This window comes from Clostridium collagenovorans DSM 3089 (assembly GCF_900130005.1).
In the GTDB taxonomy this organism is placed as follows: domain Bacteria; phylum Bacillota; class Clostridia; order Clostridiales; family Clostridiaceae; genus Clostridium_D; species Clostridium_D collagenovorans.
Genome location: NZ_FQXP01000003.1, coordinates 519,043 through 576,713 on the forward strand (window position 1 = coordinate 519,043; position 57,671 = coordinate 576,713).

General features: G+C 28.5%; 48 protein-coding genes (1 of these 48 running past the window's edge). 42 read left to right on the forward strand and 6 right to left on the reverse strand.

The features are described 5' to 3' along the window. From BUA48_RS02520 to BUA48_RS02595, 16 genes are all read left to right on the forward strand, one after another. Positions 1 to 218: the end of an ethanolamine ammonia-lyase subunit EutB gene (locus BUA48_RS02520; RefSeq protein ID WP_072829743.1), read on the forward strand. It extends 1,150 nt beyond the left edge of the window; only the last 218 of its 1,368 coding nucleotides appear in the window; its start codon lies beyond the left edge, outside the window; its stop codon occupies positions 216 to 218. A 15-nt stretch (positions 219 to 233) separates the two neighbouring features. Beyond that, positions 234 to 1,118 (forward strand): ethanolamine ammonia-lyase subunit EutC, encoded by an 885-nt coding sequence (eutC, locus tag BUA48_RS02525; protein ID WP_072829745.1) that lies wholly within the window; start codon positions 234 to 236, stop codon positions 1,116 to 1,118. Positions 1,119 to 1,134: 16 nt separating this feature from the next. Next, positions 1,135 to 1,791, forward strand: a complete 657-nt coding sequence (eutL, locus tag BUA48_RS02530; RefSeq protein WP_072829747.1) for an ethanolamine utilization microcompartment protein EutL — start codon at positions 1,135 to 1,137, stop codon at positions 1,789 to 1,791. A 16-nt stretch (positions 1,792 to 1,807) separates the two neighbouring features. After that, a complete protein-coding gene (locus tag BUA48_RS02535; RefSeq protein ID WP_072829749.1) occupies positions 1,808 to 2,428 on the forward strand; it encodes a BMC domain-containing protein in 621 nt (206 codons plus the stop codon). 17 nt (positions 2,429 to 2,445) lie between these two features. Beyond that, positions 2,446 to 3,921, forward strand: coding sequence for an acetaldehyde dehydrogenase (acetylating) (locus BUA48_RS02540; RefSeq protein ID WP_072829752.1), 1,476 nt, complete (start codon positions 2,446 to 2,448; stop codon positions 3,919 to 3,921). A 72-nt stretch (positions 3,922 to 3,993) separates the two neighbouring features. Beyond that, the gene (gene eutM / locus BUA48_RS02545) at positions 3,994 to 4,278 is read left to right on the forward strand and encodes an ethanolamine utilization microcompartment protein EutM (RefSeq protein WP_072829754.1); all 285 of its coding nucleotides are present in this window, start codon (positions 3,994 to 3,996) and stop codon (positions 4,276 to 4,278) included. Between the two features lie 110 nt (positions 4,279 to 4,388). Next, positions 4,389 to 5,144 (forward strand): cobalamin adenosyltransferase, encoded by a 756-nt coding sequence (locus BUA48_RS02550; protein ID WP_072829755.1) that lies wholly within the window; start codon positions 4,389 to 4,391, stop codon positions 5,142 to 5,144. Between the two features lie 21 nt (positions 5,145 to 5,165). Then, complete coding sequence (gene pduL, locus BUA48_RS02555; RefSeq protein WP_072830548.1) at positions 5,166 to 5,798, forward strand: phosphate propanoyltransferase; 633 nt, start codon at positions 5,166 to 5,168, stop codon at positions 5,796 to 5,798. A 16-nt stretch (positions 5,799 to 5,814) separates the two neighbouring features. Continuing rightward, entirely contained in the window at positions 5,815 to 6,639 is an 825-nt protein-coding gene (gene eutJ, locus BUA48_RS02560) for an ethanolamine utilization protein EutJ (RefSeq protein WP_072829757.1), read from the forward strand. A 47-nt stretch (positions 6,640 to 6,686) separates the two neighbouring features. Continuing rightward, complete coding sequence (locus BUA48_RS02565) at positions 6,687 to 7,454, forward strand: hypothetical protein (protein ID WP_072829759.1); 768 nt, start codon at positions 6,687 to 6,689, stop codon at positions 7,452 to 7,454. A gap of 21 nt (positions 7,455 to 7,475) precedes the next feature. Next, positions 7,476 to 7,748, forward strand: a complete 273-nt coding sequence (locus BUA48_RS02570; protein WP_072829761.1) for a EutN/CcmL family microcompartment protein — start codon at positions 7,476 to 7,478, stop codon at positions 7,746 to 7,748. A 40-nt stretch (positions 7,749 to 7,788) separates the two neighbouring features. Beyond that, positions 7,789 to 8,334: a BMC domain-containing protein gene (locus BUA48_RS02575; RefSeq protein WP_072829763.1), complete on the forward strand. Its 546-nt coding sequence runs from the start codon at positions 7,789 to 7,791 to the stop codon at positions 8,332 to 8,334. A 52-nt stretch (positions 8,335 to 8,386) separates the two neighbouring features. Further along, on the forward strand, positions 8,387 to 9,472 hold the full coding sequence (gene eutH / locus BUA48_RS02580) for an ethanolamine utilization protein EutH (protein ID WP_072829765.1): 1,086 nt from the start codon (positions 8,387 to 8,389) through the stop codon (positions 9,470 to 9,472). A 36-nt stretch (positions 9,473 to 9,508) separates the two neighbouring features. Next, positions 9,509 to 9,976, forward strand: a complete 468-nt coding sequence (locus BUA48_RS02585) for a cupin domain-containing protein (RefSeq protein WP_072829767.1) — start codon at positions 9,509 to 9,511, stop codon at positions 9,974 to 9,976. Between the two features lie 285 nt (positions 9,977 to 10,261). Beyond that, on the forward strand, positions 10,262 to 11,641 hold the full coding sequence (locus BUA48_RS02590; RefSeq protein ID WP_072829769.1) for an MATE family efflux transporter: 1,380 nt from the start codon (positions 10,262 to 10,264) through the stop codon (positions 11,639 to 11,641). 228 nt (positions 11,642 to 11,869) lie between these two features. After that, positions 11,870 to 12,547, forward strand: a complete 678-nt coding sequence (locus BUA48_RS02595) for a deoxynucleoside kinase (protein WP_278336831.1) — start codon at positions 11,870 to 11,872, stop codon at positions 12,545 to 12,547. A gap of 23 nt (positions 12,548 to 12,570) precedes the next feature. On the opposite strand, the gene BUA48_RS02600 is transcribed toward BUA48_RS02595, so the two are convergent. Beyond that, positions 12,571 to 12,852: a DUF503 domain-containing protein gene (locus BUA48_RS02600; RefSeq protein WP_072829771.1), complete on the reverse strand. Its 282-nt coding sequence runs from the start codon at positions 12,850 to 12,852 to the stop codon at positions 12,571 to 12,573. A 264-nt stretch (positions 12,853 to 13,116) separates the two neighbouring features. Between BUA48_RS02600 and msrB the strand changes: the two genes are divergently transcribed. The 15 genes from msrB to BUA48_RS02670 all read left to right on the forward strand — a co-directional run bounded on the left by msrB (position 13,117) and on the right by BUA48_RS02670 (position 36,371). Further along, positions 13,117 to 13,563, forward strand: coding sequence for a peptide-methionine (R)-S-oxide reductase MsrB (gene msrB / locus BUA48_RS02605; RefSeq protein WP_072829772.1), 447 nt, complete (start codon positions 13,117 to 13,119; stop codon positions 13,561 to 13,563). 100 nt (positions 13,564 to 13,663) lie between these two features. Next, positions 13,664 to 14,218, forward strand: coding sequence for a nitroreductase family protein (locus BUA48_RS02610; protein ID WP_072829774.1), 555 nt, complete (start codon positions 13,664 to 13,666; stop codon positions 14,216 to 14,218). A 108-nt stretch (positions 14,219 to 14,326) separates the two neighbouring features. Continuing rightward, positions 14,327 to 15,445, forward strand: coding sequence for a GHMP family kinase ATP-binding protein (locus tag BUA48_RS02615; RefSeq protein ID WP_072829776.1), 1,119 nt, complete (start codon positions 14,327 to 14,329; stop codon positions 15,443 to 15,445). Continuing rightward, complete coding sequence (locus tag BUA48_RS02620) at positions 15,446 to 16,174, forward strand: sugar phosphate nucleotidyltransferase (protein ID WP_072829778.1); 729 nt, start codon at positions 15,446 to 15,448, stop codon at positions 16,172 to 16,174. A gap of 435 nt (positions 16,175 to 16,609) precedes the next feature. After that, on the forward strand, positions 16,610 to 18,340 hold the full coding sequence (locus tag BUA48_RS02625) for an ABC transporter ATP-binding protein (RefSeq protein WP_072829780.1): 1,731 nt from the start codon (positions 16,610 to 16,612) through the stop codon (positions 18,338 to 18,340). 1 nt (position 18,341) lies between these two features. Continuing rightward, positions 18,342 to 20,108, forward strand: a complete 1,767-nt coding sequence (locus tag BUA48_RS02630; protein WP_072829782.1) for an ABC transporter ATP-binding protein — start codon at positions 18,342 to 18,344, stop codon at positions 20,106 to 20,108. Positions 20,109 to 20,327: 219 nt separating this feature from the next. Further along, the gene (locus BUA48_RS02635) at positions 20,328 to 21,362 is read left to right on the forward strand and encodes a hypothetical protein (RefSeq protein WP_072829784.1); all 1,035 of its coding nucleotides are present in this window, start codon (positions 20,328 to 20,330) and stop codon (positions 21,360 to 21,362) included. Next, positions 21,352 to 31,119 (forward strand): polymorphic toxin-type HINT domain-containing protein, encoded by a 9,768-nt coding sequence (locus BUA48_RS02640; protein ID WP_072829786.1) that lies wholly within the window; start codon positions 21,352 to 21,354, stop codon positions 31,117 to 31,119. The genes BUA48_RS02635 and BUA48_RS02640 overlap by 11 nt, the downstream gene beginning before the upstream one ends. Before the next feature lie 17 nt (positions 31,120 to 31,136). After that, positions 31,137 to 31,679 carry a hypothetical protein gene (locus BUA48_RS02645; protein ID WP_072829788.1) on the forward strand — a complete coding sequence of 181 codons (543 nt, stop codon included), beginning with the start codon at positions 31,137 to 31,139 and terminating at the stop codon, positions 31,677 to 31,679. A gap of 533 nt (positions 31,680 to 32,212) precedes the next feature. Next, entirely contained in the window at positions 32,213 to 32,392 is a 180-nt protein-coding gene (locus BUA48_RS15690; protein WP_207647609.1) for a hypothetical protein, read from the forward strand. A 30-nt stretch (positions 32,393 to 32,422) separates the two neighbouring features. Then, a complete protein-coding gene (locus tag BUA48_RS02655; protein ID WP_242944286.1) occupies positions 32,423 to 32,650 on the forward strand; it encodes a DUF7660 family protein in 228 nt (75 codons plus the stop codon). Between the two features lie 342 nt (positions 32,651 to 32,992). Beyond that, the gene (locus tag BUA48_RS15475; protein WP_178138933.1) at positions 32,993 to 33,130 is read left to right on the forward strand and encodes a hypothetical protein; all 138 of its coding nucleotides are present in this window, start codon (positions 32,993 to 32,995) and stop codon (positions 33,128 to 33,130) included. Positions 33,131 to 33,313: 183 nt separating this feature from the next. Then, positions 33,314 to 33,604 carry a hypothetical protein gene (locus BUA48_RS02660; RefSeq protein WP_178138934.1) on the forward strand — a complete coding sequence of 97 codons (291 nt, stop codon included), beginning with the start codon at positions 33,314 to 33,316 and terminating at the stop codon, positions 33,602 to 33,604. A 182-nt stretch (positions 33,605 to 33,786) separates the two neighbouring features. Further along, a complete protein-coding gene (locus BUA48_RS02665; RefSeq protein ID WP_072829794.1) occupies positions 33,787 to 35,172 on the forward strand; it encodes a hypothetical protein in 1,386 nt (461 codons plus the stop codon). A 155-nt stretch (positions 35,173 to 35,327) separates the two neighbouring features. After that, a complete protein-coding gene (locus BUA48_RS02670; RefSeq protein WP_072829796.1) occupies positions 35,328 to 36,371 on the forward strand; it encodes a DNA polymerase IV in 1,044 nt (347 codons plus the stop codon). 190 nt (positions 36,372 to 36,561) lie between these two features. On the opposite strand, the gene BUA48_RS02675 is transcribed toward BUA48_RS02670, so the two are convergent. Continuing rightward, entirely contained in the window at positions 36,562 to 37,203 is a 642-nt protein-coding gene (locus BUA48_RS02675) for a hypothetical protein (protein ID WP_072829798.1), read from the reverse strand. Positions 37,204 to 37,442: 239 nt separating this feature from the next. On the opposite strand from BUA48_RS02675, the gene BUA48_RS02680 reads away from it, so the two are divergent. Further along, positions 37,443 to 38,411 (forward strand): CobW family GTP-binding protein, encoded by a 969-nt coding sequence (locus BUA48_RS02680; protein WP_072829800.1) that lies wholly within the window; start codon positions 37,443 to 37,445, stop codon positions 38,409 to 38,411. Between the two features lie 229 nt (positions 38,412 to 38,640). Next, complete coding sequence (locus BUA48_RS02685) at positions 38,641 to 39,945, forward strand: MFS transporter (RefSeq protein ID WP_072829802.1); 1,305 nt, start codon at positions 38,641 to 38,643, stop codon at positions 39,943 to 39,945. 47 nt (positions 39,946 to 39,992) lie between these two features. On the opposite strand, the gene BUA48_RS02690 is transcribed toward BUA48_RS02685, so the two are convergent. Then, on the reverse strand, positions 39,993 to 40,265 hold the full coding sequence (locus tag BUA48_RS02690; RefSeq protein WP_072829804.1) for a DUF1294 domain-containing protein: 273 nt from the start codon (positions 40,263 to 40,265) through the stop codon (positions 39,993 to 39,995). A 463-nt stretch (positions 40,266 to 40,728) separates the two neighbouring features. Between BUA48_RS02690 and BUA48_RS02695 the strand changes: the two genes are divergently transcribed. Further along, positions 40,729 to 41,400: a nitrite/sulfite reductase domain-containing protein gene (locus tag BUA48_RS02695; RefSeq protein ID WP_072829806.1), complete on the forward strand. Its 672-nt coding sequence runs from the start codon at positions 40,729 to 40,731 to the stop codon at positions 41,398 to 41,400. Between the two features lie 413 nt (positions 41,401 to 41,813). Next, positions 41,814 to 42,653: a pyrroline-5-carboxylate reductase dimerization domain-containing protein gene (locus BUA48_RS02700; protein ID WP_072829808.1), complete on the forward strand. Its 840-nt coding sequence runs from the start codon at positions 41,814 to 41,816 to the stop codon at positions 42,651 to 42,653. 183 nt (positions 42,654 to 42,836) lie between these two features. Here BUA48_RS02700 and BUA48_RS02705 read toward each other — a convergent pair whose 3' ends face one another. After that, a complete protein-coding gene (locus BUA48_RS02705) occupies positions 42,837 to 43,316 on the reverse strand; it encodes a QueT transporter family protein (protein WP_072829810.1) in 480 nt (159 codons plus the stop codon). Beyond that, a complete protein-coding gene (locus tag BUA48_RS02710; RefSeq protein WP_072829812.1) occupies positions 43,309 to 44,019 on the reverse strand; it encodes a radical SAM protein in 711 nt (236 codons plus the stop codon). The genes BUA48_RS02705 and BUA48_RS02710 overlap by 8 nt, the downstream gene beginning before the upstream one ends. 517 nt (positions 44,020 to 44,536) lie before the next feature. On the opposite strand from BUA48_RS02710, the gene BUA48_RS02715 reads away from it, so the two are divergent. The 7 genes from BUA48_RS02715 (at position 44,537) to BUA48_RS02745 (ending at position 56,009) form a co-directional block, all read left to right on the forward strand. Then, entirely contained in the window at positions 44,537 to 45,847 is a 1,311-nt protein-coding gene (locus tag BUA48_RS02715; RefSeq protein ID WP_072829814.1) for a hypothetical protein, read from the forward strand. Beyond that, positions 45,834 to 47,822, forward strand: coding sequence for an McrB family protein (locus BUA48_RS02720; protein WP_072829816.1), 1,989 nt, complete (start codon positions 45,834 to 45,836; stop codon positions 47,820 to 47,822). The genes BUA48_RS02715 and BUA48_RS02720 overlap by 14 nt, the downstream gene beginning before the upstream one ends. Next, on the forward strand, positions 47,806 to 49,434 hold the full coding sequence (locus BUA48_RS02725) for a DUF2357 domain-containing protein (protein WP_072829818.1): 1,629 nt from the start codon (positions 47,806 to 47,808) through the stop codon (positions 49,432 to 49,434). The genes BUA48_RS02720 and BUA48_RS02725 overlap by 17 nt, the downstream gene beginning before the upstream one ends. A gap of 170 nt (positions 49,435 to 49,604) precedes the next feature. Beyond that, positions 49,605 to 50,192 (forward strand): GNAT family N-acetyltransferase, encoded by a 588-nt coding sequence (locus BUA48_RS02730; RefSeq protein ID WP_072829820.1) that lies wholly within the window; start codon positions 49,605 to 49,607, stop codon positions 50,190 to 50,192. A 104-nt stretch (positions 50,193 to 50,296) separates the two neighbouring features. After that, the gene (locus BUA48_RS02735) at positions 50,297 to 54,331 is read left to right on the forward strand and encodes an AAA domain-containing protein (RefSeq protein WP_072829822.1); all 4,035 of its coding nucleotides are present in this window, start codon (positions 50,297 to 50,299) and stop codon (positions 54,329 to 54,331) included. Between the two features lie 392 nt (positions 54,332 to 54,723). Continuing rightward, the gene (locus BUA48_RS02740; RefSeq protein ID WP_072829824.1) at positions 54,724 to 55,725 is read left to right on the forward strand and encodes a cache domain-containing protein; all 1,002 of its coding nucleotides are present in this window, start codon (positions 54,724 to 54,726) and stop codon (positions 55,723 to 55,725) included. A gap of 95 nt (positions 55,726 to 55,820) precedes the next feature. Beyond that, on the forward strand, positions 55,821 to 56,009 hold the full coding sequence (locus BUA48_RS02745; protein WP_072829826.1) for a ferredoxin: 189 nt from the start codon (positions 55,821 to 55,823) through the stop codon (positions 56,007 to 56,009). A 51-nt stretch (positions 56,010 to 56,060) separates the two neighbouring features. Here the strand turns inward: BUA48_RS02745 and BUA48_RS02750 are convergent, their stop codons facing one another. Continuing rightward, a complete protein-coding gene (locus BUA48_RS02750) occupies positions 56,061 to 57,197 on the reverse strand; it encodes a YkvI family membrane protein (protein ID WP_072829828.1) in 1,137 nt (378 codons plus the stop codon). Positions 57,198 to 57,671: the final 474 nt, after the last annotated feature.

Below are 57,671 nucleotides of genomic sequence, written 5' to 3' on the forward strand. Positions count from 1 at the left end.
GAACAGCTGATTGTACTTACTTCATGGGAATCCCTCATGGTGATGACGTAATGTTAAACTACCAAACAACAGGATATCATGAAACAGCAGCAATAAGAGAATTATTAAACAAGAAACCAGTAGCAGAATTTGAAGCTTGGCTTGAGAAACACGGATTCATGAGCAATGGTAAATTAACAGGTAAAGCTGGAGATGCTTCAGTATTTCTAAAGAAGTAATGAGGGGGTAAGGAAATGTTTTCAGAAAATGATTTAAAAAAATTAGTAGAACAAGTTTTAGTAGAAATGGCTTCAGGTAAAGAGGTTAGTGAGGCAACTTCAAAGGTTGCACAAAATGCATCAGTTGTAGATGAAAACGGAATGATTCCAGATATAACTGAAGTAGACATAAAGTCTCAACTTTTAGTTGATGATCCAGAAGATAGAGAAGCTTACTTAAAAATAAAACAACACACTCCAGCAAGAATCGGTATAGGTAGAACTGGAGCTAGATATAAAACTGATACAATGCTAAGATTCAGAGCAGACCACGCATCTGCACAAGACTCAGTATTTACTGATGTTGATGAAGAACTTTTAAAAGAAGTTAACTTAGTATCAGTTAAAACTAAATGTGAATCTAAAGATGAATACATCACTAGACCAGATTTAGGAAGACAAATTTGTCCACAAGAATTAGCTAAACTTGATGGTGTTATTAAGAAAAATCCTAAGGTGCAAATTTATGTATCAGACGGATTAAGTTCTAAAGCAGTAGAAGCTAACATCAAAGACGTTCTTCCAGCTTTAATCCAAGGATTAAAAGGATACGGAATAGATGTAGGAACTCCTTTCTTTGTAAAATACGGAAGAGTTGGAGCTATGGATGTTGTTAGTGAATACACAGGTGCAGAAGTTACATGTGTATTAATTGGAGAAAGACCAGGTCTTGTAACAGCTGAAAGTATGAGTGCTTATATCACATACAAAGGATATGTAGGACTTCCAGAGGCTAAGAGAACTGTATTATCTAATATCCATAAAGGTGGTACTACAGCAGTTGAAGCTGGAGCATACCTTGCAGATGTTATTAAATTAATGTTAGAGAAAAAAGCAAGTGGATTAGACCTTAAATTATAGTAAGGGGGCAAATTAAATGAAAAACGATCAATTACGTCCAGCCGTTTTAGCAGTTAAATTAATACCTAATGTAAATGCTGATATGGCTAAGGAATTTAAATTAAAAGAACACCACAAAAGTATAGGAATTATTACAGCTGACTGTGATGATGTAACATACACAGCTTTAGATGAAGCAACAAAAGCTTCTGATGTTGAAGTAGTATATGCTAGATCATTCTACGGTGGTGCTGCAAACGCAAACACTAAATTAGCAGGAGAAGTAATTGGTATATTAGCAGGACCAAGCCCAGCTGAAGTAAGAAGTGGATTAAACGCAGCAGTAGATTTTATTGAGAGTGGAGTAGCTACTTTCTACAGTGCAAACGAAGATGACAGTATAGCATACTATGCTCAATGTATATCAAGAACAGGTTCTTATCTTTCAGAGGTTGCTGGAGTTCAAGAAGGTGAAGCTCTAGCATACTTAATAGCTCCGCCATTAGAAGCTATGTACGGTTTAGACGCAGCAATGAAGGCAGCAGCAGTTGAGTTAAAAGCTTTCTTTGGTCCACCATCAGAAACAAACTTTGGTGGAGGCTTATTAACAGGAAGCCAATCAGCATGTAAAGCAGCATGTGATGCTTTTGCAGCAGCAGTTAAATTTGTAGCAGAAAACCCAACAGATTATTAATCTATAGGTAAATAATATGGAAAAGTCAACCCTAGGGTTAATTGAGACATATGGTTTCATCGGGGCCGTTGAGGCCCTAGATGTTGCTTTAAAATCTGCGAACGTTGAACTAGTAAGCTGTGAATTTGTTAAAGCTGGTATAGTAACTATTTTAATTACTGGAGATGTAGCTTCGGTAAAAGCTTCAGTTGAAGCAGCAGCAGTTGCTGCTGATAGAATAGGTACTTTACTTAATACACATGTTATCGCAAGAGCTGATGATGAAGTTTGGAATATAATCGGCGGAAGAAAAAAAGATAATATAGAAGAGATAAAAGAGAGAATAAAAGAGGATTTAACCTTTAATGCTGAAAACAAAGAGAACTCACTAGATCAAGAAGATTTAGAAGTTGAAGCAGAAAATACTACAGATGTAGTGGAATCTGAAGATATAACTGAAGAATTGATAATAAGTGAGAATGTTTTAGCAAAAGAAGTTAAACAGGATAAGTTGAGTTATACTCGTGAAGAGCTAGAAACTTTAAAAGTTCCTGAATTAAGATCTTTAGCAAGAAAGATGGAATTAAAATCTTTGACTAAAAAACAAATTAAGTTTAGTAAAAAAGAGCAACTTATTGAAGCTATACTTCAAGGTTAAAGAGAGGTAGATTATAAATGGAAATGATAGATAGAGATTTATTATCAATACAAGAAACAAGAATGCTTATTTCCAAAGCTAAAAAAGCTCAAGAAATATACAAAAACTTCTCACAAGAACAAGTAGATGCTGTAGTTACTGCTATGGCAAAAGCTGTAGAAAAGGAAGCTGTTAGATTAGCAAAAATGGCTAACGAAGAAACAGGTTTCGGTAGATGGGAAGATAAGGTTATTAAAAATAAATTTGCTAGCAACGTAGTATACGACCATATCATAAATACTAAAACAGTTGGCATAATAAAAGATGATAAAGAAAATAAGGTTATGGATGTTGCTGTTCCAGTAGGAGTTGTAGCTGGATTAATTCCATCAACAAACCCAACTTCAACAACAATTTATAAAACATTAATTTCTTTAAAAGCTGGTAATGGAATAGTGGTTTCACCACATCCAAATGCAAAAAACTGTATTATTGAAACAGCAAAAATATTAAATGAAGCAGCTATTAAAGCTGGTGCACCAGAAGGATTAATAGGATGCATAACTATACCATCATTAGAAGGTACTAATGAATTAATGAAGAACAGAGATACTTCATTAATATTAGCAACTGGTGGAGAAGCTATGGTTCATGCAGCATATAGTTCAGGTACACCTGCAATAGGGGTAGGTCCAGGAAATGGTCCTGCATTCATTGAAAAAACTGCTGATGTTAAATTAGCTGTTAAGAGAATTTTAGATAGTAAGACTTTTGACAATGGTGTAATCTGTGCTTCAGAGCAATCAATCGTTGTTGAAGAGAGCATGAAAGAAACTGTTATAGCAGAACTTAAAGCTCAAGGAGCTTACTTCTTAAATGCAGAGGAATCAGATAAATTAGGAAAATTCATTTTAAGACCTAATGGAACAATGAATCCTCAAATAGTAGGTAAAGACGTTAAGACATTAGCTAAATTAGCTAATTTAGAAAGCGTACCTTCAAGTGCTAGAGTATTAATCTCTGAGCAATGTACAGTAGGTAAAGATAATCCATATTCAAGAGAAAAACTTACAACTATATTAGCTTTCTACACAGTTAAAAGTGTTGATGAAGCTTTAGAGTTATCTAGTAAGATATTAATGAATGAAGGAAAAGGTCATACTTTCTGTATTCATACAAATGATGAAGAAATAGTTAAGAAATTTGCATTAAAGATACCAGTATCAAGAATGCTTGTTAATACACCAGGTGCATTAGGTGGAATTGGTGGATCAACTGGTTTAGTTCCAGCCTTAACTTTAGGATGTGGAGCAATCGGTGGAAGTGCAACTTCTGCTAACGTAGGTCCTTTAGACTTAATTGATATTAAAAAGGTTACTTACGGTTTAAGAGAATTAGAAGATATTAAAGGAACAGCTGCTGCAGCAACAACAGCTTGCACAGAGATTCCAGAAGAATATTTAGAAATGATAATTAACAAAGTTGTAGAGAAGCTTGCTTCTTCATTAAAATAATTATCAAAAATATAGTAATTAAAAATAAAATTTAAAAATAATAAATACATGAAATCTTAGGAGGATATTAAAATGGCAAACATGAACGCATTAGGAATGATCGAAACTAAAGGATTAGTAGGAGCTATTGAAGCAGCAGACGCAATGGTTAAAGCAGCTAACGTAACTTTAATTGGTAAAGAGCAAGTTGGTGGCGGTTTAGTAACTGTTATGGTAAGAGGAGACGTTGGAGCTGTTAAAGCTGCTACAGATGCTGGTGCAGCTGCTGCAGAAAGAGTTGGAGAATTAGTTTCTGTACACGTAATTCCAAGACCACACGGTGAAGTAGAAGTTATTTTACCAAAAAGCGAACTTTAATTTAAAATATTAAGGTAAGATATCAATAATTTAATTTACTTGTAGCTATATATTATAGCTACAAGTGAATTATATTTAAGTTTTTTATATCTTGCAAAGGATGTGAGATAATGAGTGTTTTAACAGAAAGTACACTTAGAAACATATTAAGAAATAAAAAGGTATCAGAATACGTAGTAGAAAAGGGAGCAATAGTAACTCCTTCAGCTAAACAGTACCTTAGTGATAAGAACATAAGACTTGTCATAAAGGGAGAAGAAGAGGAAGCTACAAAAGCTTCTAAGGAAGAAGCAAAATCAGAACAGAAATTTATGCCTAAGTATGAAGGTATAAATGGTGGTTTTTATGAAGAAAAACCAGAGTATATGACACAACTTTATGGAAATAAATTAGTTTATAAAGACAATAAAAGAATAATCTTCAGAGGTAAATTAGACTCTCTTTTAGCCAAAATATTAGAAGCACAAGTAAGATTAAATCTCTTAAAAGAAAAAAATGCTTTGAAAGACTTAGAAGAGGTCTTAATTTATGTAAGAGATATTTCAGAATGTGAAATTTTAAATAAAGAATTTTCAAAAAAAATTCTTATAGGACTAAATGAAGATGAACTTAGAGCGTATTCACACAATCCTAAAAAACATTTAAACTGTGAGCATATATTCTATCCTAGTTATGAAATGGGAGAAGTAGTTATACTATTTAATGCTTTAAGAGCGCAAATAAGAGAAGTTGAAATATCTGCCCTTCAATGTTTTAAAAATGCAGAAGGGGATATAGCAAAAGCTGATATCTTAAGAGCGCTTAATAGATTAAGTAGTTGTCTTTATATAATGATGTGTAAGTATACAGTAGGTAAATATAAATAAGAGGTGAAGAGCGTGAATTCAATGAACAACAAAATAGATTATATTGTTGGTGAAATTTTAGAGAGAATTAACCAATGTAAGGATGAGGATACTATACTAGTAGAAGCATCAGGACGTCACGTTCACTTATCAAAAAAAGATGTTGAAACTCTTTTTGGAGAAGGTTATGAATTAACTAAAAAAAGAGATTTATCTCAACCAGGACAATATCTTTGTGAAGAAAAAGTAATGGTTATAGGACCAAGAGGTGTTCTACAAGCTGTATCTGTTTTAGGACCAGCAAGAGCAGAAACTCAAGTTGAACTTTCAAAAAGTGATGCAGTTTCTGTTGGTATAAATGCTCCAGTTAGAATGTCAGGAGATATTAAAAACAGTGGTTCTTGCATAATAGCAACTCAAAAAGCAGCTATAAAACTAGAAGAAGGTGTTATTGCTGCTATGAGACATATTCATATTACACCAGAAGATGCGGAAAAATTTAATGTAGCTAATGGTGAAATAGTTGGAATAGAACTTCAAGGTGAAAGAGGATTAATCTTTAATAAAGTAGCTGTAAGAGTAAGTCCTAAATTTAATACTGCAATACATTTAGATTATGATGAAGCAAATGCATGCGGATTCACTAATGGAATACGTGCAAAAATCATAAAGTAGAAAAGGGGCTATATCAATGAAAGATCTTAAAGAGATAGACAATGTGATAAAAGCTGTAGAAGATACTATAAAAAAACCAGCAAAAGTAAAGAAAGATGAAGAACTTTATGTTGGGGTAGACCTTGGAACGGCCTATATTGTTATTGTAGTACTTGATAAAGAGAAAAACCCTGTTGCATGTGAAATGCAATTTGCACAAGTAGTTAGAGATGGATTAGTGGTTGATTATTTAGGTGCAACGGATATAGTTAGAAGGCTTAAGATAAAGATTGAAGATAAATTAGGTGTAGAGCTTACAAAGGCTGCCATAGCTGTACCACCAGGAACTGATGAAAGAGACGTTAAAACTCATACCTACGTTGTAGAAGGCGCTGGTATGGAGGTTGTTGATGTTCAAGATGAACCAACAGCAGCTAATGCTGTATTAGGTGTTGAAAATGGTGTAGTTGTAGATGTTGGTGGTGGAACTACAGGTTTATCGATTTTTAAAGATGGAAAGGTAATATATACAGCTGACGAGGCTACAGGAGGTACTCAACTTTCTCTAGTAGTATCAGGCGCATATAAAATACCTTTTGAACTAGGGGAGGAAAGAAAGAAGGATCCGAATTATTATAATGACGTTTTTCCAATGGTTACTCCAGTAGTTCAGAAAATAGCTTCAATTATAAGCTCTCATATAAGAAGATTTGATATAGATAAAATCTATCTAGTTGGAGGTACTTGTTGCTTGAAGAATTTTGAAAAAATAATTCAAAAGGAAACAGGTATTGAAACTATAAAACCATCTAATCCTTTTTTAGTTACTCCTTTAGGAATTGCGATTAATTGTTGTAAATAGCAACATAATAGATTACAATGTTTTTAATTGCTGAAAAGGAGGAGAATATGAATATAGATCTTTTAATTGAAAAAGTGACACAAGAAGTAATGAAAAGAATTAAGGAATCTATGATTTTAGAGAATCCTAAAAATAGCTTATTAGTTTTAGGAAAATCTAATGAAAATGAAAGTTTAATAGAAAGACTTAAATCTAATAACTTTGATGTTCATTTTATAGATGATGTGAAACATGATATAAAGCAATACGAAGCTTTAATAGTGCCTTCACTTAATAATAAAGAAATAGTAGATCTTGCTTTAGGAATGCAAAATTCCAATAAAGAATCTTTAATTATAGATGGATTATTTAAAGGAAAGAAAATATATGCCCTAGAGGAAGGTATTGATTATAGAAATTATGCTTCAACAGCTAATAAAGTTTTCTTCAATACTTTTAAAGGATATGAAGATAAGATAAAGAGTTTTGGTATAAATGTTTTTAATGAAGAAACTATAATAAATTCACTAAAAAATGCTGTTTCACCTAAAGAGGACGGAGAGAATTTAAGAATGTCTTACATAAAATCTTTAGAGTGTGATGAAACTAAAGTAAAAGAATTATCTAAAAATACTGAAGAAAATGAAGTACAAGAAGATAATGAAAAAACTTTTAGAGTTATAGATTTCGGAAATAAAAAACTAATATCAGAAGTTGATATTAAAAATGCTTACAAACAAGGAGCTAATGAAATAAGAGTTGCTAAAAACTCTATAGTTACTCCTTTAGCTAAGGATTTTGCGAGAATAAGTAAATTACAAATAAATAAAAAATAAAATCTTAGGGGTGGAATTACTATGATAATAGGTGAAGTAATAGGTAACCTTTGGGCTACTAGAAAAGCTGAAGAACTAAATGGTTTAAAGTTCTTAGTTGTAAGAGCATTAAATCATAAAGGTGAAAAAACAGATAGAATAATAGTAGCAGCTGACAGTGTAGGTGCTGGTATGGGTGACCAAGTGTTAATAGTTAATGGAAGTTCCGCAAGAGTTCAGCTAGGGGATAAAAGAATTCCTGTAGATGCTACAATTGTAGGAATAGTAGATTCTTTAGATTTAGAACAAGAGTAATTATTACACTTAAAGATTTAATAAGTTTGGAGTTGATGAAATGTTTAGAGCTTTAGCGATAGTGGAATTAAACAGCATAGCAAAGGGTATGGAAGTAGCTGACATAATGATCAAGACTTCCTATGTTGAAGTTCTTACTATAAAACACATATGTCCAGGAAAGTTTATGATTATTTTAAATGGAGATGTTGAAGAACTCAATGAAGCGGTTAAAGTAATTATCGATTTAGGTGGCAAAAGCTTAATTGGGAGTTATGTTATACCTAATATCCATGAGGAAATAGTTAGAGCTTTAAATAAAAGAGTAATTTGTAATAGTTATGATGCTATTGGAATAATGGAAGTTAGTTCAGTTACTATGGGTATAGTGTCTTTAGATAAAGCTTTAAAATCTGGAACTGTTAAACTTGTTAAATTAGTATTGGGTAACGGAATAGGCGGAAAAAGTTATTATGTACTTACAGGTTCAGTAAGTAGTGTAGAAGAAGCTTTAAAATCTGCTGAAAACGTTATAGAAGGTAAAAAACTTATTAACAAAGTTATAATTCCATCTCCAAGTGAAGAGCTCCTAAAAAGTGTTTTTTAACACTTTAAAGATATATTAATAATGAAAATAAAGGAAAAGAGGGGAAAGACAAATGAGTATTAATGAAATTATAATTTACGTTATGGTGTTCTTTGCAGTTGTCGGTGCCGTAGATAAAATTTTTGGTAATAAATTTGGCTATGGCGAGCAATTCGAAGAAGGTTTCATGGCTATGGGTGCCTTAACTCTAGCAATGGTTGGGGTTATTTCTTTAGCTCCAGTATTAGCTAACTTATTAAAACCAGTGGTAGTTCCACTATATTCTGCTTTAGGTGCAGACCCAGCTATGTTTGGTACAACTTTATTAGCTTGTGACATGGGTGGATATCAATTAGCTAAAGAATTAGCAGTTAACCCACAGGTAGGTCAATTTGCAGGTGCAATATTAGGTGCTATGATGGGACCTACAATTGTATTTACAATTCCAGTAGCATTAGGAATAATTAAAAAAGACGATCAACAATACTTAGCTAAAGGTGTTTTAGCAGGTATAATTACAATTCCACTAGGATGTTTTATAGGTGGTTTAGTAGCAGGACTTCCAGCTATGTTAGTTCTTAAAAACTTAACACCAATTATCTTAGTTGCAGTTTTAATTGCTTTAGGATTAAAACTTGCTCCAAACGGAATGATAAAAGGATTCACTTACTTTGGTAAGTTTGTAACAGCTGTTATAACAGTTGGTTTAGTTGCAATAATCATTGAAACTTTAACAGGAATAGTTGTTATTCCAGGAATGGCTCCATTATCAGAAGGTATCAAAGTTGTTGGAGATATAGCTATAGTACTTGCAGGTGCATACCCATTAGTTCACTTCATTACAAAGGTATTCAAAACACCTTTAATGAAAGTTGGAAAATTACTTGGTATGAACGAAATTGCTGCAGGTGGTATGATTGCCAGCTTAGCCAATAGTATCCCAATGTTTGGTATGATGAAAGACATGGACGAAAGAGGAAAAGTTATTAACGTTGCTTTTGCAGTAAGTGCAGCTTTCGTATTTGGAGATCACTTAGGATTTGTTGCTGGTGTTGACCCAACAATGATTTCATCAATGATCGTTGGTAAATTAGTTGGTGGTATCTCAGCAGTTGCAGTTGCATACTTCATGATGAGAAAGCCAAAAGATACAAAATAATATATTTATTAAATTAAACCCAAGGGGGTAATATTAATGGAAAACTTAAATGAAAAAATGATCGAAGAGATCGTTAGAAGAATTATAACTGAAAAATTAGGTACAACTGAAACTAAAGAGGAAAGACCAATCGTTGAAAAACACGTAGACAAAAGCGGAATAGCTTCTATTAAAATAGAAACTGCTTTACCTCAAAAATTAGATACAGGAAATCCAAATGATAAAGTTAACTGTACTGACGTTCTTACATTAGAAGAAAGTCCAAGATTAGGTTGTGGACTTATGGAAATGGAAGAAACAAGTTTTGCATGGACTTTAAAATATGATGAAGTAGATTATATTATTGAAGGAACTTTGGAAATCGATATAGATGGAAGAAAAGTAGTTGCGAATAAAGGTGAAGTAATATTCATTCCTAAAAACTCTTCAATCCACTTTACAGTTCCTAACTATGCTAAGTTTATGTATGTAACATACCCAGCTAACTGGGCTGAATTAGGATAATATAAATTATAATAATTCAAAAAGATTTAATATATAATAGTGAAAAGTCCCCAATATGGGGACTTTTTGTTATGTTGTTATAAGTTATTAATATAAAAGAAAAGTGGAAGTTTATAATAAATAATTAAAAATTATAAAATTTATTAAATTTATTAAATTTAAATTCCAAATAGTATTATGTCCAATATTATCGAAATAATGCTAGTTTAACAAATAATACTATGCTATAATTTTATGAGGCATTTTATAGCATAAAAAGTAACATAAGATCAAGGGGGAAAAAGTGTGGGAGTTGTTAATTACATAAGAAAAGATTTATTTAATGATTCAAAATTTTACTCGACACTAGCAAGAATAGCACTACCTATAGTTATTCAAAATTTAGTTGCATCTTCACTTAATATGGTAGATACAATTATGATAGGCAGAGTAGGGGAAAACGAACTTGCAGCAGTTGGAATATCAAATCAATACTATTTATTGTATACGATTTTATTATCTGGATTATTTGCTGGATGTGGTATTTTCATATCACAATATTGGGGGAAAAAGGATTTATCTAATATAAAAAAGGTACAAGGTTTCGGATTATTAACAGGAAGTGTTTTTGCTTTAATATTTACTTTATTAGCAGTTGTTTTCCCAGAGAAGATTATTTCAATTTTTAATACAGATGCTACAGTTATAAACTTAGGAAGTAGCTATTTAAGAATTGTAGGACTAAGTTATTTCTTTAATGCACTGACAGTTGGATTTAGTACTGCTTCAAGAAGTATAGGAAATAGTAAACTACCTATGAAAGTAAGTATAGTAGCATTAATAATAAATACAGTATTAAACTGGGTATTTATTTTCGGAAACTTAGGAGCTCCAGCTTTAGGAGTTACAGGGGCAGCTATTGCTACAACTATAGCTAGAATAGTTGAATGTAGTGTATTAATAGGATATATTTACATAACTAAAAATGAATTAGCTCTTAAAGTTAAAGAATTAAGTGGAATAACAATTGCATTCATAATGAATATAATTAGAACAGTTTTACCAACTATGTTAAATGATTTACTATGGGTATTAGGAACTACTATGTATTCTATAGCCTATGGAAGATTAGGTGTACAATCAATGGCAGCTGTTCAAATATGTACAACTGTATATAATTTGTGCATGGTAGGTGGATATGGAATGGCTCACTCCTCAGCTGTAATAGTTGGAAATGAGATAGGTAGAGGAAATGAGGAACGTGCTAAGGATTACTCTAAGAAGTTTGCATTCCTATCAATTTTGTTAGGGATAATTTTATGTATAATACTTAATATATCAGCTCCATACATAGTAACTATTTTTGATGTGTCAGATATAGTAGCGGTGTATGCTAGAGGTATGATAGCAGTAATGGGAATTAACTTTTTAGTTAAGAGTTTTAACTTGATTTCAGTTGTTGGTATATTTAGAGGGGGAGCAGATGCTAAGTTTGCTTTAATTCTTGAGACATTAACAATGTGGACAATAGGTGTACCATTAACGTTTTTAGCAGCCTTTTACTTTAAGTTTGATATAAGAGTTGTATATGCAATGATAATAATAGAAGAAAGTGTTAAAACCATTCCAATAGGACGTAGGTTATTTTCATTTAAATGGATGAAAAATGTAACTTTAAATAAATAATAAAATAGCTGTGGAACAATAAATAGTATTATTTTCCATAGCTATTTTTATTTTTAGATTAGAGCTATAAAGAAATAATATGGAAAACAAATTAAATATAAATAATATTATTTTAAAAAAAGTGATTTCAAAGCAAATAAATAAGAAAAACAAACTGTTATTTGAAATAAATTGTCGTTTTATTGTATAATAAAATGAAGGTATATAAATATCATGGAGGAATCAATCTTGAATGAATACAAAAATTTTTTTGAGCTAATAGAAAACAAAAGAAAGGAAGAAGTAATAATGAATGCTATTATAATAGATGGGCCAGTAGGTGTTGGTAAAACTAGCTTAATGGAGATATTAGTTAGTGAATTTGGATATAAACCATTTTTAGAGCCTGTTTCAGATAACCCATTACTAGATAAATTTTATTATAATAGGAAAAGATACTCTTTCCCATTACAAATTTTCTTTTTAAATAGAAGATTTGCAATGCTTAAAGATGCTCAAGAATTAGATGGAACCATAATGGATAGAAGTATATATGGAGATGTTATATTTGCACGAATGTTATGTGATGGTGGAGATATGGAAAAAGAAGAGTATGCATTATACAAAGAATTACTTGCAAATATGTTAGAACATGTACAAGCTCCTAAACTTATCATATATTTAGAAACAAGTGTAGATAAAGTAATAGAAAAAATCAAAAAAAGAGGAAGAGACTACGAACAGGTAGTTGAGAGAGAATATTGGGAACAATTAAATAAAGAGTATAGAGATTATTTTAATTACTATAATATATCACCTATATTAAAAATCAATGTTGATGACTTAGATTATGTAAATAATAATGATGATAGAAATTTTGTTATAAACTTAATAAAAAACAAGCTTGAAGAAATAAATAAGAAATAAAAGCTAATATAGAAAGAGAAAGTTTAGTAACTTTCTCTTTCTATATTAATAATTTCAGCTTCACAATTATCTTCAATGAAGGTTATTATATGCTCCATAGTAGAGTCAGCTATTTTAGAGTTAGCACAAACTGATGCAATACATAATACAATACTTTGATGAATGTCTTGATTTTCAGATTCTATTATAGAAATATTAAACTTATTTTTAAGCTTTGCCATAATACTTTTTACCACCATTCTTTTTTCTTTTAAAGAATGAACAAAACTAGCTCTTAAAGTTATAGTCAAAATAAGAATATCCATTTATAATCACCTCCATAGGTTATCTTCAAATATATTATACTTAACTTTCTAATAAAATACTCATAGGAAATAAAAAGACTTTAAAAAAATATATAAATTAAAAAAAATAATATAAAAAGCATTTTATTGTAATTTATGTAAAAGCATTATTAATATATATAAATAAAATAATAAATTAATAAAAAAATAAAGCTTTTGAAGAAAACTTTGGTTATAATATTAATATAAGAGAAAAGAAATAAAAGTGTTAGTGTGGAGGAGTTTATGGAAAAAAAAGTATATTTTAAACCTTCAAAGGAAGAAATAAAAAATAAGTTATCATATATGCAATACAAAGTTACTCAAGAAAATTTAACAGAAAAGCCTTATATTAATTTATATAATAATAACTTTGAAGAAGGTATATATGTCGATATAGTTTCAGGAGAACCCTTATTTAGTTCAAAGGATAAGTTAGACCTAGAATGTGGGTGGCCAACATTTAGTAAAGTTTTAATAGAGGATAATGTTGTTGAAAATAATAATGAAGAAAAGAAAGTAGAGTTAAGAAGTAAAATTGCTGATTCACATTTAGGATATAAGGTATTAGATGAATCTCTAGAGGGTAATAGATTTTTATATTATATAAATTCTGCAGCTTTGAAGTTTATTAAAAAAGAGAATTTAAAAAGAGAGGGCTACGGAGAATTTCTAGAGTGCTTCAATGAATAATAAAGAAAAAAGTACATGATTATGCAAATACATCTAGAAAATTACAAAGTAATGGTCTAATATAGATATTGTAATTATAATAATTTTAGAGGTGAATGTTATGAATGAAGTACTTTTAAATATAAAGAATAGACGTAGTGTGAGACGATACAAAAGTGAGCAAATAAAAAGAGAAGAATTAGATCAAATCTTAGAAGCAGCTATTTCAGCACCTTCTGCATGTAATGAACAGTCATGGTTTTTTACGGTGATACAAAATGCTGAGCTTATAGAAGAAATAAGCTCTAAGACACTAGAAGAGATGAAAAAAAGCCCAGAAGAATGGATTGTTAATATGGGAAACAAATGTAAATCTGTTTTTTATGGAGCACCTACTGTAATTGTTGTTTCAGGAAAAGATCAGGGCTATTCTCCTATAACAGATTGTTCAGCAGCAATTCAGAATATGCTTTTAGCAGCTGAAAGTTTAAATATAGGATCTGTATGGATTGGATTGACAGATCATTATTTTAAAACTCAACATAATTATAAAGAGATTTTGAATATTCCAGAGGGGTATAGTGCTTTTTACACTGTTGCACTTGGATATAAAATTGACAATAGGATAAAAGAAGGACCTAAAAAAAATAGAGAAGTATTTACTTTTATTGAATAATTAAAGATAGATTTTGTATAAAGGCTTTTGTTAAATTTAAGAGGAATATTTCCTTTTTAAATTGCATAGCTTTCACTTGATAGCATAATAAATAAAAAGAGGTAGTATATGAAACAAATAGAAGTATCTACACCAAGTAGAATATGTTTCTTTGGTGAACATCAAGATTATTTAGGTTTAGAGGTCATAACACAAGCTATAAGTATAAGGTTTTATGCAGAGTTTAAAGAAAGAAAAGATAATGTAGTAACAGTTAAGATAGGAAGCAGAAAATTTAATGAAGATACTGGAGAGGTTTATAATTGGGTAAACCATTATATAAATTTAAAAGAAGATATAGTTTATGAAAATAATAGAGATTATATCAAAAGTATTATAAATACCTTGAGAAAATCAGGATATTCATTAAATCAGGGTTTTGATATAAAGATGGTTTCGGATATACCTGTTGGAAAGGGTATGTGTTCATCATCTACTATGATAATTGCTATAATAAAAGCTATATTAGAAGGAATAGAGTCACAGGATAAGGATAACAAAGAAAAAATAGCTTATCTTGGTTATATTGCAGAGGTTGAAGAATTTAATGAACCAGGAGGAATGATGGATCATTATGCTTCAGCCTTAGGTGGTATTTTAAATTTAAAATTTTCAGATAAGCATCCACAAATTAATGAAATAGACTTTGAAATACCAGGAAAGTTTATTTTGTTTGATTCTTTACGTGATAAAGACACAACTAAGGTACTAGCTTCAGCGAAAACTCCAATAGTGGAGGCAATTAAGGAATTAGAAAATAAGGGTGTTAGAAGTTTTAAAGATTTAATATATAGAGAAGATAGAGACTATCTGATAGGTTTATTAAGTGAAGAAAAAAGAAAAAAAGTAATAGCCAATATAAGAAATTATTATATTTTAAAACAAGGAAAAAATTTATTATCTAAAGATAGATTCTTACCAGAGGTTTTTGGTAACTTGTTAAAGGCTCACCATGAGAACTTAAGAGATGCACTTAATATTTCTACAAAGGAAATAGAGCAAATATTAAGTGTAGCATATGAAAATGGAGCTTTGGGTGGCAAGATAAACGGATCAGGTGGCGGTGGTTGTTGTTTTGTTTATGCTAAGGAAGAGGATTGCCAAAGAATTTTAAAGGCTGTTGAAGACCTTGGATATGTAGGGAAAATATTAAATCCAGATAGTGATGGATTAAGGGTGGAGAAATAAATGAGGACTATTATTTTAGCAGCAGGAAAAGGAAGTAGATTAAATTCTGATGAAGCTGATTTACCAAAGGTCTTAAGAGAAGTAAATAATAAGCCTTTAATTGAATATGTTTTACATAACGTATCTTTTATAGAGAAGAAGGATACTTTTATAGTTGTGGGATACCAAGGAAATAAAGTTATACAGCATCTTTCAAAAGAATATAATTATGTTTTCCAAAGGGAGCAATTAGGCACAGGTCATGCGGCGCTAGTTGCTGAGAAAGATTTTGAGAATTATAGTGGAAATGTTCTTGTATTATATGGGGATATGCCCTTAGTTTCTAGTGATACTTTAAAAGAATTTATAAGTTATCATGAAAATCATAATTCTAAGTGCACTATTATGACTGGGATTTTTGAAACATCGCCAGCTTATGGAAGAATAATAAGAGATGAAAATAATAATTTAAAAGATATTATTGAAGAAAGAGACTGTACTGAAAAAGAAAAAGATATTAAAGAACTAAATGTAGGATTATATATTTTCAATAGTAAAATTTTATTTGAAGCTTTAAAAGAAATTAAAAATAACAACTCACAAAGGGAATATTATTTAACTGATGTTCCTAAAATTGTATTATCAAAGGGTGAGAAGGTTCATATTTATATAAATAATAAAGTGCAAGAACTTTTGGGAGTAAACACATTAGAGGATTTAAAAGAATGTGAAAGTAATTTAAAACTGTAATGAAATAATTATATTTATTTTAAAAATAAGGTTTTAATATGTGGATTTGAATAAATATACAAAAAAAATTAGATTTTTCAAAAAACTTTTGAAAAAGTATTTACTTTTCAGAAAATTTGGAATAAAATCTAATAGTAATATAAATTTAGAAAAGGAGGTTAGAAAGATGACAAATTTAATAATCAACAGAAATTACAATGTTGTTAAATTTAATAAGTTTAATTATTCATCGTCTATACCTCTAAATAAAGAAGATAACTATATTTAAGAAATTCTTTTATTATGTAGTTATTAACTATCCATTTACGTATATGAGTTATAGAGCATAGATGAATAATCTATGCTCTTTTATTTTGCACTATATGGAATAAATTTACTCATAAGTGGATAAGTTCTTTTTTAGGGGAACAGTTTTGGAAAAAAGGGGGTTAATCAATGAGATTATTTAAAAATTATATTTCAAAACATTTAAAGTTTTTAAGCATTCCAATATTAGCTATGATAATAACCTTATCAATTGATTGTGTTTTTCCATTGTTACAAAAATACTTTGTAGATGAGATTATTCAAGGAAATAAAGCTAGTTTATTAGTTATGTTTTTCTGTATTTTTGTAGGGTTTGCACTGCTAAGAGGGGGCTTAGGATATATAAAAGAGTTCATGTTTGATAAGTTTTCCTTAGATGTGTCTAGGGAACTAAGAGATGATATATTTAAAAAAATTCAAAGCTTTGAGTTTTCATTCTTTGATAAAAACAATACAGGAGAATTAATGTCTAGAATAAGTGAAGATGTAGACATAGTTTGGGAAACAATATCTTATGGTATAAGATTATTTGTGGAAGGTATAATTTTATTTATTATTTCCTCTACTTTAATGTTTTCAATGAGCATTAAGTTGACTATTGCATGTTTAGTTATTTTAGTTCCAGTGGCATTCTTAGGAATATCCTTTGAAAAAAAATTCTGGAATGTTTATTCTTCTATAAGTGATCAAACAGCTGAAATCAACTCAATGGCTCAGCAAGATATAGCAGGAATAAGACTAGTTAAGGCCTTTGCAAGAGAAAAGCATGAGATTTCAAAATTCTTAAAGGTTAATCAGGATTATTATGATTTAAATATAAAGAAAGCTAAAATACTTAGTCAGTTTATCCCACTAATTGAGTTACTTACTAATTTAGCACCAGTAGCTATGATTATATATGGTGGATTTTTATGTATAAAGCAAGAAGTAACAATAGGTACTTTAGTTGCGTTTAGTAGTTATATTTTAAACCTTTCCTTTTGTGTAAGAAATATAGGAGATTTAATGAACTTACTTTCACAAAATAAAGCTTCTTTAGATAAAATCTTTAAGATACTTTCTAGAGAATCTAAAATAAAAGCAAAGGATAAAGCATATAAACCAGAAAGTATAAAAGGGGATATTTGCTTTGAAAATGTTACTTTTAAATATGAAGAAGAAGTTGTACTAAAAAATATTAATTTAAATATACCAGCAGGAAGTAGTGTAGCTATTATGGGTGAAACAGGCTGTGGTAAATCCACGTTACTTTCACTAATAGGAAGATATTACGATGTACAAGAAGGAAGAGTTCTTGTAGATGGTGTTGATGTTAAAGAGTGGGATCTAGAATTTTTAAGAAACAATATGGCAGTTGTATTCCAAGATACCTTCTTATTTTCAGACTCAATTAAGAATAATATTGACTTTGGATCTAATAAAAAAGAGGAAGAAATTAAGCAAGCTGCAAAGGAAAGCTGTGCTTATGATTTTATAGAAGAAATGCCTCAAGGATATGAAACCTTTGTAGGTGAAAGAGGATTAGGTCTTTCAGGTGGACAAAAGCAAAGATTATCTATTGCAAGAGCTTTAATTAGAAATTCTCCTATTCTAATTTTAGATGATGCGACTTCAGCCCTTGATATGGAAACAGAATTTAATGTTCTTAAAAATTTATCACAAAAAGAGAAAGTTGCTACGACTTTTATAGTGGCACATAGAATCTCTGGTGTTAAAGATGCAGATATAATTTTATTTATGAAGGATGGAATGATTGTAGAAAAAGGAAATCACGAAGAATTATTAAGTGAAAAGGGAGAGTACTACAATATTTACTGTCATCAATTTCAAGATTTAGACTTAATTCAGGAGGTGAGCTAATATGGAAGAAGTTATAAAAGAAACCTCAAAAATTACTACATTGAAAAGATTACTGAGATATGTATCTTCTTATAAATGGAAGGCTATAGGAGTTATATTTTTACTTTTAATAGTAATGGGGTGCAATACCTTAAATCCTATGCTTATGAAAGTATCTATAGATAATTTTGTTGGATCAAGTAATGTAAAGGGTTTATTAGGTATAGGGCTAGCTTTAGTAATATTAAATCTAGTTGTTATGATATTATCTAAAATTAGAATACTTGTAATGAGCAAAATCACAAATCAAGTTTTAGTTGATATAAGACATGAATTGTATACACATATTCAAACCTTAAGTTTTTCTTTCTTTGATAATAGACCAGTAGGTAAAATTTTATCAAGGGTAGTAGGTGATGTAAACGCACTACAAAACTTATTAAATAGTAGTATTGTAAATTTAATACCTAATATATTCACAGTAGCTTTAGTTATAGTAATGATGATGATTTTAAATGTAAAGTTAGCTATAGTATGTCTTACAGTAATGCCTATTTTATTTATAGCTATGTTTTTAATAGAGGTAAAGTCTAATAAACGTTGGAGAAAATATAGAGATAAACGTTCAAGTCTACTTGGATATACCCATGAAGCCTTTTCAGGTATGAAAGTAATACAAGGTTTTGGAAGAGAAGACTATGCGCGAGATAAGTATGAAGAGCATTTAAATCAGCATGCTTCAGGCTTCATGCATGCAGTAAAACTACAAGATACCTTTTGGCCAGTAGTTGATATATGTCGAGGACTAGGAATAGCAATAGTATTATTAACAGGATATAAACTTACAACAGGAGATAATTTATCTCCTGGTACCTTAATGGCATTCATAATGTATATAGAAATGCTTTGGAGACCAATTATGAATTTATCGGCATTCTATAATGCTTTTATTACAAACCTTTCAGCAGCTGAAAGAATTTTTGATATATTAGATACACATAATGATATGGAACTTAAGGCAAGTAGTACAGCACTTCCTAAAATAAAAGGAAAGGTAACCTTTGAAAATGTAAGCTTTTCCTACGAAGATGATGAAACCTATGCATTGAAAGATGCAGATTTTATTCTAAAAGCAGGAGAAAAAATTGCTCTTGTAGGTGAAACAGGTGCAGGAAAGACAACAATAACTAACTTAATAAGTAGATTTTATGATCCAAGCAAGGGAAGAGTATTAATAGATGGTACTGATATAAAAACTGTAAACTTAGAGAGTTTAAGAAGTCAAATGGGAATAATGCTTCAAGACTCCTTCCTGTTTTCAACTACAATAAAAGAAAATATACGTTATGGAAAACTTGATGCTACAGATGAAGAAATAGTAGCAGCAGCTAAAGCAGTTAATGCTCATAGTTTCATAGAAAAATTAGAGAATGGCTATGATACTAATGTAAATGAAAGAGGTTCTAGATTATCCTTAGGACAACGTCAATTAATAGCCTTTGCAAGAGCCTTAATTGCAGATCCTAGAATTCTTATATTAGATGAGGCAACAGCAAACATTGATACAGAAACTGAAAGATTAGTTCAAAAAGGAATAAAAAAGTTAATGGAAGGAAGAACATCTATCGTTATAGCACATAGATTATCAACTATTAGAGACTGTGATAAAATTTTTGTTGTTTCAGACGGTGAGATTGTAGAAAGTGGTAAACACGAAGAGCTTCTAAAGAAAAAAGGATATTACTATAACCTTTACTGTGCGCAATACAGTTTCTTAAAAGAAGCCTAAATAAAATAAGTTGAAATTAATATAATAGAATTAACCCCTATGATAAACTCATAGGGGTTAATTTTGTTAAAGAGAGGATAAAAATAAAGTAACTTTAAGGTTAAAAGATAAAAAATATATTGACTTTTTTAACCATATATTGTTATATTATGTATAAAATATTAATAATTTAATAAAATGTAAATTAATTAGTATTAAAATTTTTATGGGAGGAAGATCATGAAAAAAAGTATTAAGTATACTGTATTGATATTTAATTTATTTTTTTATCTGTGTGCAACCAGAGTATATGCAACGGAAAATGATATAAAAATAAATGATAATATAATGAATAATCAGTATATAAAGCTAGCTGTAGAATTAAATGAAAAGGAGAGTGAATATTGTAGATTTTATTTAGAAAGCCTTAAAGGAAACTTAGATAGTGAGAAAGATGATGATAAAAAATTATTATATAATAACTTTTATTCATCTTATACTACTATAAATATTGATGGAGTAAAACATATATATGGACAAGGTAAAACTATACAAAAACCAATATATGATGAAAAAACTAAGAGCAATATATCTATTCAAAGTTTTGGAGATATAGAAGTGAAGCAAATCCTTAAGTTTGTAGAGGGGTTTACGGAAAATCATGAGGATATGCTTGAAATAAATTACTCAATAAAGAATAAGGGAAAAAAGGATAGTAAAGTATCATTAAGGGTAATGCTAGATCTGGCTTTAGGAAATGATGATAAATGTATATTAAATGTTAATAATGAAGAATTTATAGAGGAAAAAGAGGTTAATATAAAAGACCTATCATCATGGAGTGTAAGGAGTAGCAATGAAGAGGATATAATAGCATACGGTAAAATTGATGATAAAAATAATTACAATAAAATTCAGTTTGCAAATTGGGGCAGGCTTTATGATACTCCATGGGAGTATTCAATAAAGTCCTCAGAGGTGTATGATGATAGTGCAGTAGCAATGGTTTGGAATGAAGTTAACTTAAAAGTAAATGAGGAGAAATCATGTTCTACTTTATATGGAGTAAAAAACACTCTTATAGTTAAAGAAGATGAAAAAAATAATAATAACAATGTTGTGGATGAGAATAGTAACGTAAAAGAAAATGAAAGTGATACTAAAACTGGAGATTCTAATAAGTTAGTTATACTTTCTATATTAAGTTTAATAAGTTTAATTATAATTATCCTTTTAATACGTAAAAAAGGAGGATATAAATTAAATGATAAGTAAGTATTTAAAAATAAGCCATTTTAAAAGAAATATTGTGTTATTACTATGTTCCATAATGATAATAAATATAATTACTCCAGGGTTAAAGGTTTTTGCATCGGAAGAGAACTCTAATAAAGATAATCTGGATTATGTACTTTTCTCAAATAGTAATAAAAATAACTTGAAATTTAATGTGAATAGCACTTTCATAGAAGGAAATATTTATTGCGGAAATGATGTTGAGTATACAGGAGAAGAAAACCTATATATTAATGGAGATGCAAATATTTTAGGGGAGTATGAAATAAATAAATTTAATATAACAAAGGAAAAGAAAAATGAAAAAGAAAAGATGGCAAGTATTTTAGAAGAGACAGTGAAAAATAATAATTATGGAGCTGTTTATAAAGAAGACGTTGAATTCAAAGAAGATATCTTAGATATATCTAAATCTTTAAAAGTAGATGGGAGTCTATGGATTAATAGAACTGTACTTAGTGGAGAGGGATGTATATTAAGCAAAAATGACATAAAATATGATGCTATTAATGACAAAAAGAATCAATATAATGTATTTTTAGGATCAGAGGAAGGAAATATTACTATATCGGGCAGTGATATAGTAATTAATGGTATAATTTATGCGCCAAAAGGAAAAGTTAAAATCAATGCTAAGAAACTTACAGTAAGTGGTGCTATATACGCAGATAATATAGAGTTTAATGGTACACAGTTAACTGTAAATAAAAATGAAAAACTAGTTTCAGGACAATTATTTAAGCCAGATATAGTTATAGAAGAGACAGGAGAATTAAAAGAAAATAGAAAAATAACTTTAGATATATCAAAAAATAAGGACTGCGATATATTAACAGAAAAAAACACAGTATGGTCGATCACACCTATAAATCATAGCAATAAAGACACGTCTAAGGAAGAATCAGTATTTATAGATGAAGAAAACTCAAATGCATTCACCAAAAATTTAATTATAAAGCATTCAGGAGAATATTTAGTAAAAATAAAAACAAAAACAAACAAGAGAAGTTATGAGTACGAGAAGAAATTAATTATAGGAGAAGACAAGGCTCCAATAGCTGATTTTACAGTAAAGCCAGTCAATTTAAGAGGAGAAGATAAAAAAGCTAAAGTAGAAATAAAAGATATATCATATTCAAAGGATGGAGATACAATAGTAAATCGAATATGGAGTATACAGTATGACTCCAATAACAATGGAGACTTCAGTGATGAAGAATCTAAAGTAATAAGTGATAGAAATGAAACATCTGTTACATTTGAGACAAGCAATGTTGGAAAATACAAGATAGAATTATATGTAGAAGAAACCTTTGATAACACAATAGAAAAGTTTATATCAAAGGAAGATTATAAAACTGCTAATACCGAAAATAAAATAGTTCAGCAAAAGATATTTATGGTGGATAATGTAAAACCAGAAGCATCTATAGAACTTGAAACAGTTCCAAAGACAGATTTGGTTTTCACTGTAAGTAATGCTGATACAGACAAAATAAATAAATATGGAAGCAAGATAGAAGAACTAAAAGGGTCATTAGAAGATCAAGGAATAAAAACTAATATATCAACAGTTACAACATCAAGTTTAACAGCACAAGATAAATTTGCTTGGAAGGAGTATGATCATTATAACTATAGTGATTGGTATTTACCTACATTAGAAAAACACATAATATATGAGAAAAATAATATAAAGATGCTTGGTTACTCAAGAACACCATTAAAAGATTTTCTATTTGTAGATGATAAAAATTCAAGCCAAAAGATATTTAACTTTGACATTCAAAGAGATACTACAGATTGGCATAGTATTGAAGGGGGAGGATTCTTATTTAACACAACTATAGAAAACAATAAAATAAATGGATACTGTATACTGTTAACGCAGCAGGGCTTAAAGCTAGTACAAATAAATAATGCTAATTTAGATTCTTTCCAAAATGGGGGATATGAATATGTACAAAATGCTGGAAGATTACTGCAAAGCTTTCCTATAAGCAATTTATATGCTAAACATCATATTAAAATAGTTGTGGACTCACGTAGTATCTCAGTTTGGGATAATGATAAAATCATAATTGATAATTACAAGCTTCCAGAAGAAAATATAGGCTTTGGATACGGACCAATAACAAGTCATGCTAGTCATGGATGTAGTCAACAATCATATTTTACCTTTGAAAATATAAAGATGGAAACAGTAACAGGGAAAAGTTTAGCGAAGGTTTTAGAAGGATATGATTGGACAGAAGGAGCTAGCAAGTATGTAATTAACTTAAGTGATGAAGAAGTACCAGACTTTAAAGGGGACAAGCAAGTAGGAATAGTTTCTAAGAGTTTAATAGAAAACAATATAAAGTTTGCTGGCATTGGTAATGAAAAAAATAAAGCTCAATACGAAAAAATTCTAAAAAATACCGATGGTATTTACTTAGATGGAGAAGATATTTTAAAATCAATGGACACCTTAAGTAACTATGTTATGAGTAATGAAATTTCTAAGGATTATAGTGTGGATAGATATATAACCTTAGAAGATGAAATTTCCTATAGAAATCATTACAAGGATTATGAAAATGATGAAATTGAAGAAGAACTTTGGGAATATGAACATGATCCTAAGATATTTGATAATGAGCTCAAAGAAATTGAACTTATAAGTCAAAACGAACCAATAACTAAGTTTATTAAAACAGGAGCTTACTCAATAAGAGTAAAAGTGAGAGATAATCCAGTTGGAAATCAAGAAGGATTAGATGAGTATAAAAAGTGGTCAGATGAAAGCATATTCCAAAAAGTATTAATTGCAAATACAAGACCTATTGCAGATATGGATGTAAATGTATATAAGGATTCTAAGAGCAAGGAAAGCTGCATTATTAATGTGGTTAATAAGAGTTTTGATAATGACCATAAGAGCTTTGAGAATAAAGGTATAGAAGAAACAAATTACAAATGGAAAAATATAAAAGAAGACAAATGGAATGAGGGTACAATACCTAACAGGGCTAAAGTAGGAGAAACCTACTTATTAGCTTTGACAGTTAAAGATAAAGAAGGAATCTTAAGTAATCCATGTGTAAAAATAATAGAAACTGATTCATTAAAGGAGCCAGAAATAGTAGAGGATAAAGAAGCACCTAAGATATATATAGATTTAAGCAAAATAAAAGCAAATGTTGGAGAAGCAGTTGAAATTAAAGCTTATGCAATAGATAACATGGGAGTAGATAACTTCGAATTATATATAAATGATGAAAAGGTTATAAGCAATCCAGGTAGAATTTTTTATACTGGAAATAAAGAGGAAATAGTATCTATTGAAGCAAAAGCTAGAGATATTTATGGTAATGAGTCTACAGAAAAACGAGAATTACAAATAATAGATGATAGAGATAAAATTCCTCCAACAATAGAAGTAGACAATATATTACAGGAATCCCTTAATACATCTCCAATAAAAGTAATAGGCACAATTAAAGATAATATAGCCTTAAAGTACTATAAATTAGAATACAAATTAAAAGGAACAGAAAACTTTGAAACTTTGAAAGAAGAAGCGAAAGAAGTAAGCAATGGAATAATAGGAGAAATAAATCCTAATATATTAGAGAATGGAACTTATGAATTAAGAATTAGTGCAGAAGATGTAGCAGGTAATAGAGTATATGTAACCTATGAGTACACTATAAACATAGAAGAGGGAAGTAGACCAACAGAAAAGGATACTGAACCACCGAAAATTACTATAGAATTATCTACTACGAAGGCTAAACTTAATGAAAAAATAAATGCAATTATAAAAGTAGAAGATAATAAAGCTGTAGAGAAAGTAGAAGTGTTTAAAGATGAAAAATTAGTTATGAATAGCCCAGGTGAAATTGAATTCAGTGAAGCTACAGCAGGGATAAGAAAAATAAAAGTAATTGCTTTGGATAAAGAAGGAAACAAATCAATAAAAGAAGCAGAAGTAATGATTATTGATGATAGAGATAAAAATAGTCCAATAGTAAATATAACTAGTCCATTAAATGGGGAAGTAGTAAAAGATAAAGTTAGTATTAAAGGTACTGTAAAAGATGACATAAGCCTAGAGAAATATAAACTACAATACAAAGCAACAGCAAGTAATCAGTTTATTACCTTTGCAGAATCAACGCAGTGTAAAGAAAACGAAGAAATAGGAATATTGGACACCAATAATTTACAAGATGGAAATTATAAGGTTAGATTAATAGCAGAAGATAAAGGTGGAAATACGAGTATTATTGAACATGAGTATATAGTAGACAATAAAAAGAAAGTTGATCCAGATGAACCAGGACAATCAAATCCTGATATAGAAAGTCCTAAGATTAAAATAGCTTTATCAAACTACACTCCGGAAATTGGGGAAGAGATAAAGGGATATATAAGTGTATGGGATAATGTAAAGGTAGCAGAAGTTAAGGCATTTATTGATGGAAAAGAAACTCAAATAGTTAATAATCAAATATCCCTTACAATAAATGAATTAAAAACAGTTTTTATAGAGGTTACAGCCTCTGATGAAAGTGGAAATAAATCCAGGCTTGAAACTCAGTGTACAGCTTATAATAAGGAAGATAAAATTCCACCTAAAGCTGAAATCAAAGAAATAGAAGAGATAATAACTAAACCAACTACTATAATTGGTACTGCAAAGGATGAAACTGAATTAAGTAAGTATGTACTAGAGTATAGAGAAAAGGGAGACATTAAGTTTAATCAATTCCATGAGTCAGAAGTGGAAAAAGATAATGAAGTATTGGGGAAATTTGACCCAACTACTCTTGGTAATGGTATATATGAAATTAGACTTAAGGCAATAGATAAGGGTGGCAACGAGGCTACTTCAATAGCAACTGTAATAGTCGAAGGAAAGATGAAGATAGGACATTTATCTTTAGGATTCCAAGATATAACAGCTAATTTATCAGGATTAAACTTATCTTTAAATCGTAATTATGACAATAGAAATAAGAAGAATGGAGACTTTGGAATAGGTTGGACTTTAGGATTAGATAATATTAAATTTTATGAAAGAACTAAATTAGGAGAAGGATATGAACAAATAAAACAAGGTTCATTGCTTACTACTACTTATGTTGTTAAAGAAACGGAACCACATGATGTAATGATAAACTATGGAGATGGAACAAGTGATAGATTTAAAGTAGTATTATCACCAAAGCAGCAATTATATGTTCCGTTATACTCAACCAACATCGAATTTGAGTGTATTACTAATCCAAATATCAAACTTGAGATAAATGGAAATAAGGAAAAGTTTATAGGTGGTAAAGTAGGATATGTTGAAAATATAGATGATTTTGATCCGCAAGAATTTATTCTTACAACAAAAGATCAAAGTAAAATATACTTCAACAAATATACAGGAATAAAAAGCATAGAAAGTATTAATGGAGATAAAATAAAAGTTACTGAAAATGGATATGAACATTCTAGTGGAAGAGGAATTACCTTTAAAAGAGATAGTAAAGGACGTATAGTTGAAGCTAAAGATCCAGTAAGCAATGTTACATCATATAATTACGACAATAATGGAGATTTAGTATCAGTAACTAATCCTTTAGGAAACAAAGTACAATTCAAATATGATGATAATCATAACATCATTGAAATGTTAGATCCTACAGGAACACCAATAGTAAGAAATGAATATGACGAAGCAGGTAAGATAATACGAAGTATAGATGCAGAAGGGAATGTAATAGAATATACTCATGATATTGATGGAAGGCAAGAAGTAGTAAAGGATAAACTAGGTAACAATACAATATATACCTATGATGATGAAGGCAATGTTTTATCTGTTATTGATGCATTAGGCAACAAAACTTTAAATAAATATGACGATAACAATAACCTAATATCCTCAACAGATCCATTAGGAAATGTAACTAACTTTGAATATGATAGTAAGAACAACTTAATATCATCAATAGATAGTCTTGGAAATAAGATCAACAATACATTCAATGATAGAGGACAACTAACGAAAATACAGGGTATGGGTGTTACATCACTATTGGTAAATTATGATGAAAATGGAAATGTATCAGATGCCTCTGATGCAGAAGGAAATAAAACATCATATAGCTATGATAAAAATGGAAAGCTAAGTGGGGTAACAGATAAATTAGGATCACTTTTAAATGTAGTATATGACAGTAAAGGTAATGTAACTTCTACAATAGATGCAAATGGTAACGCTACAGAATATAACTATGATGATTTAGGAAGATGTATAAGTAAAAAGATAAATAAAAAAATAGTAAATCAAGATAGTAAGAAAAAATCGAATGACACAGAGGTTTTGACCGAGGTTTATGTATATGATAAATTAAATAATATTATTCAAGTTATAGATGCAGAAGGAAACATAAGTATAATAGAATATAATGTGAGTAATAAAGTAGAATACGTTTTAGATGCTAAAAATAGAAAGACATCTTATCATTATGATAAACTAGGTAATCTTACAGAAATAAACTACTATGATAATACAAAAGAAACCTTTAAATATGATGAAAAAGGTAATATGATAGAAGCCATTGATAGAAATGGTCAAAAATTAACTTATACCTACGATAAATTAGATCGTTTACTATCAATAACTCTAATTAATGGAAGCAAAAAAGAATACAGTTATGATGAGAAAGGAAGATTAAAAACTGAAAGTTCCTTATCAGGTGAAGTAACGAGTTATGAATATGATACACTAGACAGAAATACATCTATTACAGATGCATATGGAAACAAGATTAAATTTACCTACAATAATGCATCTAAATTAGAAACAATGACAGATGCACTAGGAAATGTATATAAATATGAATATGATAAAAATGGTAATAGGACTAAACTTACTCTACCAGATTTAACAACTATGACTTTAGAGTATGATGAGAGAGGAAGAGTTGTTAAAGAAATTAATCAAAATAATGAAGAAACAAACTATAAGTATGATAAGGTAGATAATTTGGTTGAAGTAAAGGATGCCTTAGGGGGAAGATGGAAGTATCAATATAATGAAGTTGGAGAATTAGCAAGTGTAGAAGATGCTAATAATAATATAACTAAATATCAATATGATAAATTAGGTAGACCTATAAAAGTAATATCTCCACTTGGATATGAAGCAACAACTACCTATGATGAAATAGGAAATGTAAAAAGCTTTACCAACTATAGTGGTATTAAGACAACCTATGAATATGATGAAGGCTATAGATTAGTAAAAGAGACAATTAAAGATGATACAATAGAATATTTCTATAACAAGTTTGGATTACTAGAAAGTGTTATAGATAAACATGGAGAAACAAAATATAAGTATAATGAACTAAATTTATTAGAAGAAAAAACCTTGCCTAATAATGTTAAGTTAACTTATAACTATGATAAAAGTGGAAGAATATCTAAGTTTATAACTCCTTATGGTAATACATCCTATGAGTATGATAAGCTAGATAGAATTCAAAGAGTAGTAGGAAGAAATGGCGAAGCAACAGTATATGAATATGATGCATTAGGAAATAGGACTAAAGTAAAGTATGCTAATGGAGTAACTATGAAATATAGTTACGATAAGTGTAGCCGTTTAGTAAAAGAAGAAACATTAGATAAAAATGGACAAGTAATTTCTAAGTACTTATATACATTGGGTAAATGTGGAGAAAGATTAAAGGTAGAAGAATTAGATCAAAGCATAGAGTATAAATATGATGAGATTAATAGACTCATAGAAGAAAAAATTATAGGATCTAAGAAAGAAAAAAATTATAAATATAAATATGACGCTGTAGGAAACCGTCTAAGCAAAGAAGAGGATGGAATTGAAACTACTTATAAATATAATAAGTTAAATCAATTATTAAAAGAAAATAAAGAAAATTCGGAAACATCCTATTCATACGATAAAAATGGAAGCTTAATTAATCAATACAGCGGTGAACAGAATGTAGCATATAGTTACAACAATAAAAGCCAATTAATTAACACAACTATACAGAAGGGATCAGAAGTAAGTATAGAGTCCTATGAGTATGACTTTGAAGGAAATAGAATTGAAAAGACAGTAAATGAAGAAACAATAAACTATATAGTAAATACTAATGATTACCTTGCTCAAGTAGTTGCAGAAGTAGATGAAAGAGGAAACTTATTAACTTACTATAATAGAGGAGAAGAGTTAATAAACTTAGAAAGAGAAGGGAATAGAGAAAAGTCAAAGGAAATAAAATATTATTTATATGATGGACATGGAAGCGTAAGAGCCTTAGTAGATAAGAATGGAACCGTAACAGATATATATAAATATGATGCCTTTGGAAACATCTTAGAAAGTGAAGGAAGCACAGAAAACAGCTATCTTTATGCAGGGGAGCAGTATGATGCCAATACAGGATTCTACTATCTAAGAGCAAGATACATGAATCCAAAGACAGGAACATTCGTAAGTATGGATGAATATCCAGGAAGCGTATATGATCCAGTAAGTCTACACAAGTATTTGTATGCAAATGCAAACCCAGTGATGTATAAAGATCCAACAGGATATTTTTCATTAGCAGAACTACAAGTATCTACAGCTATTTCAACTATATTGGACTCTGTTCAAGTGATGCAGATTAAAAAATTCTTCAATATAGTAAATGCATTGACGACAATAGTAGATACTGGAAGTACAGTGTTATCATTAATTAATGGAACTGCAAGTTTATCAGATGTTTGTGCAGCATTAGCAAAGGGAATGTTAACAGGAACACTGTTAAATAAGATCTGTGCAATTTCAGCAGTAAGTGTTATATTAAAGCCGATACTTGTGGTCATGGATTTAGTGCCAATCTTAGATGGTATACAACAGGCATTAAAGGATAAAAATTATCCATTAGCAGGTTTAAGAATACTTCAAGGGCTAGCGGCAATCTTTGGTGGAACACAATCATGCTTTGTAGGAGAAACCTTAGTAAGCACGGAAAATGGCGAAAAGAGAATAGACGAAATAAAAGAAGGAGAATACGTCTGGGCAGAGAATATAGAAACAGGAGAAAAAGAACTAAAGAAAGTACTACGAGTATATGAAAATGAAACAGATAAAATAGTTCACATAAAGGTAAATGGAGAAGAAATAGAAAGCACAGAAAATCATCCATTTTATGTAGAAGAAAGAGGATGGGTAAGCGCAAGTGAACTAAAAGTAGGAGATAAATTAAGAAGTAAAGAAGATAAAATAGTAGTTGTAGAAGAAGTAGAAATAGAGCAATTAAAAGAAAAGATAAAAGTATACAACTTAGAAGTAGAAGACAATCATAACTACTATGTATCAGGAAATAAAGTACTAGTTCATAACACATGTAAAGAGGGTGGAGATAAAGCTAAAACAGGTCCAAAACCATTCGGGACAGGACCACATAATAAAAAGATAGCAGAGGTAGCTGATTCCGTTACAGATGGTACAGTTATAGCAGGTGGTCAAAGGTTACCAGAAAGAGGATTTAAAACTCCGAATGGAAAAAAATCAAGTAGAAGACCTGATATTTTAGTTGAGAAACCTGATGGGTCAATATATGGTATTAATTTAGGAAAGACAACTAAATCTGGAGTACCAATTAAAAGAGAAGTAGAAGCTCTGTATGATTTAGAGGATATTGGTATTGATATGCATTTTGTTCCGTATTTTAAATAAGGAGGATAACGCGAGATATGGCTAAAATTAATTTTCAATTTCATGCAATAAATGATGAAGTAATAGAAGTTATTAAGAAGTCAGTTTTACAATACAATTTATACTTAGTTTCCATACAACTATTTCCTAAATTTAGTTGCGAGATAATAAGAAAAGAAGAGTTTAATGAAAAAGAGGATATTATATATAATAGCAGAATGATATTATTATATAATTATGAACCAAACGTATCAGTAAAAGATTATAATGATTTTTTAGATAAAAATAATGATAGTCTTATATTTGAGATTGGAATGCAAAAAGAAGAGGAGCTAAAGGAATCAAGAATATCAAGTATAACAGAAAATAAAGATACATTAAAAATATGGAAAGATATTGTTAAAAGATTTAAAAGTACTATGTTAAAGGGAGCATGGGTTGTTAATCCGAGTAATGGGGCAAAGGAGTATTACAAAAGTCATTGTTATACTTCATCAGCAAAGGAATTGTTTCAAAAAGGTATTGAAATTTTACCTTATGCTGGATGGAGTAAGTATATATTGAATAAAGAAATGATATAGTATAGACAGCAAAATATTGAACTAACTAGATGCAAAATTTTTAGTAGTTGTTACGCATGCTTCAAAGATAAGTATAATATTGAATTGTAGTAAATAAATTCACTGCATAATATTAATAATGCAGTGAAAGAAATTAAAAGGTTAATGTTTCATGGAATAGAGCATTAATCTTTTTTTCAAGTAATGCCAAGTATAGAAATGCAAGAGGTAGCATGATAAAATAAGAGCAATAGATTATAGGAATATAATGTTAAAAAATCTAGCTACATAGCACTAAAAATGGTAAGTGATAAAAAATAGTTGAAAAGTAATGTGAAGCATTGAAAACACTAGGTTAAATAATGATAAGATGTTAAGACAGACTCTGCCCCAAGGGGGCGGCTGACCCTAAAGATATACATTTAATGCAAAGTTCAATAAAAAATCAGACTGGAAGCCATACCGTTCTTGAAAATGCAGAAGCGTTAAAGAATGGAACATTAAAAGCAAGTTATTTACCTAATATAAAGGTATAGAAAGATGATGAAGGAAAAATGTGGACATTAGACCATAGGAGATTGGGTGCATTTAAGCAATCTGGATTGAATGAAATCTCAATACAATGGGCTACACCAGAAGAAGTAGCTAGTCAAATGTGGAAAATGACAACGAAAAATGGTGGAACATCAATTAAATTAAAACTAGGAAATGGTGAAAGAATGATTATAAAATAGAAAAGGAAGATATACACAGAAATTAAAGATGTGAAAACTAAAGAGGACTTTTTAAGATTCTTAGAAATGCTAGCAAATGATAGAAAAAGTAATGCTGAGGAATGGGAGAATAAGCGTGTAGAAGATTATTTATTATCGATACAATCTTGGACTGAAGATATGGAAGGATATTACGAGAATAATAATCTTGAAGTACCACAAAATATTAATTGGAACTTTATTGCTACTATTTTCTATGTTGGAAAAATTTATGAATAGGTAGATAAACTTACTGCGTAATCTAAATAATGTAGTGAGCATGGGGAAAAGGGGGAAGAGTGGTAGAGAAAATTATAAAGTTAATTTTAGATTATGAAACTAAAAATACTTCATAAAGTTTTTATCACCTTAACCCCCTTTCAACCTAAAGTAAAAGAAAATATAGTTGTAATAAAAATATCTATACTTCAATAGTATAGATATTTTTTTATACAATTATATTGAGATAGTAGAAGATACAGAAAATGCTACTGAAATACTGAAATACTTTAATACTTTATAAAAGCCAAGATATCTAGGATTGAAAAATACCATAAGATGAAAAGTAGGGAACCAAAATCTATGATTTGGGGTGAATCACTTTCACAGAGTGCAGGCAAGGAAGTCCTAGGCTCAACAATTCCACTTGAAATCGAGGGGAACTATGAACATATAATATGTAGGGTAAAATCAATTCCACTTAGAAATAAAAATAATTGAAAATATAAAACATATAAATAATGTAAATAGGAGCTTGGTACTCGGAAATAAGGACGGGGGTGGGTGGGAACAAGAACTTAAAGTCTATTTCAATAAAATAAATAAGAAAAAAGAAATTGAAGAAAATATAAAGAAGAATTAACAATAATAAATAATTGAGTAAGGTAATAGAATCCTAAGGGATTGTATAAGTTCACTATGCTAAATCAAAGATTTAGAACCTCACTTAAAATGTGTGCAATTTCAGCAGTAAGTGTTATATTAAAAGCAAAACTTGTGGTCATGGATTTGGTGCCGATTTTAGATGGTATACAAGAGGCACTAAAGGATAAAGATTATCCATTAGTAGGCTTAAGAATACTTCAATGGCCAGCCGCAATCTTTGGTGGAACACAATCATGCTTTGTAGGAGAAACCTTAGTAAGCACTGAAAATGGTGAAAAGAGAATAGAGGAAATAAAAGAAGGAGAATAGACTTTATAAGAGAATATAGCGACTGAATATAATAGGAAGTTAAAGAGGTATATTGAGGAGATATATAAGTATATAAGATAAGTAATATATTTAAAAGTTTACTTTTTCATAAAGAATACTCTAACATAAATCAAGTATTAGCATAATATAAATTAATAAGCTAAATGAGATAGGAGGAAACTATGATTGTAAAAGATGTATTTGATTTTAGACTAGAGTTTTCAGATCAATTAATGACATACAACACTATAAGAACTGGTTTTATAAATAAAGCACAAGAAGCTAAGGATGAGTTTTATACTGTAGCTACAGAAGAAAAATATAACAATAAAGAAAATGAAGAGTTAATGAATAATATATTATTGGGAACAATTGAGGACTATGTAATACCAATGCTTATTAAAAAGGGCATAGTTAGTATAGATTTAAAGAAATTTTTAAAGTTACATGAGAAAAAAAGTTCTTTGAAAAAGTGCTATAAGGCTTGTCAAAGAAATTGTGAGGAACATAAGGATGAGAAGAAAATATCATTAGGAACTATATTATCTAAGCCTTTAAAAAATGAAGGAGTAAAAAGAGTATTAAAGGAAGTAAAAAATAATACAGATCATTTAAGTAAGGGAATAAAGAGTATTAATCAATCCATAAAAGGAATAGCTAATAAGTATAACATTATAAATGAAGATGCACATATGAATAAGATTGCTAACTTAATATATGAAGATATATTTAATATGCATTATACAGTTACAGAGATATTTAATGAGTATTTACAGCTAAACTTGTCTAGTTACCCTAATAAAGAAATAGAAGAGAGAATAGAATCAAGATTAAATAATATAAGAAAGTATGATATAGAAAGTATCGTCTTAAGAAGAATAATTAAAGAGTCCTTACAAGAGGATCCTTATAGTGAACCGCTATATGAAACTATTTTAGATTTATATGGTGATGCTAATAAGGAACTTTCCAATTTAGCTAAACTATTTGTAGTTGATATAAATAAATGTAAAAATCAATTATTAGAAGGTAAATTTAATTCCTTGGATAGAAATACGGAAGAGGGTTGTAAAGAATCTAAAAGAGAATTTATTAAATTTGCAAATAAACTTAATGTAGATAATACAAAAAAATATATAAATATTATGGAAAAAGATTTAATAAAATTTGATATAGAGTTTAGAACTGTAGAAGACTTAGTTTTTGAAACAAGAGAAGAGGCATCCTTAGCACAAAGCGATAAGGTTAGATTAGATGCTATATGTTCAAAAATTAAAGAGTGTGATGAAGAGGATTTAAGCGAAATAAGAAAAGATATTTTAGATAGTACTTTCAAAACTAAATTATATGAGGTTTATATAGCAAGAATTGATGAGAAATTAAAAGAGTTAGTAGAAAAAAGAGAGGCTTTAGTTTTTGAAAAATTGTTAAGTGAATGTAATATGAAAGATGCTAATAGTGTTGAGGAATTGATTAATTATATAGAAAGCAATAGAAAGACCTATAAAAGTAATCAATGTGATATAGCCTTAGAATATTTAAATAAAAGATTAAGAAAATTACAATAGATTAATTGCAAAGAACCATAAATTCTATTTAAGGATTCATGGTTCTTTCTATTCTAAGGTACTATAAAATTAACTTTTAACTAATTGATATATGATATAATATTTAAGATGAAATTTAAGTAAAAGGTTATGAGGTGAAATAAGAGGTGAAATAAGTGGAGAGGACTATTCTTCATGTAGATATGGACGCATTTTTTGCATCAGTAGAAGTTATGGATAATAAAATTCTTAAAGGAAAACCAGTAATCGTTGGAGGGGTATCGCAGCGAGGTGTTGTTGCTACCTGTTCTTATGAGGCTAGAAAATATGGGGTTAAATCTGCTATGCCAGGGTATATTGCAAAGGCGTTATGTCCTATGGGCATATTTCTAAATCCTAGATTTTATAGGTATAAAGAAATATCTAACATGGTTTTTGACATACTTAATTCTATAACTTCAAAGGTAGAAGCTGTTAGTATAGATGAGGCTTATTTAGATATTACAGAAGAAAATAGAGATCCCTTAGAGGTTGCTAAAGAAATAAAATATAGGGTAAAAAGTGAGTTAGGTTTAACGATTTCTGTTGGAATATCATACAATAAGTTTTTAGCTAAGTTAGGTTCAGACTGGAATAAACCAGATGGACTTATGGTTATAAGTAAGAAAATGATTCCCAAGATATTGTTTCCATTACCTATAAATAAGGTACATGGCTTAGGTAAAAGATCTGTTACAAGATTAAATAACATAGGAATATATAATGTAGAGCAATTATATAAGCTAGAAAAAGAATTTCTAAATGAATACTTTGGAAAGTTTGGATCTGAAATATATGAAAGAATAAGAGGGGAAGATAAAAGAGAGGTTGCAACTACGAGAGATAGAAAGTCTGTGGGCAAAGAAAGGACTTTGGGAATTGATACTAATGATAAAGAAATGTTAAAGGAATATTTAAAGGAATTTGCTAAAAATATAAGTACATATTTAAATGATAGAAATTTAGGTGGAAAAACTATAACCTTAAAGATAAAGACTTCAGATTTCGAAAGTCATACTAAAAGTAAGAGTTTCGAGTATTATCTTTCTAATGAAGAAGAAATATTTGGAGAAGGATTTAAATTATTAAATAGTTTAGAGTTAGAGAAGGAGCTTAGATTAATAGGACTTTCTATTAGTAACTTAAAAACTAAGGAAATGGAGCAGTTAAAGTTTTTTTAAAAGATATTATTAATAGATAACGAGTTACTATAATGCTATAAAAAGAATTCAAGTATTAGTTTGTAATATAATATGTATAATGTATATGATGTGATATAGATTGCAATAGAAATAAGGTATAGTTAATTTGATTTTAAGATTAAGATACATAAATATATATATCTATATTTTATATATCTATATGTACATATTATTTAGAGAGCCAATCCCAAAACTTTAATGTGGCTTTAAATACAAGGGTTACTGCATCATTTTCAACTTTTACATCCTTAATGTCAATTAGCTTAATACTGTCAAAAGAAAGGATTGCATCACCATTTTCTTTGTTGTATTGAATAATAGATGTATCATTTAAATTTTTAAAGATAGTATCCTTTGGTATCTTAGCAAGACCTACTTTACCACCTTCATAGTGAAAAACTCCTTTACCATCCATAGCTCTACCACTAAAGCTTAGTTTTATTTCTACAGGAATCTTTTTATATTTAATATGAGTGTATATGTTAATTCTATTATTTTCTATATTTACTTTAAGACCAGTTACAATGCCTTGAATTTCAGGTATTTCCTGAAGTGATTTAATCGCTAATTTTGTAAGTTCATCCTCTGTAAATACTGTATTAGATTCTACGGAGATTTCTTTAAAAGATAAATTAAAATCACTAGGAATAAACTTAGAAGCTAAATCCCAATTATCTATAGTTATATTTTCATTAAGTGAAGTAACTTCAGTTTTGGGATAAAAGTAGTAATAATAAGATGCAGCTATTACTAATACTATACAAATTATTGGTACGGGAAGTATTAAAAGTATTTTTTTCTTCTTGTTCATAATTATCACCTCCTATGCCTTATATTATAAGGTAAAAATTTAAGATAATATATAGAAAAAAGTAAAAATATCCTATAGGATAAATATATTCTATAGGTTTTTCAAATATTATATAATAAATTATGTCACTTAATAATAAATTATGTACAATAATATAAGATGCATGAGTTTTAGTATTGAACTTATTTATAAAGAAATTTTATTTAAGATAATTAAAATAAATGTAAGAGGTGTGAAGAATGGTCAATGTCTATATTGTGTCAGGTTTTTTAGGAGCAGGGAAAACTACATTCATAAAAAAGTTTTTAAGAAGTTTAAGTAATGGAAAAAGTGTAATTTTAGAAAATGAATTTGGAGAAACCTCTGTAGATGGAGATTTTATAAGAGATAAAGGATATGATGTAGTAGATATTCCAGAAGGGTGTATATGTTGCAATTTAAGAATTGACTTTACCGATGGAATAATGAATATTTTAGAAAATATGAATCCCAATAATATAATCATAGAACCTACAGGATTAGGAGTTTTAAGTGAGATATTAAAGATACTAGATGGAAAAGAGTTTAAGCATAGGTGTATAATAAAAAACATAATAACCTTAGTGGATGGAGAAAATTATCTTGAGCAAAAGGAGGTATTTGGAGAATTTTTCAAGGATCAAATTATAAACGCTAAAAATGTAATAATAAGCAAAAGTCATAAAATAAGCAGGGATACTTTAGTGGAAATAGTTGAATCCTTTGAGGAGTTAAATGTAAAAGGAAATATATTATCAGAGGATTTAGAAAGTTGCGAAGATGAATTTTTCAAGGGCTTTATAGATTCTAAGGAAGAGGAACTTAAAAACTTTGAAAATTCAATATTGGGAGAACATAGTAAAGAAGGACAAAGGGAAATCGAAAACTTTACAAGTATAGCTTTTGAAGTAAAAAAGAAATATTCAAGAGAGGAATTATATAAAAAATTAAGCATATTGAAACAATACGATATAGGAAATATATTTAGAGCAAAAGGAATTGTAAAAGCAAAAGCTAATATAGAATCTATGTCACAGTCCCTAGAATTTGATTATGTAAATGGAAATTACGAAATACGAGAAAGTAAAATAGAAGCAACTCCTAAGATATGTGTAATAGGAGAGAATTTAAATAAAAACAGAATAAAGATAATCTTTAACCCTATAGAAATAAATAGAATGAAAAGATAAGTATGTTATGGGAAAATATAATAAAACTACAAAAATCTATTTAAAAAATATATTAGACACATATAGACAATAATTGATAAAATTAGGTGATTAATATAGAAAATCTGTTAAGTATCTGTAAAAAATATCTTAATCATTATCTTAGTTTATTAAATTGACGTATATGCCTTTGACCTAAAATTTTATTATATGGATCTTAATGGATTAAGTAAAAAGGGGAAAGATTTTTATGAGTAAGAGTGGGGAAGTAGTTTTAGATCAAAGTAAGGTGAAGAAAACGCTAAGTTATAGGTATTACATGTATGCTATTTTAGCTTTAGCATATTTCTTTGTGTATTTTCACAGAACATCAACAGCTGTAATGTCTCAAGATTTAATTAAATCTTTTAGCATTCAAGCAACTAGCTTAGGCTTATTAAGTTCAATGTATTTTTATCCATATGCAGTGGCACAATTACCAGCTGGTATTTTGGCTGATAAATGGGGAGCAAGAAAGACTGTAGCATTATTTGTTGCAGTGGCAGGGTTAGGATCTATAATATTCGGTATGGCACCATCCTTTGAGATTGCTTTAGTTGGGAGAGCTATAGTTGGATTTGGAGTTGCCTTTATTTATGTACCAATTATAAGAATTCTAGCAGACTGGTTTAGAAAAGATGAATTTGCTACATATTCGGGTATACTTTTAGCCGTGGGAAATGCAGGTTCATTGGCTGCAGCAGCACCTTTAGTAGTATTAATGGCTATGATGGGATGGAGAAATTCAATGTATTCAGTTGGAGGTATATCCATATTTATAGGTATTTTAACATATTTAATTGTAAGAAATAAGCCAGAGGATATAGGTGGTGCTTCTATTGCTTCAATAGAGGGAAGAGAAGTTCCGAAAGTTGCGCCTAAGGCAGTAGGAACTATGGAAGCTATAAAGAAGATATGTAAGAATTATAATTTCTGGACAACTGTTATAATGCTATCTTTTATGTATGGAACAATTATGGGATTCCAAGGATTGTGGGCGAATTCTTATGTAATGACTGTATATAATATGACTAAAGAACAAGCAGGAAAATTATTGAGTATTATTCCTATTTTTATGATAATAGGGTGTCCATTATCAGGTGTGATAGCTGATAAGGTTATAAAATCTAAAAAAACTGTAGTTCTTTTAGGGTGTATATGTTATACATTAACTTGGATTCCACTTGTATTTATGACTGATTCTATAGGATTAGGTATGTTCAAAGTTCTATTAGCTTTATATGGATTCTTTGGAGGATTCTTCGTTGTTGTTTACGCAAACTTAAAGGAAAATATAGACTTAAGTATGGCTGCAACAGCAACAGGATTATTGAATACCTTTGTATTCTTGTGTGGAGCATTATTCCAACAAATTATGAGTGCAATTATTGCTAAGAATACTGAAAATGGTGTTATAGCAGTAGCTGGTTTTAAATCAGCATTTATATTCTGTTTTGCTGCTTTATTAATATGTATTACAGTTTATAGTACTCAAAAAAAGAAAAAAGCTAACTAAAATATAGGAAATGATTAAGATAATATAAAGAGACTCCTCTTCTTAAATTAAAGAAGAGGAGTCTTTATATATTTCATAATGATAAATAATTGAATTATAAAGATTATAGGAATTCCTAAGGTGAACTTTAAGTGTTTTGTTTTATGTCTAAAACTGTACATACCAATATATGCACCTAGACTTCCCCCTATAGTACTTATTCCTAAAAGCGTTGCTTCTGGAATCCTCCATTGTTTTCTTTTTGCTCTCCTTTTATCTTCATACATAAATATAAAGGCAATTAAGTTTATTGCAACAAGATAAATAAAAAAGTTATTCATAGCTATACTCCTAAAAAAGAATTTATAGTATCATCATAGCATATTTAATTGAAAAAAATAATAAATAAAATGGGAAATTATTTTCAGAATATTTGAAAATATTTCCTTGGTAATAATTTCAAATACATTGTGTTTTTTATTTCTTAGATAGTTAATGAAATGAAACTTTGAGTTTTTATGTTCTTTATATGTGAAAAGTTTAATGCTACGTAAATTTTAATAGTAGATATTAATAATATGAAGTATAAGTGGGAAGATATATTTAAAATTCAATTCATTTTATTAGTGAGAGTTAATTTTAACTTTCTAAGAATCTTTACTTAAATGCATATAATAAAAAAACTTTAGGAAATAATAAAAATAAATAGTATAGGGAAAATTAAATTCAAGTATAATCTATCCATTAAACATAAAAATTGCTATAATATTTATGATTCAATTGATTGCTTTGGGAGGTAATAACATGAAAGATTTATTAGAAAAAGGTGCAGTACTTCAAAGAGATAAAGAGACATATGCAATTGCACCGCATTTAACAGGTGGATTAGTAACTCCGGATCAACTTAGAACAATTGCTGATGTAGCGGAAAAATATAATGCTGCTGCTTTAAAGGTAACAGGTGCTCAACGTATAGCTATTGTAGGTCTTAAAGAAGATGATATAGATAGTGCTTGGGAAGATTTAGGTATGAAACCAGGTGCTGCAATAGGATTATGTGTTAGAAGTATAAAAATTTGTCCAGGAACTACTTTTTGTAAAAGAGGTTTACAAGATTCTGTAGACATTGGTTCAAAGCTTGATGGTTTATATCATGGAAGAAATCTTCCTAATAAACTTAAAATAGCTGTAAGTGGATGTCCAAATAGTTGTGCAGATAGTCACACTAGAGATATAGGATTAATAGGTGGTGGAAAAGGCTGGATTATTTATGTTGGAGGAAAAGGCGGAGTTAGACCAAGACTAGGAGATAAACTAGTTATGAATGTTTCTCCAGAGAATACTTTAGCTTTAGTTGAAAAAATAATTGCAGTTTATGATGAAAATGCTGAAGGAAAAGAAAGATTGGGAGACTACATAGATAGAGTAGGGTTAGAAACTTTTAAAGAAAAATTAAATTTAGAGCAATATATATAATATACTAGTAACACCTTAATTATATAAGTTATGCTTATATGATTAAGGTGTTTTTATTTTAAATAGTATTAAATAAAGTTTAGTTTTTAGTATAGTAATTTATAAAAAAGTTAAACATAACCAAGGTGAACTATATATATTTATATCAAATAAGTACATTATTGATATTTAAGCATATTAATAAGATGAATAATTAAATTATAAAATTAATTAATATTCTAAGAAATAGTGAAAATTTATTGGTTATATTATTATAAATACAAGAGATAAGTTTACATAATAAATATTATGAGGATTATAAAAAATGTAAACTCCAAAGAAATCAAATTCAATAGTTTGGTATTTGACACAAAATATTGTAATATGCTATGATTTTAGAAATGATTTTTATACCAGAATAAGGGGGAACTTAAATGAACAATAATGTGGGGTTTATAGGTATTGGCAGTATGGGTTCAATGATGGTGAATCAATTTCTTGAATCTGGAGATTTAAAACAAGAAAATGTTTATTTATCAAATCGTTCTCAAGAAAAACTTGAAAATTTCAAAGTAAAATATCCTAATATTAATTGCTGTAAAAGTAATAAGGAAGTTGCAGCGGCTTGTAGTAGAATTATAATTGCTGTGGAACCATTAAATGTTCCAGAAGTAATAAAAGAAATTAGAGAGGTTTTAAATGAAGAAAGCTATTTAATTATTTCTACAGCTACTATAGCTTTTGAAGATTTATATAAAATTTACTATGGAAGCATGACTAAATTTATGCCTACTTTAAATTCAAGGGTTAGAAGTGGGGTATCTTTAATTTGTCATAACAACGTAGTTTCTAAAGAGAATTCTCAGTTTTTTGAAAAATTAATGGGTAGTATCAGTGAAGTTAAACTTATAAAGGAAGAAGATATTAACTTATGTCATAACCTAACTGGATGTATGCCAGCATTTATAGCAGAAATTCTATCTAAGTTTCTTAAGGCTGCTAACAAGTTTAGTATTAATCTTACTGAAGAAGAAATGGAGCATATAATAATGCAATCAGTATATGGAACTTCTAAATTATTTGTTGAAAATGATATGAAACTTGAAGAAACGATAAAAGGAGTATCTACTAAGGGTGGAATTACTTATGAAGGTATACAGGTTTTAGAAGAAAAGTTACCACAAGTATTTGAGGAAGTTTTAAAAAGAACAACTGATAAATATACTACTATAACACAAAAAGGTGAAGATATAGTAAATAATATGGAATTATAGAGAATAAGTATGATACCTTAAAAATAATAAAATGTTATTTAAAGATATATACTAGTAGATAAGAATATAAATAAAAGTCATGGTTAAATAGTTTGAAAGTAAAGACTTGGAATCACTATTTATAAGAAGTAGTGATCTCAAGTCGTAATTCAAAACTAAGAATCCATGACTTTTTCTTTTACATTATTTTAATTTAAGTAAATTTGTTAGTCTTTCATTATTCATTAAAACTTTGAAAACTGGGAAACCAATAAGTGTTACTACTACAAATTCTCCTAAAGCAACTTGAAGCGTTGTAAGTATAAAAGGCATTTTGGTAATGAAATATAACTCAGCACCTACAAACACACAATTTAATGTTGGCCATAAAGAGGCAACAAAAAGGCTTTTACTTTTAGAAATCATATAAACACTTAAAAATGTAGCAAAACTACCTACAAAGACGTCTATTAAGCCTAAAGGACTAAATAAGTTTGCAATTGCACATCCTAAAACAAGTCCAGGTATATAGTCTTTATCTAAAAATGCTAAAAGCACAAGTATTTCTGAAAATCTAAATTGTATTGCACCAAAACTTAAGGGTGCAATTGCTACTGTACATACTGCATAAATAGCAGCAATCATAGCTGTTTTAACTAAAAATTTTGTATCTATTTTATTCATTTAATTCTCCTCCAACTCCAAAATCAGTATTATTCCAAAGAATTTCTACGGAAGGATTTTCTTCAAGGTAGCTATAGTTTTCTTTAAACCACTTTATAAGCTCTTCATCTCTTTTGAATTTTGTAGAATTTTCAACATAAATATTTATACAAATTCTTTTAAAGCTTTTTAATGCGCAGTCTATGTCATAGGCTATGCTTTCCTTAGTTTGTCCTTCTATACCAAACATTAAACAAACAGAATCAAAGATATCACCAGCTTCATAAGGAGTCTTTAGCTTGATACCTTTCTTCAAGATATTGTTTCTAAAGTTATCATCAAAAGTTTCTATTCCAGTCTTGAAAATTACAGTAGTTGGAGAAAAAAAGTCTCTAATTTCATTAAGTCTGTTTTTATATATCCAATGACTTTCAAAATAAAGAGTATCTATAGCTTTATTTTGAATCACTTCTTTTATTTCTTTAAGGGTTGCTTCGGGTAACTCAAAACAACTGCCAGAATTTATAACTTCTAATTGCTTAAACTCACCAGTAACATTTTTAAGTATTTCATTGTTAAGTTTAATCATTTCTTCTTCATGAGTATCATTATCTTCTATATAATCACAAAATGTACAACGACCCCACTTACAAGGAAACCCCTTAAGTAAGACTATTTCTCTTTTATTTTTATTTGTTATTTTACTGTATCTTTCAAGATCCATATTTATAAGTCTCCTCTTTTTAATTGTTTTGCTTTAAATGTTATATTCTATAAAGCAGTAATAAAATATAACTTTTATATTTTGGCCTTAATTTCAATAAAAAATAAAAAAACTACCTAAAAATTAGGTAGTTTACATACTAAAAAGAACTATGTTATTTCCATAGTGTAAAGGTACCTAGTTTTTTTATGCAGGAGGTTTACGAACTGCAGTATTAAATTTTAGTAATTACTTTTATACATTTATGCGAAATAATTAATTGAGTTATAAATTATTACATACAACTTAATTAATTATAACATAAATTATTTTAATGCATTGAAATCAATAAGTCAAATATTAAATTAATAATAAATATGTTTTTAAATTTTAAATAGTAAACTACTTAATTTGACATAAATTTCACTATAAACTGTAGTATTATTTAATTATAAATTGAATTATGGAGGATAAAACATGGAAAAATTGTGAGAAGATTAATAAATAATATTAATTAAAGTATGAAGAGGTGAAGGTTTTGAATGAAATAGATGTATTAGTGGAGCTTATGGATAAGTCTCAAATAGAATTATTTTTAAAACTCTTTAAAGAAAATTATAAAAATTCTTATATGGATTTAAAAAAGCTAAAATTAAAAAAGTGTATAAAAAAAGACAACTCTAAAAAGGATTCTTTTTACAACGTGCTTAGTACCTATAAAACTGATAAATTTAAAAATTCCACTTTAAAGGAAATTCTGAGAGATGACTTAGATATAACAGACGATGTTAAATTTGCTAATGCTGTAATATATCATGGTGAAAAAATAAAGGAAGTACTTCCACAGATAACAGAAAACTTAAAAAATAATGATCCCCCATTTTATAAAATCAGCGACCCTGTGTCAGAGAGAGAGATTTGCGAATATTTTGTAAATAGGTATTTCCTAAAGAAAGATAATTACGTAGAGGTTTTAAGAAACTCTGTTGAAGAAGTCTTTAGAGAAGAAACAGAGATAATTGAGAAAATAGAAAAGGAAACTTCTAAGTTAGGTATTCAAGAACTGTATAGTTATTTTAAATGTAATGAAGTAGAATATGGTGATATTCCTATTTTAAGTGTTATTTTAGAAAGATTACCCTTTCAAGATGAAGAGAGGAAAGGTATATATTTAGGAATTATCAAAGAAAGAATAGAAAAATTAAGTAATATAAAAATAGAAAATGATGAAAATAATTCTTTGAAAGAAAGCATTTTAAAATATGAAAATAAAGTTGAATTTTTAGAAAAGGAGATAAGTAATTTAAATGAGCAGTTAGAGAAGTTAAAAACAAATAACAATAAATTAGAAGAAAATAATGAGCTTTTAAATAAGGATAATAAGTTATTTAGAGAAGCTATAAAAATAAAGGAAATTGATATTAATAACATAGAAAAGGATTTAAGAGATGAAATTAATGTATTGAAAAGTCAGAATATGAGCTTAAAGACAAAGTGTGATATGTATAGTAAAGAGCTTAGAATATTTTCTTGTAGTGACGAGGACTTTGAAAGTGAAATAGTTATAATAACTAATAATAGTGTTAATTTACTCAAAAATATGTTCCCAGAAGTCAAATTTTATTCTATTATGCAGTGGAAAACGGTGGATGCAAGTAAGCGAAATATAAGTAAGATTATAATTCATAGAAATGGCATGTCATCTAAAGATATAGAGGAATTAGAAAAAGATTTCATAAAATTTAATATAGAATATGAAACTATATTATCTAGAGATCAAAGGGAATTATTGGATTTCATATTGGAACTTAGAAAAGGGGATTGGGGTGTAACATATGAGAGAGTATAACAGAACTGAATTAACAAAATTAAAGGGGTGTAATGATTGTATATTAGTTGGAAAATTGGCAGTGGAATGTCAATATCCTATAGGGGTCATGAGTAATAGTTCTGATAAAAATGTATTTTTTAATATAAAACCTATATGTGATGAACCTATGCCAGTAGTAGAATTTTTAAATAATGAAGTGGATAATGAAGAGAAAAATAATAATTACTTAGGTATAGATATTTATCAATGGGAAATCATGGATGATAATTATTATGATTTAGAACCGCAGGAAAAAATGAAATTTATTGAAGAAAAACTTGGAAACAAAATAATTTTATTTACACCTGCTATAAATGTTAAAAATTACAACATGGAGAAAAAGCTATATAAAAATTTACGTATAGTCTCTGTTGAAGAAGATGGAGCTTTTAGTGATTTAGATTATTATGAAAGTTATGTTACTATAAATAATTTCAACTCTGTTTTTGAAGAGCAAATTTTAAGTAAAAAGCCTATTAATATTTGCGACTATAGTTTGTATATGCCTAATTTAAAGTATTTACTTTGTGGAGAGTATTTATATTACGGATTTTCTGCTTGGAAACAAGATAGAAGATCTTCCATGCTTATACATGTGGGTGAGAGTAGTATAAAGAAGGTTAAAATAGAGGATTTAGTAACTTTTAAAAATAATTCAATATTAGCAAAGGGAGATCATAGCTTTATAAAAAGAGGGCTTATTGAAAATCTAATTTTAAGTGGAGAGCCTGAAACTGTAATAAAATCCATAGCTAATAGTAAGGAAATATCACAAGGTACCGCTATTAAAAGAGAGGAAATATTTCATTATGATATCTTAAAGGACTGTGACTCAGAAATAGAATTTTTACAGGAGCTAAAAAGATATACTATAGCTGAAGGACTATGTTATGACTTTTCAGATTTGGTAAATTTTCATATTAGTTTAAAAACTAATCCATTAACAATTTTAGCAGGCATGGCTGGTATGGGAAAAACTCAGTTAGCCTTATCTTATGCTAGAGCTTTTGGATTAAATAAGGAGGATAGAGTGCTTATAGTGCCTATTAGCCCATCATATACTGAACCATCAGATATATTAGGATATTTAAATAATTCTAATGGAAGCTACATTCCTTCAGAAACAGGAGTAGTTGAATTTTTAGTACAAGCTAATAAGAATAAAGATAAGATGTATATGATAATTTTTGATGAAATGAATTTATCACAAATTGAGCATTGGTTTGCTCCATTTATATCCTTATTAGAATTAAATGAGAGGGATAGAAATTTAAGATTATATAGTTCTAAGAGTCAGTGCAATAATAAAGAGGATTATCCAAGCAGTGTGTTAATAGGAAATAATATTTTATTTGTAGGAACCGTTAACATGGATGAAACTACCAAGGAGTTTTCAGATAGACTTTTAGATAGAGCCAATATAATAACTCCAAGGAAAAAATCTTTTTTACAATATAAAAAGGAACAGCAAGAAGTAAAAACTTTAACTCATAACAATGAAGAATATGGTTTTTATGATTCTTATATGGAGTGGGTAGATGATTGCAATGGATTAGAGGCATTTAATGAAGAGTCTTTAAGGTTTTTAGATGAGTTACATGAACTTATTCAGAGCTATGATGAGCAAAGAGGAATATCTTTTAGAACTGTGGAGAGTATTGGAAAATATCTTAAGAATATACCTTTTGATGCTAATTATGTACCTTTAATATCAATGAATGATGCCTTTGATATTCAAATAAAACAAAGGGTTTTAACGAAAATAAGAGGGACTAGAGAGCAGTTTGGAGATTTAATAGGACAATGTGAACCAATGCAACGCATTCCAGAGAATAGCCAATTATATGAGTTGTTTAATAGTGAAATAGCCAGTAACATAAGCTCATTTAAAATAACGAAAAAAGAAATATGTAGAAAGGCTCGAGAGTTAAGTTTGTATGGATACACAAACTAAATTAATATTTACTATATATGTTTATGGCACCACTAATGAAGTGGTAAATACTATTGTAACTGAAAAGATAATAGATCTTACTAAATATCCAGATGGAAATTTAGGAGATAAATTAATTCACTTTGGGGAATACGAAGCTGTTACTGTAACTTTAGAGTCAGCTGATGAAAGTGCAGAACTTATTGTAGAGACTTTTGAGGAAGATATAAAATCAGTTAAAAATGGTGAAACTGTAAATTTAACTTCAAGAATAGATGAAGAGGGTTTATTAGTTCCTGGGTTTTATATGATTCTTCTAAAAACTAAGGATATTAATTTTAATGGATATTATAGAATAAACCCTTCTAGTTTATCGTGGCAAGGTTTAGAAAATATAAAAATTTATCTTGAAAAGCTGGTTAAGGGACTTACTTATAACTTAAATTCTGAAAGGATTATTTCTAAGGGGGATATAATTAATTTAGGTGATAAATATGAAAAGTTAAACAATTTTAGCTGTATTTTAAACTCTATTATTAATAACCCAATAGAAGATATGAAAAAAGAGTATATAAGAACTTCAGTTACTAAGCATATGAATAGTAAGGTTCAATATTTAATTAATAAAAAGGGAGCAAGTGATTATAATGGCATAGTTAAAGAAAACTTTTCAAGTATCTCTAAACTATCTGTTGATAACTTAGAAAATAAATGGCTAAAGAAAATTTTAGTGCAGTACCTTATATATTTAAAGAATATAGAAAATGAATTAAAATTATATTCTAGTAATATATATATAAATGAAATAAATTACATTGTAAATTTAAGAGGGGTTATTTCATATCACCTTAGATGCTCCTGGCTTTCTGATATAAAGTTATATAAAAATATAACTAAACCCTCCTTAAGAATGCTTAAGGATAGGAGATATTATAAGCTTTACGAAATTTACAATAAAATAAGTAATAAAGGCCTTTGTGAAAATGAACAAAAAGAAGAAGTTTATTCATTTAAAAAAACATCTAAACTTTTTGAATATTATATATTTATGTTAATTATAAATATAATAAAAGACTTTGGATATGAGTGGGAAAGTGGATGGCTTGCGGATCAAAAGGGAGAAAATTTAAATACTGATCTTCAAAGTGGAACTATACTTAGATTTGAGAGCAAAAGTAATATCATTGAAATTGCTTATGATGAAGAAATAAAAGAAATAGATTTTAAAAATCCAGCTTCAGGTTTTGTACCACTTAATACAAGGCATAAAAGACCTGATGTAAGAATAGCATTATTTGATAAAAATTATTACTTTAAAAATGCCCTAATAGTTGAAGTAAAGTGTAGAAAACAAAAGTACCTTTTTAACAGTGAAGGGGAAACAGAGATAATGAAGCAATTAAAGGATTATAAAGCCTTAGGATATTATGAACTTAAAGATGGTAATGGAGAGGTTATATGGAATGCTATAAATAATGTAATAATTGCATATCCTAAGCAATTTAATGAAAGAGAAAAATATAGTCACCCTATATATAAGTTTTCTTTTATTGATATTGAGCCTTCTGAAAATGAAGAAGATATATTAGGATATGATGAGTTAAAGAGAGAAATACAAAAGTTACTCTTGTAGAGCAAAGTAAAAAATCATGGCATCTTATAACTTTATGGTGCTATGATTTTTATAAAATATAACTTTTTTAAATTTAAACTACAGTATGTTATATAAAAGTTTTATAATATAACTAAGGGGTATATTAAATTCATCAAAATTAAGAAATCTTAAAGGCTGGTGTAGTGTTTATGGAGAGGATATGCAGAGAAGAAAGTGCTGAGGTATTTGGTGACTTTCCCATAATTAAGACAAAAAGATTTATTTTAAGAAATATCTTAGATAGTGATTGTTACGATTTATTTTATATCTTTTGTAATAAAGAAGTTATGAAGTATTCAGGAATGTCTTCAGTTAATTCTATTGAGCAAGTAAAAAGAATAATTCGCAAGCTCAATTCTTTTTATTTGAAAAAAACTACTCTTATGTGGGCTATTGAGGATAAATCTTCAGGAAAGGTAATAGGTGATTGTGGATTTATTAACCTTAACCTTTCAAGCAAAAGAGGTGAAATCGGGTATTTATTAAAAAAAGATTATTGGAAAAAAGGTGTTATGACTGAGGTTATAAGCGCAATATTAGATTATAGCTTTAAGCAACTTGAATTAAATAGAGTTCAGGCATCCATTGATGAGAGAAATATTGGGTCTATTAAATTATTAAAGGGTTGTGGTTTCAAAAAAGAAGGGGTTTTAAGAGAGTATATTTATGATAAAGAAAAAGATAAGTATAGTAACCTAATTCTTTTATCTAAATTGAAATCAGATACTTTAATTTAGTATAGACTTTAAAAAAAGTGTATTATACCGTATAATGAGAAGGTCATAACAGAACGTAAGTTTAAAATTAATAAACTTTTATTTAAGGATATGGAGGGAGAACTTTGGATATAAACAACAAAGTTGAAAAAATCTTCTCCTACTTGCTTGCAGTAAAAAATTTAAAAGATAAAACTGTAAGGAACATAGAGGAGTATGAAAAAGTATTTTATAAAGAAGAGATAGAAAAATTATCTTCATGTACAGTTAATTTAAATGATTCAATTGAAGAGTGGATTTCTATAGAAAATAAAGGGGATAGCATATATAACGATTTTTCTAAACTTTACTTAAAGCTTCAAAAAAATAGTGAAAGTTTAGAACTTATTTATACTGATGCTGTTGTAGTTGGAAAAGTAGATGAAATGGAAATTTGTCATCCTATACTTACAACTAAGTTAGATTTAAAGTTTAATGATAAGGAAAACAAATTTACATTAAAGCCGTATAATAATAAGACTAAAGTTGAATTTGAGTTTCTAAGTGGGGTTATAAAAAACATAAGTTTTGATAATATAATAGAGCTAAAGAATAAGCTACGAGAGCGTGGAATAGACTTACTTAATCAAGAAGATGCAATAGATGCAATAAAAACCATAGGGAAACATTTAAAATTTACTGAGGAAAATATAATTTTAAATCCTGTGTCTTCAAATAAAGAGTTTAAAGTTAACTCAGGGATGCGTATTTATAAATGTCCTATGATCATTCTAAGAAAAACTGATACTAGATTATGGAACATGGAACTAAATTCTATGATTGAAGCTCTGAGAGAGGGATGTGAGATTCCTAAAACTATACAAGTATTAGTAGATTCATCAGTAAAAAATAATACTAATGATCCACAGTGGGAAGATGTTGGACAAGACTTACTTTTTCCATTACCATCTAATGAAGCACAAGAGGAAATTGTAAAAAGATTATCTCAAAATTTTGGAGTTGTGGTACAAGGTCCCCCAGGAACAGGAAAAAGCCACAGTATCGTTAATTTAATTTGTCATCTTCTAGCACATGGTAAGAGAGTTCTAGTAACTAGTCAAACAGATAGGGCCTTAAAAGTACTATCTGATAAAATACCAGAGGAGATAAGAGCTCTTTGTATAAGTATACTAGGAGATGATAGTAAATCCTTAGATGAGCTAGATGATAGTGTAAGAAAGATTGTTGAACAGATATCAGTAGATACACAAGAATTAAGAACAAATATAAAAAATAGTAGATTAGCTTTAAATAAATGCAAAGAAAAGCAAAAGGATTTATTTAATAGCTTAAAGGCTATTGAACGTAAGGAAAATGAATATTTCTTATATGATGGTGAAAAGTTTACTTTAAAAGAAATTGGTACTTTTATTAAAGAAAATGAGGGGAATTATAGTTGGATTATAGATTCACTTAAGGATATAAACTGTATGCCATTATCTCAAGGAGAATATGAGGAGTTTTTAAACTTATCATGTAGCATAAGTGAGAAAAAACTACAAGATATTCTTAATGTAAGAGAGTATATAGATAAGTTTTTAGAAAATAAAAATCTTCATCTTAAGATAAGAGATATAAATAAACTTCAAGCTTTAGAAGATACATTTAAAAAGAGTGTGGATCTTTGGAGTAATGAAGAGAAAGTTAAAGAAAAAATGGAGAATAGAAATCTTCATAAGTACTTAAACCTTGCTAGTGACATTTTGAGTAAATTAGATAAAACTTGGCACAAGAAGTTTATGGATAACTGCTATAGTTCTCAAGAATCTAAAGATAACTGGCGTGCATTTAGTGAAAAATGTAAAACTTATAATGATAGAATTAATTCTTTAAAAATTGACTTAAGTTCTCACAATATTAATTTAGTAGGTTATGAAGATTTAAATAAATTTAAAGAAGACTTTTTAATTGTAAGTAGAAATATAAACTCAAAGGGAAAAATAGGTGGATTATTTAAAGTAATGCATGGAAAATGCAAATATATTTTAGAGGAATGCAGCATAGATTTCAAACCTATTTCAACTAAAGAGCATGTTGAGTTGATTGGAAAGGTAATTGAAAAATCAGAATGTGAAAGAGCCTTGGTTACATATTGGAATAATAACATGTGTGAGTTTGGAGTAGAAAGATTAAGATATAGTGATGATACTTTTAGAGTTAAAATTCAAGAGTATATAAAACAAATTCAAAGTATTTTAATTTTTGAGGAAGAATGTGTAAATCCTATAAAGGAATTATTACCTGAAGAACTGTTTACTAGAAAAATGGATTGGTACAAAAAAGATAGCTACGAGATTGTAAAGTTAGCCTTAGAGTCTATTGTAGATTTAGAAAGATTAAATAGCTTAAATAAGGAAGTAGATGTGTTTATAGCTTCTATTCCTCAACAAGGAATTTTTAAAGAGCTTCATAAGTATATAGAAGATGGTGAAATAAATAAAATTAGAGACTTTTTCTTATATATAGATGAACTAAATGAATTACAGTATAAAGCTAAAAGATTAGTTAACTTTAACGAGATTTTACAAAATACTTGTTCTAAAACTTTAGAGTTTGTAAAAGAATGTATTTCTAATAAAGATGATATAAGCAAGTATAGTAACTTTTCTATGGCATTTAAATGGAAAAAATTCAGAGATTATCTTGATTTTTTACAAGATTCTTCTATTGAAGAGGTAGAAAAAAATATAAAAATTGAAAAGGAAAGAGAAGCTCAATTAATTAAGAAATTAGTTACTACAAAGAGTTGGTATAATCAAATTTTAAGAACAACAGAGGAGCAAAAAAGAAGCTTATTTACTTGGATGGAAGCTATTAAGAGGATAGGAAAAGGTACTGGTTCTCAAGCTGTTAAATATAGAAAACTTGCTCAAAAGGAAATGGAAAATTGTAAGGATGTTATTCCAGTTTGGATTATGCCTATAAATAGAGTAATTGAAAATATAAGCCCTGTAGGGGAGTTATTTGATGTAATTATCGTAGATGAAAGTAGTCAAAGTGATATTTCAGCACTTACGGTTTTAATGAGAGGAAAAAGAGCTGTTATAGTTGGAGACGATAGACAAATAAGTCCAGAGGCTATAGGTAAAGACATAACTTCTGTTGAATCCTTAATAGATGAGTATTTAAAGGATATACCGCATTCTGAGTGGTTCGATTTAAAAACAAGTTTATATAACACTGCTTTAAGGGTTTTCCCTAATAGATTAGTTTTAAAGGAACATTTTAGATGTGTACCAGAAATAATAAATTTCAGTAATGATAATTATTACTCAAAGGAAATTGTTCCATTAAGATGTGCTAGTAGCAAAGAAAATTTTGAAGAACCTATTAAGCTTATAAAAATAGAAGATGGGGTAAGAGATGAGTCTAAGGCTATTAATATTAAAGAAGCTGAAGAAATAGTGAAAACTATAGTTAAGTGTTGTAAGGATGAAAAGTACAATGATATGACTATGGGGGTTATCTCACTTTTAGGAGATGCTCAATCTGAGTACATTGAAGAGCTTTTAATTAAGAGTTTAGGTATGGAAGAAGTTATTAGAAGAAAACTAGTTTGTGGAGATGCTTATTCATTCCAAGGGGATGAAAGAGATATTATGTTCTTATCTATGGTTATAGCTAATAATGTTAAGTTCACAGCCTTAACTAAGGAATCTGATGAAAGAAGATTTAATGTAGCAGCTAGTAGAGCAAAAAATCAGATGTGGATCTTTCACTCAGTAGGTTTAGAAGATTTAAATACTAAATGTGTTAGACATTCTCTTTTAAACTATGCTTATAACTATAGTAGCTCTCAATTTACAGAGTCATATATTAAGCCTATTTTAAATCCTTTCCAACAGGATATAGAAAAATACTTGATAGAAAATAATTATGACATTATATCCAATGCAAAAATAGGCAAATACTCTTTAGATTTTGTTATTAATGACAATAATGATACTAAAAGAAATTTAGCCTTAATGTGTGTTGGTGGTCATGAAGATAATTATATATGGGAAGATCATTATGAAAGACAAATGTGTTTAGAGAGAGTAGGTTGGGAAATTTTTAAGATAAGAAATAGTGAATTTTATAGTGAAAATAAAATCAAAAAGTTTTTACTAAAAGATAAGTAAGTTTAATTGATAAATAAAGCTTTGAAAATATGCCGAGATAAAACATATAAGTTTGCTTACTTATACATGTTATCTCGGCATGTTTTTTATATGATAGAAAAGATAAAAATATAAATTAAAAGATACTTTTTAATGAATGTGCTATTAAGATTTAGCCTTTAAAAGATATAAAATAATATAATTTGTTTAATGTAAAATAACTTTATAAAGAATTTACATTTTAAATTACAATTAACTTTAGGTAATAATAACTAATTATAAATGCTTATCAAACTATACTTCCTATATAAGATTATTTCATAATAAATTGAGTAAATGTAATTTTAAGACTGTCATTATAAATTTATTATGAATAAGATAAATTAAAACTATAGTTAACAAAGGATGATAGAATGATAAATTTAAAATGCAGTACTTTAAAAAAAGGAAAAAAGATAAGATGTTACGTGTTAGTTATATTATCTGTATTAATTCCAATATTAATAGCTAGTTATTTGTTTGTAAATATTATATATATAAAAAACAATGAAACAATGTATAATACAATTTATAATATAGGAAAAAAGCAAAGTATAATAATTGAGGATTCTATAAATGGCATAATTTCTGATTTAACTCTTATATCTCAAGATTATGATCCTAATGGAGAAGAATGTTCAAAGCTAAGATTTAATATAGAAGCTTTAAATGAGAAAAAGGGAGGTTTATATAATAATATAATAATTTTAGATAATAATTTAAATTTACTATATGGTTTTAATTATAATAGAGATGACTATAGTAATAATATTTATTTTAAAGGAGCTTTGGCAGGAAAGGTAGGAGTTTCTGAAATGAATTTTAATAATAGAAGTGGAAGCTTTCAAGTAGCTGTTCCAATATTTGAGACACCTAATTCTTCTAAAGTTATAGGAGTAATAAGTACAAAAATTAAAACTAATTATTTAAGCACATTATTGTCCTATTATAGTGTTTTAGAAGACGGATATGAATGCTATATATTAGATAAAAATGGAGTTTTTATAACAGAATCTATTTATAAACCTGATGCCGTAGGAAAAGAAAGAGTAGATTTAAATAAATTGAAGTTAAATATAGATTATGATCATATGAATATATATAAAAATCATATGGGCAAAAATGTATTTGGAGTTTACTTTAAACTTCCCTATAATGACTGGACATTGATACTAGAAAAAACCTCTGATTTTAATGAAGATATTAAAACTAAAATTAATAATTTGACTAAAATTTTAAGTGTCGTAGAGATAATAGTTATATTTTTTAGTCAAAAGTTCTTTCCAGCCATTTTAAAAGTTAAGGATGAAGTGGAAGAAATTTTGGAGGATAAGGATGACAAAATAAGTGAAAATAATAAAGATAAGAAACAATAAATTTTCAAACTCTATAGTAATAAAATATAAATGTATAACAAATATAATCTAGGACATAATACTATATTGATTAATTAAATTTGGAGGAAAAAAGTATGAAAGCACATGTAGACAAAGAAACTTGTATAGGATGTACTTTATGCACAAGTGTATGTCCAGAAATTTTTAAGATGGATGATGATGGGAAATCCATAGCATATGGTAAAGTTACGGATTCAAATAAAAGCGAAGCTAAGGATGCAGAGGCTCAATGCCCAGTATCTGCTATTAGTGTAGAAGAATAAAATTAATACCTATCTAAGTAACGTGTATTATATTTACTTAGATAGGTATTTTTATTTGCTTTCTTTTACAATTGTAGATTCAACTGTAGATTCACCATGTTTTGATTTCAACTTTATTCTTAATTCTTTATAAATCATAAAACCTATAAAAACAATTGCTGAATATCCAGCTAAAGGATATAAAATATTTACCAATTTATTAAATGGAAGTATACCACCAAATAACATACCAACAATAGTTAGCACTACTGAAATGTTATTAAATTGCTTAGTCTTATCCACAGCAAACTTTCTAACTGTCATTACAAGTAAAGAAGATACAGCAGAGTATATTGCCACTATAATTAGTATTGAAAATATAGTTCCAAATATAGGAGATATATTGGATGCTATAGCTAATGTAGGTACTTCTTTTCCTATAATTGAGCTACAGTTAACAAGCTCTGCTATTACTAGCATAACAATTGCGCCTGTAAAAGTAACAATTCCAACAATTCCTATAGTTTTTGCTTCTTTTACATTCTTTGCAGAGGCACCACAATTAACTAAAAATGGTACGCTCATCATAAGACAAAGAAAAGCATATAGGGCTCCAGACCACGCCCAATTTGAGGAAACAGCTTTAACACCAGAAGCATGTAAGGCCATTTCTCCTTGAGATAGAAGCCCAGGTTGTTTTAAAAGAGGTATAATTGCTGCAATCCCTAAAATTGTAACAAGTATAATTTTAATAGGACCTAAAACTCCAATAATCTTAACGAGTTTTTCCATACCTAATATTGCAGTTCCAAGTGCAAGTATAGCAATGAAACCCGTACCTACATAGGTTGGAATACCAAAGTATTGGTTAATCGTTGCACCACCACCGGCAAGCATAACTACAAAAATACAATAATTTAATATAACACTGTACCAAATATATATATCACCTACTGTTTTGCCACAGTAGTAATTAAAAACATAATATGGATTTTCAAATTTTTCTTTTTGACCTACTTTACATAAAGTTAAGGTCGCAGTGCACATTATAAATAAAAAAATTAAAGTTGCTATAATTCCCTTTGTTCCACTTGTTGTGAAAAATTGAAAAACTTCTTGACCTGTTGCGAATCCAGATCCAATTAAATATGCGCATATTGCCCCTGAAAACATTAAAACACTTTTTAAATTTATAGTGTCCTTCTCCATTTATACCACCATTCCTTATTTTGGTCGTTCCCCTTATTTTTAGTAGCTTTAATTATTAAGTTAATTTTCATTTTCATTCTAATATAAAATTATTAGACTTAACTCCCCCCATTTATTAGTACTCTTTTAAAAGAATAATGCTTAAAAATAGATGTATTATTTTAAGAAATATTAAGGTAATACCTGATTAACATTACTAATAATACCACTGGAGTTTATAAAATACAATTAGGGTCTAAACATTTAACATAATCTTAACCATCCTTATTTTGTAAAATAAAATTATTACATTTGAACAAATTATAATAATAATTTATATATGAAAAATATATAATTATTGATAATAAATATTGAATATTTGATAATTATTCTATAGGGACTATATACTTTAGTGAAAAATAATGTATAATAATATTGAATTAAGAATTTATTGAATAATTAAAAACTTAATTTAAAATAATATGTTTGTTACGT

Excerpts from the sequence above, each read along its gene's own strand:
- BUA48_RS02730 (WP_072829820.1), top strand. The coding sequence starts at position 49,605 with ATGGAGAGGATATGCAGAGAAGAAAGTGCTGAGGTATTTGGTGACTTT.
- eutL (WP_072829747.1), top strand. The coding sequence starts at position 1,135 with ATGAAAAACGATCAATTACGTCCAGCCGTTTTAGCAGTTAAATTAATA.
- BUA48_RS02635 (WP_072829784.1), top strand. The coding sequence starts at position 20,328 with ATGAAAAAAAGTATTAAGTATACTGTATTGATATTTAATTTATTTTTT.
- BUA48_RS02585 (WP_072829767.1), top strand. The coding sequence starts at position 9,509 with ATGGAAAACTTAAATGAAAAAATGATCGAAGAGATCGTTAGAAGAATT.
- eutH (WP_072829765.1), top strand. The coding sequence starts at position 8,387 with ATGAGTATTAATGAAATTATAATTTACGTTATGGTGTTCTTTGCAGTT.
- BUA48_RS02750 (WP_072829828.1), bottom strand. The coding sequence starts at position 57,197 with ATGGAGAAGGACACTATAAATTTAAAAAGTGTTTTAATGTTTTCAGGG.
- BUA48_RS02700 (WP_072829808.1), top strand. The coding sequence starts at position 41,814 with ATGAACAATAATGTGGGGTTTATAGGTATTGGCAGTATGGGTTCAATG.
- BUA48_RS02725 (WP_072829818.1), top strand. The coding sequence starts at position 47,806 with ATGGATACACAAACTAAATTAATATTTACTATATATGTTTATGGCACC.
- BUA48_RS02600 (WP_072829771.1), bottom strand. The coding sequence starts at position 12,852 with ATGGATATTCTTATTTTGACTATAACTTTAAGAGCTAGTTTTGTTCAT.
- BUA48_RS02610 (WP_072829774.1), top strand. The coding sequence starts at position 13,664 with ATGAATGAAGTACTTTTAAATATAAAGAATAGACGTAGTGTGAGACGA.
- BUA48_RS02615 (WP_072829776.1), top strand. The coding sequence starts at position 14,327 with ATGAAACAAATAGAAGTATCTACACCAAGTAGAATATGTTTCTTTGGT.
- BUA48_RS02570 (WP_072829761.1), top strand. The coding sequence starts at position 7,476 with ATGATAATAGGTGAAGTAATAGGTAACCTTTGGGCTACTAGAAAAGCT.
- BUA48_RS02565 (WP_072829759.1), top strand. The coding sequence starts at position 6,687 with ATGAATATAGATCTTTTAATTGAAAAAGTGACACAAGAAGTAATGAAA.
- BUA48_RS02665 (WP_072829794.1), top strand. The coding sequence starts at position 33,787 with ATGATTGTAAAAGATGTATTTGATTTTAGACTAGAGTTTTCAGATCAA.
- BUA48_RS02620 (WP_072829778.1), top strand. The coding sequence starts at position 15,446 with ATGAGGACTATTATTTTAGCAGCAGGAAAAGGAAGTAGATTAAATTCT.
- eutM (WP_072829754.1), top strand. The coding sequence starts at position 3,994 with ATGGCAAACATGAACGCATTAGGAATGATCGAAACTAAAGGATTAGTA.
- BUA48_RS02540 (WP_072829752.1), top strand. The coding sequence starts at position 2,446 with ATGGAAATGATAGATAGAGATTTATTATCAATACAAGAAACAAGAATG.
- msrB (WP_072829772.1), top strand. The coding sequence starts at position 13,117 with ATGGAAAAAAAAGTATATTTTAAACCTTCAAAGGAAGAAATAAAAAAT.
- BUA48_RS02675 (WP_072829798.1), bottom strand. The coding sequence starts at position 37,203 with ATGAACAAGAAGAAAAAAATACTTTTAATACTTCCCGTACCAATAATT.
- BUA48_RS15475 (WP_178138933.1), top strand. The coding sequence starts at position 32,993 with ATGATTTGGGGTGAATCACTTTCACAGAGTGCAGGCAAGGAAGTCCTA.
- BUA48_RS02710 (WP_072829812.1), bottom strand. The coding sequence starts at position 44,019 with ATGGATCTTGAAAGATACAGTAAAATAACAAATAAAAATAAAAGAGAA.
- BUA48_RS02685 (WP_072829802.1), top strand. The coding sequence starts at position 38,641 with ATGAGTAAGAGTGGGGAAGTAGTTTTAGATCAAAGTAAGGTGAAGAAA.
- BUA48_RS02745 (WP_072829826.1), top strand. The coding sequence starts at position 55,821 with ATGAAAGCACATGTAGACAAAGAAACTTGTATAGGATGTACTTTATGC.
- eutJ (WP_072829757.1), top strand. The coding sequence starts at position 5,815 with ATGAAAGATCTTAAAGAGATAGACAATGTGATAAAAGCTGTAGAAGAT.
- BUA48_RS02680 (WP_072829800.1), top strand. The coding sequence starts at position 37,443 with ATGGTCAATGTCTATATTGTGTCAGGTTTTTTAGGAGCAGGGAAAACT.
- BUA48_RS02695 (WP_072829806.1), top strand. The coding sequence starts at position 40,729 with ATGAAAGATTTATTAGAAAAAGGTGCAGTACTTCAAAGAGATAAAGAG.
- BUA48_RS02550 (WP_072829755.1), top strand. The coding sequence starts at position 4,389 with ATGAGTGTTTTAACAGAAAGTACACTTAGAAACATATTAAGAAATAAA.
- BUA48_RS02705 (WP_072829810.1), bottom strand. The coding sequence starts at position 43,316 with ATGAATAAAATAGATACAAAATTTTTAGTTAAAACAGCTATGATTGCT.
- BUA48_RS02645 (WP_072829788.1), top strand. The coding sequence starts at position 31,137 with ATGGCTAAAATTAATTTTCAATTTCATGCAATAAATGATGAAGTAATA.
- BUA48_RS02575 (WP_072829763.1), top strand. The coding sequence starts at position 7,789 with ATGTTTAGAGCTTTAGCGATAGTGGAATTAAACAGCATAGCAAAGGGT.
- BUA48_RS02720 (WP_072829816.1), top strand. The coding sequence starts at position 45,834 with ATGAGAGAGTATAACAGAACTGAATTAACAAAATTAAAGGGGTGTAAT.
- BUA48_RS15690 (WP_207647609.1), top strand. The coding sequence starts at position 32,213 with ATGTGGACATTAGACCATAGGAGATTGGGTGCATTTAAGCAATCTGGA.
- eutC (WP_072829745.1), top strand. The coding sequence starts at position 234 with ATGTTTTCAGAAAATGATTTAAAAAAATTAGTAGAACAAGTTTTAGTA.
- pduL (WP_072830548.1), top strand. The coding sequence starts at position 5,166 with ATGAACAACAAAATAGATTATATTGTTGGTGAAATTTTAGAGAGAATT.
- BUA48_RS02535 (WP_072829749.1), top strand. The coding sequence starts at position 1,808 with ATGGAAAAGTCAACCCTAGGGTTAATTGAGACATATGGTTTCATCGGG.
- BUA48_RS02625 (WP_072829780.1), top strand. The coding sequence starts at position 16,610 with ATGAGATTATTTAAAAATTATATTTCAAAACATTTAAAGTTTTTAAGC.
- BUA48_RS02630 (WP_072829782.1), top strand. The coding sequence starts at position 18,342 with ATGGAAGAAGTTATAAAAGAAACCTCAAAAATTACTACATTGAAAAGA.
- BUA48_RS02690 (WP_072829804.1), bottom strand. The coding sequence starts at position 40,265 with ATGAATAACTTTTTTATTTATCTTGTTGCAATAAACTTAATTGCCTTT.
- BUA48_RS02740 (WP_072829824.1), top strand. The coding sequence starts at position 54,724 with ATGATAAATTTAAAATGCAGTACTTTAAAAAAAGGAAAAAAGATAAGA.
- BUA48_RS02640 (WP_072829786.1), top strand. The coding sequence starts at position 21,352 with ATGATAAGTAAGTATTTAAAAATAAGCCATTTTAAAAGAAATATTGTG.